51 protein-coding genes and 4 pseudogenes (1 of these 55 running past the window's edge) are annotated in these 56765 nt (G+C 59.2%); 13 read left to right on the top strand and 42 right to left on the bottom strand.

Features of this window, described 5'->3' with window-relative positions:
- The 14 genes and pseudogenes from JQF37_RS00005 to JQF37_RS00070 all read right to left on the bottom strand — a co-directional run.
- Positions 1 to 1211: NAD(P)(+) transhydrogenase (Re/Si-specific) subunit beta (locus JQF37_RS00005; RefSeq protein ID WP_130211645.1), on the bottom strand; the 1211-nt coding region annotated here is incomplete at its 3' end.
- Positions 1211 to 1534, bottom strand: a complete 324-nt coding sequence (locus JQF37_RS00010; RefSeq protein WP_003187010.1) for an NAD(P) transhydrogenase subunit alpha — start codon at positions 1532 to 1534, stop codon at positions 1211 to 1213. The genes JQF37_RS00010 and JQF37_RS00005, both read right to left, overlap by 1 nt.
- 15 nt (positions 1535 to 1549) lie before the next feature.
- Positions 1550 to 2410, bottom strand: a pseudogene (locus JQF37_RS00015) (NAD(P) transhydrogenase subunit alpha); the annotation flags it as partial.
- Between the two features lie 13 nt (positions 2411 to 2423).
- A pseudogene (locus JQF37_RS00020) lies at positions 2424 to 3059 on the bottom strand (NAD(P)(+) transhydrogenase (Re/Si-specific) subunit alpha); the annotation flags it as partial.
- A gap of 79 nt (positions 3060 to 3138) precedes the next feature.
- The gene (locus JQF37_RS00025; protein ID WP_130210937.1) at positions 3139 to 3990 is read right to left on the bottom strand and encodes a transporter; all 852 of its coding nucleotides are present in this window, start codon (positions 3988 to 3990) and stop codon (positions 3139 to 3141) included.
- A 205-nt stretch (positions 3991 to 4195) separates the two neighbouring features.
- On the bottom strand, positions 4196 to 5245 hold the full coding sequence (locus JQF37_RS00030) for an alpha/beta fold hydrolase (RefSeq protein WP_130210936.1): 1050 nt from the start codon (positions 5243 to 5245) through the stop codon (positions 4196 to 4198).
- A gap of 83 nt (positions 5246 to 5328) precedes the next feature.
- Positions 5329 to 6978 (bottom strand): NAD(P)/FAD-dependent oxidoreductase, encoded by a 1650-nt coding sequence (locus JQF37_RS00035; protein ID WP_130210935.1) that lies wholly within the window; start codon positions 6976 to 6978, stop codon positions 5329 to 5331.
- 375 nt (positions 6979 to 7353) lie between these two features.
- Positions 7354 to 8655 (bottom strand): MSMEG_0569 family flavin-dependent oxidoreductase, encoded by a 1302-nt coding sequence (locus JQF37_RS00040; protein ID WP_130210934.1) that lies wholly within the window; start codon positions 8653 to 8655, stop codon positions 7354 to 7356.
- 52 nt (positions 8656 to 8707) lie between these two features.
- Positions 8708 to 9043, bottom strand: coding sequence for an MSMEG_0570 family nitrogen starvation response protein (locus tag JQF37_RS00045; RefSeq protein WP_130210933.1), 336 nt, complete (start codon positions 9041 to 9043; stop codon positions 8708 to 8710).
- Position 9044: 1 nt separating this feature from the next.
- A complete protein-coding gene (locus JQF37_RS00050; RefSeq protein ID WP_130210932.1) occupies positions 9045 to 10073 on the bottom strand; it encodes a sll0787 family AIR synthase-like protein in 1029 nt (342 codons plus the stop codon).
- Positions 10066 to 10626, bottom strand: a complete 561-nt coding sequence (locus JQF37_RS00055) for an MSMEG_0567/Sll0786 family nitrogen starvation N-acetyltransferase (RefSeq protein WP_130210931.1) — start codon at positions 10624 to 10626, stop codon at positions 10066 to 10068. The genes JQF37_RS00050 and JQF37_RS00055 overlap by 8 nt, the downstream gene beginning before the upstream one ends.
- Before the next feature lie 14 nt (positions 10627 to 10640).
- A complete protein-coding gene (locus tag JQF37_RS00060; protein ID WP_130210930.1) occupies positions 10641 to 11723 on the bottom strand; it encodes an MSMEG_0568 family radical SAM protein in 1083 nt (360 codons plus the stop codon).
- Positions 11710 to 12687 (bottom strand): Nit6803 family nitrilase, encoded by a 978-nt coding sequence (locus JQF37_RS00065; protein ID WP_130210929.1) that lies wholly within the window; start codon positions 12685 to 12687, stop codon positions 11710 to 11712. The genes JQF37_RS00060 and JQF37_RS00065 overlap by 14 nt, the downstream gene beginning before the upstream one ends.
- An 86-nt stretch (positions 12688 to 12773) precedes the next feature.
- Complete coding sequence (locus tag JQF37_RS00070) at positions 12774 to 13256, bottom strand: MSMEG_0572/Sll0783 family nitrogen starvation response protein (protein WP_047529177.1); 483 nt, start codon at positions 13254 to 13256, stop codon at positions 12774 to 12776.
- 243 nt (positions 13257 to 13499) lie between these two features.
- Here JQF37_RS00070 and JQF37_RS00075 point away from each other — a divergent pair, with 243 nt between their 5' ends.
- Positions 13500 to 15407: a sigma 54-interacting transcriptional regulator gene (locus JQF37_RS00075; protein ID WP_130210928.1), complete on the top strand. Its 1908-nt coding sequence runs from the start codon at positions 13500 to 13502 to the stop codon at positions 15405 to 15407.
- Between the two features lie 99 nt (positions 15408 to 15506).
- Here the strand turns inward: JQF37_RS00075 and JQF37_RS00080 are convergent, their stop codons facing one another.
- The 5 genes from JQF37_RS00080 to JQF37_RS00100 all read right to left on the bottom strand — a co-directional run bounded on the left by JQF37_RS00080 (position 15507) and on the right by JQF37_RS00100 (position 19679).
- On the bottom strand, positions 15507 to 16406 hold the full coding sequence (locus JQF37_RS00080) for a LysR family transcriptional regulator (protein ID WP_130210927.1): 900 nt from the start codon (positions 16404 to 16406) through the stop codon (positions 15507 to 15509).
- A 114-nt stretch (positions 16407 to 16520) separates the two neighbouring features.
- Positions 16521 to 17663 (bottom strand): FAD binding domain-containing protein, encoded by a 1143-nt coding sequence (locus tag JQF37_RS00085; RefSeq protein WP_130210926.1) that lies wholly within the window; start codon positions 17661 to 17663, stop codon positions 16521 to 16523.
- 53 nt (positions 17664 to 17716) lie between these two features.
- The gene (locus JQF37_RS00090) at positions 17717 to 18829 is read right to left on the bottom strand and encodes an alkene reductase (protein ID WP_130210925.1); all 1113 of its coding nucleotides are present in this window, start codon (positions 18827 to 18829) and stop codon (positions 17717 to 17719) included.
- Between the two features lie 37 nt (positions 18830 to 18866).
- Positions 18867 to 19511 (bottom strand): DsbA family oxidoreductase, encoded by a 645-nt coding sequence (locus tag JQF37_RS00095; RefSeq protein ID WP_130210924.1) that lies wholly within the window; start codon positions 19509 to 19511, stop codon positions 18867 to 18869.
- Positions 19512 to 19535: 24 nt separating this feature from the next.
- The gene (locus JQF37_RS00100; protein WP_189340490.1) at positions 19536 to 19679 is read right to left on the bottom strand and encodes a hypothetical protein; all 144 of its coding nucleotides are present in this window, start codon (positions 19677 to 19679) and stop codon (positions 19536 to 19538) included.
- 118 nt (positions 19680 to 19797) lie between these two features.
- On the opposite strand from JQF37_RS00100, the gene JQF37_RS00105 reads away from it, so the two are divergent.
- Genes JQF37_RS00105 through JQF37_RS00115 form a run of 3 tightly spaced genes read left to right on the top strand, consistent with a single transcriptional unit; the run spans position 19798 to position 23785 of the window.
- Complete coding sequence (locus tag JQF37_RS00105; RefSeq protein WP_130210923.1) at positions 19798 to 21063, top strand: cytochrome c; 1266 nt, start codon at positions 19798 to 19800, stop codon at positions 21061 to 21063.
- 5 nt (positions 21064 to 21068) lie between these two features.
- On the top strand, positions 21069 to 21533 hold the full coding sequence (locus JQF37_RS00110) for a (2Fe-2S)-binding protein (RefSeq protein WP_130210922.1): 465 nt from the start codon (positions 21069 to 21071) through the stop codon (positions 21531 to 21533).
- Positions 21530 to 23785, top strand: coding sequence for a molybdopterin cofactor-binding domain-containing protein (locus JQF37_RS00115; RefSeq protein ID WP_130210921.1), 2256 nt, complete (start codon positions 21530 to 21532; stop codon positions 23783 to 23785). Before JQF37_RS00110 ends, JQF37_RS00115 begins: the two co-directional genes overlap by 4 nt.
- Before the next feature lie 226 nt (positions 23786 to 24011).
- Here JQF37_RS00115 and JQF37_RS00120 read toward each other — a convergent pair whose 3' ends face one another.
- The 7 genes from JQF37_RS00120 to JQF37_RS00150 form a co-directional block, all read right to left on the bottom strand.
- Positions 24012 to 25349: an OprD family porin gene (locus JQF37_RS00120; RefSeq protein ID WP_130210920.1), complete on the bottom strand. Its 1338-nt coding sequence runs from the start codon at positions 25347 to 25349 to the stop codon at positions 24012 to 24014.
- A 135-nt stretch (positions 25350 to 25484) separates the two neighbouring features.
- Complete coding sequence (locus JQF37_RS00125) at positions 25485 to 27140, bottom strand: cation acetate symporter (RefSeq protein WP_130210919.1); 1656 nt, start codon at positions 27138 to 27140, stop codon at positions 25485 to 25487.
- Positions 27137 to 27499: a DUF485 domain-containing protein gene (locus tag JQF37_RS00130; protein WP_130210918.1), complete on the bottom strand. Its 363-nt coding sequence runs from the start codon at positions 27497 to 27499 to the stop codon at positions 27137 to 27139. The genes JQF37_RS00125 and JQF37_RS00130 overlap by 4 nt, the downstream gene beginning before the upstream one ends.
- 31 nt (positions 27500 to 27530) lie before the next feature.
- Positions 27531 to 28751: an FAD binding domain-containing protein gene (locus JQF37_RS00135; protein ID WP_130210917.1), complete on the bottom strand. Its 1221-nt coding sequence runs from the start codon at positions 28749 to 28751 to the stop codon at positions 27531 to 27533.
- Positions 28748 to 29230 carry a VOC family protein gene (locus tag JQF37_RS00140; protein WP_130210916.1) on the bottom strand — a complete coding sequence of 161 codons (483 nt, stop codon included), beginning with the start codon at positions 29228 to 29230 and terminating at the stop codon, positions 28748 to 28750. The genes JQF37_RS00135 and JQF37_RS00140 overlap by 4 nt, the downstream gene beginning before the upstream one ends.
- Positions 29231 to 29517: 287 nt before the next feature.
- The gene (locus tag JQF37_RS00145) at positions 29518 to 30213 is read right to left on the bottom strand and encodes a TetR/AcrR family transcriptional regulator (protein WP_130210915.1); all 696 of its coding nucleotides are present in this window, start codon (positions 30211 to 30213) and stop codon (positions 29518 to 29520) included.
- A gap of 129 nt (positions 30214 to 30342) precedes the next feature.
- Entirely contained in the window at positions 30343 to 31554 is a 1212-nt protein-coding gene (locus tag JQF37_RS00150) for an MFS transporter (protein ID WP_130210939.1), read from the bottom strand.
- Between the two features lie 264 nt (positions 31555 to 31818).
- Here JQF37_RS00150 and JQF37_RS00155 point away from each other — a divergent pair, with 264 nt between their 5' ends.
- Positions 31819 to 32745 (top strand): transporter, encoded by a 927-nt coding sequence (locus JQF37_RS00155; RefSeq protein WP_223272724.1) that lies wholly within the window; start codon positions 31819 to 31821, stop codon positions 32743 to 32745.
- 90 nt (positions 32746 to 32835) lie between these two features.
- Here JQF37_RS00155 and JQF37_RS00160 read toward each other — a convergent pair whose 3' ends face one another.
- The 3 genes from JQF37_RS00160 to JQF37_RS00170 all read right to left on the bottom strand — a co-directional run bounded on the left by JQF37_RS00160 (position 32836) and on the right by JQF37_RS00170 (position 38079).
- The gene (locus JQF37_RS00160; protein ID WP_130210913.1) at positions 32836 to 33534 is read right to left on the bottom strand and encodes an ion channel; all 699 of its coding nucleotides are present in this window, start codon (positions 33532 to 33534) and stop codon (positions 32836 to 32838) included.
- Between the two features lie 157 nt (positions 33535 to 33691).
- A complete protein-coding gene (mgtA, locus tag JQF37_RS00165) occupies positions 33692 to 37249 on the bottom strand; it encodes a magnesium-translocating P-type ATPase (RefSeq protein WP_130210912.1) in 3558 nt (1185 codons plus the stop codon).
- A 158-nt stretch (positions 37250 to 37407) separates the two neighbouring features.
- On the bottom strand, positions 37408 to 38079 hold the full coding sequence (locus JQF37_RS00170; RefSeq protein WP_130210911.1) for a MarC family NAAT transporter: 672 nt from the start codon (positions 38077 to 38079) through the stop codon (positions 37408 to 37410).
- Between the two features lie 295 nt (positions 38080 to 38374).
- On the opposite strand from JQF37_RS00170, the gene JQF37_RS00175 reads away from it, so the two are divergent.
- Both JQF37_RS00175 and JQF37_RS00180 read left to right on the top strand, forming a co-directional pair.
- Positions 38375 to 39565: a cation:proton antiporter gene (locus tag JQF37_RS00175; RefSeq protein ID WP_130210910.1), complete on the top strand. Its 1191-nt coding sequence runs from the start codon at positions 38375 to 38377 to the stop codon at positions 39563 to 39565.
- A 171-nt stretch (positions 39566 to 39736) separates the two neighbouring features.
- Positions 39737 to 40228: a DUF2878 domain-containing protein gene (locus JQF37_RS00180; protein ID WP_130210909.1), complete on the top strand. Its 492-nt coding sequence runs from the start codon at positions 39737 to 39739 to the stop codon at positions 40226 to 40228.
- 17 nt (positions 40229 to 40245) lie between these two features.
- On the opposite strand, the gene JQF37_RS00185 is transcribed toward JQF37_RS00180, so the two are convergent.
- Genes JQF37_RS00185 through JQF37_RS00200 form a run of 4 tightly spaced genes read right to left on the bottom strand, consistent with a single transcriptional unit; the run spans position 40246 to position 42568 of the window.
- Positions 40246 to 40770: a DUF3833 domain-containing protein gene (locus JQF37_RS00185; RefSeq protein WP_130210908.1), complete on the bottom strand. Its 525-nt coding sequence runs from the start codon at positions 40768 to 40770 to the stop codon at positions 40246 to 40248.
- Between the two features lie 39 nt (positions 40771 to 40809).
- Positions 40810 to 41367, bottom strand: coding sequence for a chalcone isomerase family protein (locus JQF37_RS00190; protein WP_130210907.1), 558 nt, complete (start codon positions 41365 to 41367; stop codon positions 40810 to 40812).
- Positions 41354 to 41521, bottom strand: coding sequence for a hypothetical protein (locus JQF37_RS00195; RefSeq protein WP_189340486.1), 168 nt, complete (start codon positions 41519 to 41521; stop codon positions 41354 to 41356). Before JQF37_RS00195 ends, JQF37_RS00190 begins: the two co-directional genes overlap by 14 nt.
- 30 nt (positions 41522 to 41551) lie before the next feature.
- Complete coding sequence (locus JQF37_RS00200; protein WP_130210906.1) at positions 41552 to 42568, bottom strand: succinylglutamate desuccinylase/aspartoacylase family protein; 1017 nt, start codon at positions 42566 to 42568, stop codon at positions 41552 to 41554.
- A 228-nt stretch (positions 42569 to 42796) separates the two neighbouring features.
- Between JQF37_RS00200 and JQF37_RS00205 the strand changes: the two are divergent.
- A pseudogene (locus tag JQF37_RS00205) lies at positions 42797 to 43225 on the top strand (TetR family transcriptional regulator C-terminal domain-containing protein); the annotation flags it as partial.
- Here JQF37_RS00205 and JQF37_RS31225 read toward each other — a convergent pair.
- From JQF37_RS31225 to JQF37_RS31655, 5 genes are all read right to left on the bottom strand, one after another.
- Positions 43181 to 44185, bottom strand: coding sequence for a DMT family transporter (locus JQF37_RS31225; protein ID WP_130210904.1), 1005 nt, complete (start codon positions 44183 to 44185; stop codon positions 43181 to 43183). The pseudogene JQF37_RS00205 and the gene JQF37_RS31225 overlap by 45 nt on opposite strands.
- The gene (locus JQF37_RS00210; RefSeq protein ID WP_047538681.1) at positions 44185 to 44883 is read right to left on the bottom strand and encodes an ABC transporter permease subunit; all 699 of its coding nucleotides are present in this window, start codon (positions 44881 to 44883) and stop codon (positions 44185 to 44187) included. The genes JQF37_RS31225 and JQF37_RS00210 overlap by 1 nt, the downstream gene beginning before the upstream one ends.
- A 5-nt stretch (positions 44884 to 44888) precedes the next feature.
- Entirely contained in the window at positions 44889 to 45602 is a 714-nt protein-coding gene (locus JQF37_RS00215) for an ABC transporter permease subunit (RefSeq protein ID WP_047529225.1), read from the bottom strand.
- Between the two features lie 169 nt (positions 45603 to 45771).
- On the bottom strand, positions 45772 to 46554 hold the full coding sequence (locus JQF37_RS00220; RefSeq protein ID WP_130210903.1) for a transporter substrate-binding domain-containing protein: 783 nt from the start codon (positions 46552 to 46554) through the stop codon (positions 45772 to 45774).
- 24 nt (positions 46555 to 46578) lie between these two features.
- The gene (locus JQF37_RS31655) at positions 46579 to 48582 is read right to left on the bottom strand and encodes an aminotransferase class I/II-fold pyridoxal phosphate-dependent enzyme (RefSeq protein WP_130210902.1); all 2004 of its coding nucleotides are present in this window, start codon (positions 48580 to 48582) and stop codon (positions 46579 to 46581) included.
- A 238-nt stretch (positions 48583 to 48820) separates the two neighbouring features.
- Here JQF37_RS31655 and JQF37_RS00230 point away from each other — a divergent pair, with 238 nt between their 5' ends.
- Genes JQF37_RS00230 through JQF37_RS00240 form a run of 3 tightly spaced genes read left to right on the top strand, consistent with a single transcriptional unit; the run spans position 48821 to position 52513 of the window.
- Complete coding sequence (locus JQF37_RS00230; RefSeq protein WP_204149432.1) at positions 48821 to 50374, top strand: TolC family protein; 1554 nt, start codon at positions 48821 to 48823, stop codon at positions 50372 to 50374.
- A complete protein-coding gene (locus JQF37_RS00235; protein ID WP_130209797.1) occupies positions 50371 to 51492 on the top strand; it encodes an HlyD family secretion protein in 1122 nt (373 codons plus the stop codon). The genes JQF37_RS00230 and JQF37_RS00235 overlap by 4 nt, the downstream gene beginning before the upstream one ends.
- Positions 51482 to 52513, top strand: a complete 1032-nt coding sequence (locus JQF37_RS00240) for a DUF2955 domain-containing protein (protein ID WP_130209799.1) — start codon at positions 51482 to 51484, stop codon at positions 52511 to 52513. The genes JQF37_RS00235 and JQF37_RS00240 overlap by 11 nt, the downstream gene beginning before the upstream one ends.
- 84 nt (positions 52514 to 52597) lie before the next feature.
- On the opposite strand, the gene JQF37_RS00245 is transcribed toward JQF37_RS00240, so the two are convergent.
- The gene (locus JQF37_RS00245; RefSeq protein WP_130209801.1) at positions 52598 to 53050 is read right to left on the bottom strand and encodes a YMGG-like glycine zipper-containing protein; all 453 of its coding nucleotides are present in this window, start codon (positions 53048 to 53050) and stop codon (positions 52598 to 52600) included.
- A 283-nt stretch (positions 53051 to 53333) separates the two neighbouring features.
- Between JQF37_RS00245 and JQF37_RS00250 the strand changes: the two genes are divergently transcribed.
- Positions 53334 to 54290 (top strand): RHS repeat-associated core domain-containing protein, encoded by a 957-nt coding sequence (locus JQF37_RS00250; RefSeq protein ID WP_130209803.1) that lies wholly within the window; start codon positions 53334 to 53336, stop codon positions 54288 to 54290.
- Between the two features lie 86 nt (positions 54291 to 54376).
- On the opposite strand, the pseudogene JQF37_RS00255 reads toward JQF37_RS00250, so the two are convergent.
- A pseudogene (locus JQF37_RS00255) lies at positions 54377 to 54574 on the bottom strand (flavodoxin family protein); the annotation flags it as partial.
- Positions 54575 to 54836: 262 nt separating this feature from the next.
- Between JQF37_RS00255 and JQF37_RS00260 the strand changes: the two are divergent.
- Positions 54837 to 55949 (top strand): RHS repeat-associated core domain-containing protein, encoded by a 1113-nt coding sequence (locus JQF37_RS00260; protein ID WP_130209805.1) that lies wholly within the window; start codon positions 54837 to 54839, stop codon positions 55947 to 55949.
- Between the two features lie 73 nt (positions 55950 to 56022).
- On the opposite strand, the gene JQF37_RS00265 is transcribed toward JQF37_RS00260, so the two are convergent.
- Together JQF37_RS00265 and JQF37_RS00270 are read right to left on the bottom strand one after the other, a co-directional pair.
- A complete protein-coding gene (locus JQF37_RS00265) occupies positions 56023 to 56745 on the bottom strand; it encodes an NAD(P)H-dependent oxidoreductase (protein WP_130209807.1) in 723 nt (240 codons plus the stop codon).
- 9 nt (positions 56746 to 56754) lie between these two features.
- On the bottom strand, positions 56755 to 56765 hold the final stretch of the coding sequence (locus tag JQF37_RS00270) for an ABC transporter ATP-binding protein (protein WP_130209809.1). 1636 nt of this gene lie beyond the right edge of the window; only the last 11 of its 1647 coding nucleotides appear in the window; its start codon lies off the right edge, out of view; it ends in the stop codon at positions 56755 to 56757.

Below are 56765 nucleotides of genomic sequence, written 5' to 3' on the forward strand. Positions count from 1 at the left end.
ACCACGTCGGCCTGACCGAACTCGGAGTTGATGTCTTCCATCTCGAACACCTGGTCGTAAGGCACTTCGGCCTCGGCCAGCAATACGTTCATGTGGCCAGGCATGCGCCCTGCCACCGGGTGGATCGCGTATTTCACGGTCACGCCACGGTGGGTCAGCTTCTCGGTCAGCTCTTTCAGCGCATGCTGGGCCCGCGCTACTGCCAAGCCGTAACCCGGAACGATGATCACGGTGTCGGCGTTGGTCAGCAGGAAGGTCGCGTCGTCAGCCGAGCCGGATTTCACCGGACGGGCTTCCTTGGCGCCTGCCGGGCCGGCGTCGGCTGTGTTGCCGAAACCACCGAGCAACACATTAAAGAAGGAGCGGTTCATCGCCTTGCACATGATGTACGAGAGGATCGCACCGGACGAGCCCACCAGGGAGCCGGCAATGATCAGCATCGAGTTGTTCAGCGAGAAGCCGATACCCGCCGCCGCCCAGCCGGAGTAGCTGTTGAGCATCGACACCACCACCGGCATGTCGGCGCCACCGATCGGGATGATGATCAGCACGCCCATGACGAACGCCAGGGCCAGCATCAAGGCGAAGGCGCTGAGGTTGCCGGTCAGCATGAAGGTCACGCCCAGCGCCAGTGTGGCCAGGCCCAACAGCAGGTTCAGTTTGTGCTGGCCGGCGAACTGTACCGGTGCGCCCTGGAACAGGCGGAACTTGTACTTGCCGGACAGTTTGCCGAACGCGATCACCGAACCGGAGAACGTGATGGCACCGATGGCTGCGCCGAGGAACAGTTCCAGACGGTTACCCGCTGGAATCGAATCACCCAGGTGCTTGACGATGCCCAGGGACTGCGGCTCGACGACGGCGGCAATGGCGATGAACACCGCGGCCAGACCGATCATGCTGTGCATGAACGCGACCAGTTCCGGCATCTTGGTCATTTCAACGCGCTTGGCCATGATTGAACCGGCCGTGCCGCCGATCAGCAGGCCGACAATCACGTAACCAATGCCGGCTGTCGCCCCGCCTTGTCCAAAAGAGAGCGCGCCCAGCTTATAGATGAGGCCGACGGTGGTGAGGATCGCCAGCGCCATGCCGAGCATGCCGAACAGGTTGCCGCGACGCGACGTGGTGGGGTGCGACAGGCCTTTGAGGGCCTGGATGAAGCAGATCGACGCGATCAGGTAGAGCGTCGTTACGAGGTTCATGCTCATTACTTCGGCGCCTCTTCTTTTACGGCTTTCGGGGCTTTTTTCTTGAACATCTCAAGCATGCGGCGGGTGACCAGGAAGCCACCGAACACGTTGACCGCGGCCAGCGCGACCGCGAGGGTGCCCATGGTCTTGCCCAGTGGCGTCACGGTCAAAGCCGCCGCCAGCATGGCGCCGACGATCACGATCGCCGAAATGGCGTTGGTCACGGCCATCAAAGGCGTGTGCAGCGCAGGTGTAACGTTCCAGACCACGTGATAACCGACATAAATCGCCAGCACGAAGATGATCAGGTTGTAGATACCGGGGGAGATAAGCTCTTCCATCGTCTGAATCCCTGCTTAGGCGTTTTTGCGGATGACTTGGCCGTCGCGGCACATCAGGCACGCGGCGACGATGTCGTCTTCGAGGTTGATCTCGAACTGGCCTTCCTTGGTGAAGACCAGTTTCAGGAAGTCCAGCAAGTTGCGGGCATACAGCGCCGACGCATCTGCCGCGACCGCGCCGGCGAGGTTGGTCGGGCCGACAATGGTCACGCCATTTTCGACGACCACCTGATCGGCCACGGTCAGCGGGCAGTTGCCGCCCTGGGCGGCGGCAAGGTCGATGACCACCGAGCCCGGCTTCATCTGTGCCACGGTTTCCGCGCTCAACAGCGTCGGCGCCTTACGGCCCGGAATCAGTGCGGTGGTGATGACGATATCTGCCTGCTTGGCGCGTTCGTGCACGGCCACGGCCTGACGCTGCATCCAGCTGGCGGGCATGGGGCGCGCGTAACCGCCAACGCCGACGGCGCATTCACGCTCTTCATCGGTCTCGTAGGGCACGTCGACGAACTTGGCGCCGAGGGATTCGATCTGCTCTTTTACCGCAGGGCGCACGTCAGACGCTTCGATCACGGCACCCAGACGTTTCGCCGTGGCGATCGCCTGCAGCCCGGCCACGCCGGCGCCGAGAATCAGCACACGCGCCGCTTTCACGGTACCTGCAGCGGTCATCAGCATCGGCATGAAGCGCGGATAGTAATGAGCGGCCAGCAGCACGGCTTTATAGCCGGCGATGTTGGCTTGCGAGGACAGCACATCCAGGCTTTGGGCCCGGGAGGTGCGAGGCGCCGCTTCCAGGGCAAAGGCAGTCATGCCGCACTCGGCCATTTTGGCGATGGTTTCATTGCTGAACGGGTTGAGCATGCCCACCACAACGGTGCCGCGCTNCGTCGACGAACTTGGCGCCGAGGGATTCGATCTGCTCTTTTACCGCAGGGCGCACGTCAGACGCTTCGATCACGGCACCCAGACGTTTCGCCGTGGCGATCGCCTGCAACCCGGCCACGCCGGCGCCGAGAATCAGCACGCGCGCCGCTTTGACGGTACCTGCAGCGGTCATCAGCATCGGCATGAAGCGCGGATAGTAATGAGCGGCCAGCAGCACGGCTTTATAACCGGCAATGTTGGCTTGCGAGGACAGCACATCCAGGCTTTGGGCCCGGGAAGTGCGAGGCGCCGCTTCCAGGGCAAAGGCAGTCATGCCGCACTCGGCCATTTTGGCGATGGTTTCATTGCTGAACGGGTTGAGCATGCCCACCACAACGGTGCCGCGCTTGATCAGCGCCAGCTCGCTGTCGCTGGGTGCGACCACCTTGAGAATCAGCTCTGCACCAAACGCATCGTTGGCGCTGCCAATGATCGCGCCTGCCGCTTCATAAGCACTGTCGACAACACTGGCCTTTAGGCCGGCGCCGCTTTGTACAGTGACTCTATGGCCTTGGCCAATGAGTTTTTTCACCGTTTCCGGCGTAGCAGCCACACGGGGCTCTCCAGCGTGTGTTTCGCGAGTTATACCAATATGCACGGCGAATCTCTCTGGATAATAGCGTTAGAGCGGAGCGTATTGTGGAGTCCCTTCCAGACTTTCCCTGATCAAGAACGGCTTAAAATACGTAAAGCAATCGAAGATTAAGGCGAGACTCTTCCTTGAAGCCATTATCGACTGAAATATCACGCCCCAATGTTGCAAGTAACTGTGCTTTTGGAGTAACGAAATAAGACCCTCCCAGCATTAGTTTTTCTTGACCGCTTTCATCTTTCAAATCGGTTCCGTCAACTTCTCTCTCCCCTCCCCATAGTCGGGAATAACCGACATGAATAGTCGCGCGCTCATTGAGCTTATACCTGGCAAATCCTTGCATCTGGTACTGTGGGCGCTGCTTCATTGTCAGATCGTCGGGGGAGTAACTATCGTTGTCACCAAAAAAAGTAACGTCAGCGACGAAATCCAGAATGACGCTGCTACCGATGCCGTGCATGTACCCACCCTGCAACACATACTTCCACCTGTTTTCCCCAATATTCAGCTCTTTATTCTTGCTGTAGTCTCCCAAAGGCAAAAACAGATATTGAGTGATGCCCAATGCGCGGTTTACCGAAGGATCTTGGTGGATAAATATTGCATTGGCCAGAATGGGATCGCCCATTCCGGTTTCACTGCCCATGGCTTTTATATCGCCACCTGCCGACAGATGACCAAAAGGCAGTAGAAGTTGGATATTCGTCAGGAGGCCTGCAAACTCTTGATAGCTGACCCCCCTCAGAATGGCGACATCCGACCGAAGGTTATACTTGTCACTTAAGCGATTGCCACGCAGGTAATACTCGTCGCGCTCTGCATGCTGTAAATAGACAAGTCCAAGCTTTGTGCCGTCTGGCATTGGTGTATAGTCGCCAGGATCGACATCCAATGCGTGACACACAATAGAAAGTTGAAGGCAGAAAACTAAAATCATCAACCGAAACGCATGGCGAATTCGGACGTTTATGTTGTTTTTTCTGAAGCAATCAACGTTAGAGCCAGAACTCGGTTCGAACGTATTTGGCACGCGCAAAAAATGTGCTGTTGTTATTCTCATATTCAACCCTGATTATTATAAAATTGTTCTGGGCTTGGCACAGGAGTCCTGTGCCATTTTTTATTGTTCTTGCAGGCGTGTTTCAATGTGTTGGGGATGACAACAGCTCTGCCAGATGGGCGTCCAGTTGATTGAGCATTTCAGCATCGGTGCCAAACAGTCCGAGGTGACCATCAATTGAGCTCAAGGGTCTGAACTCGCTGTTCGGGATCATTTTTTGCTCCGACAAACAATCCTCCACGGTAAAGAACTGGTCATGCGAGATTGGCATTACATAGACTTTCGCTTTGATTCGGCCCAGGGCCGTCTCAAGATCACCGCCCGTGTTTCGACTGACATCTCCCCGCTGCCATTTCCAGGCCATGGTCAGGAGGTTGTTAGGGTCCATTGCCGCAAAGTAGCTCGCCATGAAACTGTCGACGAATATCTGCATCGACTCGAAACCCAGCGCCTTATGCCGCTCGGCGCGGAAGAATTCGGTACTCCAGCCCATCAACGTCCACAGTTTCGCATGCCGCTTGAGTCCGGCCTCCACTTCTGACGATAAGCTGTATAAGCCCGCCCGGAAGGCCGGATCGGTCGTTATCGCTTCAATGAGTATTTCGGTAAACAGGAAGTCATGCTCGATATTGCGCGCTGTACCCGCTACCGCTGCGGCGCGTTTGACAAAGTCTGGATAGCGCACGGCCCATTCGTAGGTTTGCTGCGCCCCCATCGACCCCCCCACCACGAGTGCCAGGCTCTCGATCCCAAAGTACTCGGTCAGCAATGTGTGCTGGGCACTGACGTCATCGCCAATCCTGACATTCGGGAATCCAGGACCTGCCAGCGATCCACCCGTGTTACTCGGAGAGCTGGAAAGGCCGTTACCGATCTGGTTGACAACAATGATGCAGTATTTCGAAGGGTCCAGCGCTCGCCCTTCGCCAATGTATATCTGTTCCATCGCCTTGCTCGTGCCGGAGTACCAGGTCGGAACAAGTATGGCGTTACTCTTGTCGGCGTTCAGGGTGCCATGTACTGCGACTGCCAGTCGGCAATCAGGAATACATGACCCTTCTTCAAGCTGGAGCGGCCCGATATTAATAAGTTCAAAAGGACCGTGATTTTCTTGGGAGTAATAGTTGTTCATTACAGGTTACCTCGTTTATCGAGCTGTCACGGCGAAATGGAGAGTCGTAGTGACAGCTGCAACTAGTGAGCAGTCATTCGACCTCAGGCCATTTCAAAGCCCGGGTAACCCTGTTCGGCGATTTCGTCGCAGCGGCGATGATAATTACCAACGCCGCCGATATAGGATACAAGTCGGCGCGGTTTTCCATCTACGTTGGAGCCCATGTACCAGGAGTCGGTTTTGACGACCAATGTCTTCGCCGCCGTCTCGTCGTGGTGCTGTACCCACTCGTCCTCGAACTCTTTGGAGGCTTCCACGACTTGTTTGCCGTGCCGGGCGGCAAACTCAATACATCCGGTGATCCAGTCCACCTGCTGCTGCAGGCAGGTGGTCATGTTGCAAAGTGCAGCCGACGGTGCCAACGGTGCACCTGTTGTGAACAGGTTGGGGTAGCCGTGGATCTGCAGTCCCATCGATGTGCGGATTTCTTGTTTCCACTGCTCCCTCAGTGACCGGCTGTCGCGACCTCGAATATCGATCCGGCTGAGTGCGCCGGAGCCGGCATCAAAGCCCACGGCCAGCACGATGATGTCTACCTCGTGAATCTTTCCATCGGCGGTCTGGATTCCCTCCGGCACGATGCGCTCGATCGGTGACTGCTTGCAGTCAACCGCCTCGACGTTGGGTTGCAGATAGACTTCAAGGTACTTGTTTTCGAGCGGCACGCGATGGGTGCCGAAGCCATAGTCGGTGGGGATCAGCAGGTTGCAAAGATCCGGCTTCGACTGGAGACGCTCACGCATCTTGATACGCACGAACTCCGACACGACTTCGTTGACCTGCTCGTCAAAGAACATCTCGGGAAAAGAAGCCAGCCACATGGCTAACGAGCCATCTTCCCAGAGTTGTTCAAGCACGGCTTGTCGCTCTTCGGGGGACTTCTCGGCCCAGGGGCCGGCGTCGAAGTCGTAGTCGAAACCTGCAAAAGTTTCTCGCACGCGTTTCTTGAGTTGATGGAATTGTGTGCCCCACTTTTCCCAGTCTTCTTTGCTGTATTTGGGGTTCCTCATCGGAATCACATACTGCGGGGTGCGCACGAAGACCTTCATTGATCCCACTGACGGGGCGATGGTCTGAATCACCTGAATACCCGTGGCGCCAGTGCCCACCACCGCCACACGCTTGCCCTTGAAGTCCACGGGGTCTTTTGGCCACAGGCCGGTGTGATAGATCTGGCCTTTGAAGTCGGTTTTGCCGGGGAAGCGGTCGGACAGTGGAGCGGACAGCATGCCGCAGCAGGAAATCAGGTATTGCGTATTGATCGTTTCACCCGCCTCGGTTGTCACAATCCAGCGACCGCTCTCCTCGCAGAAGTGAGCGGAAGCGATACGGGTGTTGAACTGGATATCTTTCTTGAGGTCCAGCCGATCGGCGACGAAGTTCAGCCACTCCTCTGTTTCGGGCTGCGCGGGGAATCGCTCGGTTGGCTGCCAGGATTTGTAGAGTTCTTCGGAGAACCAGTACTGATAAATTTCAGCCTGAGAGTCAAAGCGCGCACCGGGGTAACGATTCCAATACCATGTGCCGCCAACTCCGGAAGCCGTATCGTAGGAACGGACCGTCAAGCCCATCTCACGAAGTCGATACAACTGATAGAGGCCAGCAACCCCAGCACCAATCACCATTGCGTCCAGGTATGTGACTTTACCGTCGCCGGTAAACGCAGAGGTGAGTTTAGATTGAGCACTCATTTTGAAACCTCATATTGTTATGTTTATATTCGCCTTTACTGACTTGCTGCCAGGCAATGGTTAAGGCGCGGATAAACGTTAACAATGAAGGCGAGTGTCACTCTTGAAGGAAATGGTGAATAGCTTGAAGAATCCAGTGCAGTGACAGACGGTATTACCCACAGAATTGATGGGAGAACGCCGCGAACGATGAGCGGGTTCATCGTCGCTTTGCTCTTTTCCCAGGCGTGATCGGCCTCGTGATGCCCCCTCCCCCTGTATTTTTCGCTAGACAAGATAAGTGCGTTTGTATCTACGTCTGCACTATTTGAACGGACTTTTCCGATAGCAACGAAGTTCGCGCCTACACGATACCGTTCACCCCGCTTCTGACGATTATCTTGCGATAGCCCGTTTCGTCAGAATCGAGGGTTCTACGCGTGAAGCACTGATCCGTTCCACCAGGTATTGCGCATCTTTCGCCACGCCGGAAAAACGCCCCGACCCCCAGGTGTACAACCATGGCAATCCGAGGAAATACAGGCCAGGCTGCGCCGTGACCCCGCGTTGGTGTCCCGGGTGGCCACGGCCATTGAAGACGGGAGCCTCGACCCAGGTAAAGTCCGGACTGAAGCCGATGCACCAGATGATGCTGGTGATGCCTGCCTCCTCAAGGTCCAGTTCGCTGCGCTCTTGTTCGGGTGTCCAGCTCGGCTCGTAGCGTTCACCGGGCGGCGCGTCGATCGCGTGTTCCTCGATGTACTTGTCGATCGATCCATTGATGCGGTTGTACACCGCATCGGCGCTGTCCAGGCTCTCTTCCAGGTTAGGGGCGAATTGCATGCGCGTACCCTGCAACCCTTCAAGACGACCGAACAATTCCATGCCCTCCAGGGCGAATTTACGCAGGTCGATATCGCGCCCGCCGTCGCGTCCCGTGACGTAATGGTTGGTGTTGTCGCGCACGCCCTCACGCAGCGGATGGGTGTCGACGCCGATCTCGTAGTAGCCCATTTCCGCGAGCCAGTCGACCACGTCCTTGCCTCGATAGAAACGCGCGCAACGCGGTGCGTCACCGACCGCAAGAAAGACTTTGCGTCCTGCCAGATGCAGGTCCTCGGCAATCTGTGCCCCCGACTGCCCGGAGCCGACCACCAGTACGTTGCCGGCAGGCAATGCTCCGGGGTTACGGTATTGCTCCGAATGCAGTTGGTGAACACCGGCCGGCAAACGCTCGGCCAGGCGCGGAATGATCGGCGTGTGGTAACCGCCGGACGCGACAATCACCTGGTCCGCCGTGAACTCTCCGTTCGAGGTATGCACCTCGAAACCACCCAGTGTGCGCGGGATCACGCGCTGCACGGTAACGCCCTCCTGAACCGGCGCGTTCACTGATTTGACGAAGCCAGCCAGGTATTGGTTTATCTCGTCCTTTTTCATGAAACCGTGAGGGTCGGCGCCCTTGAAATCATCGACGTAGGTATAGCCCGGCAAGGCGCATTGCCAATTAGGCGTGACCAGACTGAAAGCGTCCCAACGCTGATTGCGCCAGGTATGGGTCACGCTGTGCTTTTCCAGCACCAGATGGTCGATCCCTTCCTGTTGCAGGTAATGGCTGGCGGACAACCCGGCCTGGCCGCCGCCAACGATGATCACACTGTAGTGTGGGGTTTTGATTGAAGTGAGATGGCTGGTCATAACGTTGCTCCTGTCATGGGTGACGATAAGCATCAAGGGGAAATTCAATGAATCAGAACGAGCTCCAGCCTGCGCCGATCACCTGACCGGCGCCTTCGGTCCGCATGCTGAGAATGTTCACCTGCCCTTCTGCGTGGGCAGGCGCTTGAAGATAACTGGCCTGTCCCTTCAATGAGCTCAAGGTGTCCATGGCCGAACTGCAATAGAACCCCTTGACCTCCTTCACCCGCTCCGACGCGTTGTTCAAGGCCTTTTCTATGCGCTGTAGAAATTCCGGCAACGGGTAGCTGGCGCCCTCTTCCAAGTATTGGAAAATCACGGTCGAGGGTGAATAGCCAGTGGTTTCGCGCCCATTGGGCCAGCGGATTCTGAAATTGACGGCGGGCATGTCAGTGCTCCTGTTTCAGGTTTAAAGGGGTGAGGTCGAGATGGGGGTAACGGAATCCGGTAAAGGCCTGCTTACGAAGATTCCAGAATTCACCACGCTGTTGTCCGTGCCGGACGGTCAATGCGCCGCTTGAGTTCACCTGACCGATACGCTCGCAGTGAATCCCTTCGAATGCGAAGGCTGTCTGGACTTGCGGCCAGTCACGCTCGTCGAGCGTCATCAGGAAGCCATAGCTGGGAAACACCTGGAGCCAGCGTGCGAGGTCGGCATCCGGCGGACACGGCAGTGCAGCCAGATCGATGGTCGCGCCGCAGCCGGTGGTTTCCAGCAGCATCAACAGGCTGCCGAGAATCCCGGCGTTGCTGATGTCTTTGGCGGCGAGCAACAGCCGGGCATCGGCAAGGCGCGGCAATACCTGGAGCTTGCTGCGCAGACGCTCGGCCGGTACGCCTTCGAAGGCTTTCCAATAGGTGCTGTCGGCGTGCCAGGCGCCTTCAAGGTCCACCGCCATGGCGATGACCTGGCCTGACGCGACATGCAGGGTCGACAACAGGTTTTTCGCAATGCCAGTGATCGCCACGGCCAGCGCAGTGGGATTGTTCGTGTCGAGGCTGGTGTGCCCACCGGCCAACAGCAAGCCGTAGGCTTCACAGGCTGCACGAATGCCCGCCAGAATCTGCTGCGCGGCGTCGTTGTCGTGATGCCAGTAGGCGTTAACCACCGCCGTGGCACGACCACCCATGGCAGTAATGTCACTGACGTTGGCCATGACCGCTGACCATCCTGCAAACCACGGCGTAGCCGCGACAAAGGCCGGCAACATGCCTTCGATGGCCAGTAGCTGAAAATGATCGCCACAGGCAATCGCCGCTGTGTCGTCGCCAGGCAAGGCGTAAAGCTGCTCGCGGGTCAGCGCTTGTGTTGCGCGACCCACCACGGCGGCAGGCTGCTGGATCGCCTGTTTGGAGCGCATGGCCGGGGTGGTCCGCAAGGTGTCGATCAGCGCGGCCAGATCAAGAGCGTCAGTCATGGCGAGCCACCTTCAGCGCACGCAATGAGACCTGGCGCGGCATCAGCGGGTAGCTCGGCAAATCCGCTTGCATCAAGCAATGGGGCTGGCCGAGCAGCTCCAGGTGTTCGAGGGTTTGCCAGCGCAGGCCATGGAAATAGACTTCGTTCTGCGCCTGCACCGTAGCGCGAAACACCTCGCAGCCCAGTTCCTTGGCTCGCGACACGGCTTCGTTGACCAACGCCTTGCCGATCATGCTGTGGCGCCGATACGCCGCCGCCACGCACAGACGCCCACCAAACCAAAGGCCCGGCTCCGGCTGGTAGATGCGCACCGCGCCCACCACCTGATCGGCGATCCCGCAATTGCCGGCCAGGGCGACAATGGCAATCGCCTGAAAATCATGGCTGTCCTTGTCCTGCACCAGCAGTTGTTGTTCATCGGAAAACACCGAGCGACGCAGGGCGAAATAGGCTTGCTTCTCCCAGTGTTCGCTGGCGGGCTTGACCCATAACTCGCCCGCGCGGAACGGCTCGAAGGTACTGTCGACCAGGGCAAAGGCGGCATTCGACATGGAGATTCTCCGGCTTATTCGTAGCTTTTCAGGGCCGAGCACGCGCCGCATTTGGCGCAACCGGCGTTGATCTGATCGGAGTGCAATCCGTGGCGGCGCAAGCTGGCGCCGATCTGTGGATAGAGCCGGGCCATCATCGCGCTCTCCGGTTTTGGGTGATGGGCCAATGGCGTGCCGTCGATGGGCACGAATGGCACCACGAACGGATACACACCCAACGCGCATAAACGTTCGCTCATCTCGCTGATGGCGGCTTCGCTGTCGCCCAGGCCGGCCAGGATGTAGGTGCTGACCTGGCCCCGGCCAAAGACTTCGACCGCTGCACTGAAGGCTTCGAAATAGCGGCTCAGAGGCACTTCGGCCTTGCCCGGCATGATCCGGTGGCGCACTTCATCGGTGACGGCTTCCAGATGCATACCCAGTGACACCACCCCGCTGTCGGCCAGCCGCTGGAACCAGCGATCATCGTCCGGCGGCTCGCATTGCGCCTGAATCGGCAGATCGACAGCGGCTGTAACGGCGGCGGCCGATTCACACAAAATCGCCGCGCCGCGGTCCGGCGTTTGTGGCGTACCGGTGGTCATCACCATGTGCTTGACGCCATCGAGTTCCACCGCGGCTTTGGCCACTTCCGCCAGTTGCTGCGGACGTTTGCGGGCAATGGTTTTGCCCGCCGCCAGCGACTGGCCGATGGCGCAGAACTGGCAGGAACTGCCGCGATCATTGAAGCGAATGCAATGCTGCAACACCGTGGTCGCGAGCACATCGCTGCTGTGCAGCGTGGCGATTTTCCAATAGGGAATGCCATCGGCGGTGCTCAAACCGTAGAACTTCGGCACGCCGGGCATTTGCACCTGCCCCACCGGCAAGCCTTCGCGGAAGATCAGCGCCTGACTGCCATCGGCGTTGGGCTGCGCCTGGTAGGGCGAATCCTGTGAAGCCTGGTTGAGGATCGGCACCATCATGGTCCGACTGCCAAAACTCAGCGCCTTGTGGTCCGACGGCCCTGCACCGCCTTGTCGGGACAAACCGTTTTGTGCCGCTGGCCAACGCACGCCATGGCATTGCAACTCGGCCAGCAATTCATTGGCTTGCATGATCGAACTCCTCGGTGGCCAGCGCCGCGAAGTGCGCACCGCGCTCATGGACATGGGCCGTCGGCGTGCGGTCGATCAACAGGCTGAGCAGTTCCGGACGGCTGTAATGCCCGACCGAATCCATCATGCGTTTGCGCTTGTCGATCAGGGCCAGATCCAGATCGGCAATGACCACGCCTTCGCCGCCACGCAGCGGCTCGCCGAGCAATTTGCCTTCGGGCGACACGATGGCCGTGAAGCAGCCACCGGAGATCGGGCCGAGCCCACAACCGGTGTCCTGCATGATCTGGCCCTGCTGATCGGCATCCAGCCACGCGGTGGCATTGACCACGAAGCACCCGGACTCCAGGGCGTGATGGCGAATGGTGACTTCGATCTGCTCGGCGAAAATGTCGCCCACCAGCGAGCCGGGAAACATCGCCGCGTGAATCTGCTCGCCGTCCGCCATCAAGGCGTATCGGGCCAGCGGGTTGTAATGCTCCCAGCATGCCAGCGAACCGATGCGCCCCACGGCACTGTCGATGGCACGCAGGCCGGAACCATCACCCTGCCCCCAGACCATGCGCTCGTGGTAGGTCGGGGTGATTTTGCGCCGATGCTGAATCAGGCTGCCGTCGGCATCGAAGAGTAACTGCGCGTTGTAGATCGTGCCGCCGTCGCGCTCATTGACGCCGATGGAAACCACCATCCCTGCTTGCTTGCAGGCCTCGCCAATGGCCAGGGTCGCGGCGGACGGCACCGTGACCGATTGATCGAGCAATTTGAGGTGTTGTGCGCCCATGGCGAACGCCGGCTGCACAAACGAAAAGTACGGGTAGTACGGCACCACCGTCTCCGGGAACACGGCGAACTGCACGCCTTGTCGACCGAGGGCGATGATCTGTTGGCAGACCTTGTCCACGGTGCCTTCGCGGCTGTAAAGCACTGGGCTGATCTGAACGGCGGCTGCGCGAATGATGGCCATGATGGGGTCCTGAAGTCAGTAGTGTTCGGAAGATCGACGCGGTGCTGCGGGATCGAGCAAGCTCGCTCCCGCAACTGTGTGCTCGGTCAGGCGGTCCAGGTATCGATGATCATCGCGCCTTCACGGCGCATCAGCAGGCGCAGGTCCATGACGTCCAGCGGGTTGATCGGGCGGATGCCTTCGATCAGGGCTTTTTCGGTCTGGCCGTACAGCGCTTGCAGGGCGAAGCGGCAGGCGTAAACCTCACCGCCCTCCTCCATGAACTGCATCAACTGCTTGTTCACGGCCAAGTGGCCGGGAAATGCTTCGGCGCCCAAGGTTGGGAAACCGCGTTGCACGCCCAACTGCACGCCGGGTCCATACAGCAGGATTTTGGTTTCGAAGCCTTTGCGCAGCAGGCGCTTGGCCTGAAGCATATTGACCAGGCCAATGGAGCCCTCGAAAGCGATGGTGTGAAAGGTGATCAGGACTTTCTCACCAGGCTCGGCTTTGATGTCCTCGAAGACTTTCTCTTCGTAATTGACCAGGAAGTCGCCGTCTTTGTAATGGGGGATGTCCACGCTTGGCATAGTGTCGCTCTCCAGTTTTCTTCGTGCTTTGACGTCAGCCTGTATTGGCTGCCGGGTTGCAGGAGATAGAGCGAACGCCGTGCCAGAAAAATAAAGTCTTTTTCGTGACGACTTAACCAATTGATTTTTATGCAAATACTGAACTGATCCGGTGTTTGATTTCGCATCTGATGCTTTCGCCGAACCACGCATTCCCGTAGAAATACGATTATTCGTAGTGGCAAAACACGAGATTTCGTAGTCATGACTGAAGCAGACTCTCTCAGCGGCTGGGCCGACCTGGCGTATTCGTCACGGCATATGGTGTTTGAACATTGCGCCGAAGCGATCGCGCTGCTCAATCCATTTTCCGACCGGTTGGGCGACCTGAACATCGCCGCCTGCAAGTTGCTCGGCTATCCCCGCCAGGAACTGTTGGAGCTACCGGTGAGCAAGCTGTTCGGGCATCAGCTGGCGGACCTGATCGTCTTTACCCAGGCAGTGATGGACAAAGGCCGCGCCTGGACCGATGAACTCAGTTGCAACTGCAAAAGCGGCGAACGCATCGAACTGGAAATCTGCGCCACCACCCTGCAAATCAAGGGCGTACAACACCTCATTTTGGTGCTGCGTGAACACAGTCAGGAAAAGTACCAGCGCGACCAGGCCCACACCGAACGCACCATGCGCGGCGGGCTGATCGAGTGGCGCAACATCCTTAACCTGTTCCAGGAAAACGAACGCGACAACCAGCTGCTGCTCAGTTCCGTGGGCGACGGCATCTACAGCATCAACAGCGAGGGACTGGCCACCTTCGTCAACCCGGCCTGTGCGCGGATGCTGGGTTGGGAAACCCAGGACATGATCGGCAAGAACATCCACCGCATTCACCACCACACCCATGCCGATGGCAGTCATTACCCGGTCGAACAGTGCCCGATTTATAAGGCGGTGCACGACGGTGTGATTCACGAGGGTCGCCAGGAAGTGTTCTGGCGCCGGGATGGCAGTTCGTTTCCGGTGGAATTCACCAGTACTCCGGTGATTTCCGAGGGCCGTATCGTCGGTGCGGTGGTGGTGTTCCGCGACATCACCGAGCGACGCACCACGGAAAACCAGCTGCAAAGTGCCCTGGATGAACTCAAGGTACTCAAGGAGCGTCTCGAAGAGCAGAACGCTTACTTGCAGGAAGAGATTCATATCGAGCACAACTTCCGCGAAATCGTCGGCCAGAGCGAGCCGATCAAGAAAATCATCCGGCAGATCGACGTGGTCGCCCCGACCGATGCCAGCGTGTTGATCAACGGTGAATCGGGAACGGGCAAGGAGCTGATTGCCCGCGCCATCCACCAGGCCAGTCGCCGCAATGCCCATCCGCTGATTCGGGTCAATTGCGCGGCGATCCCTGCGGAATTGTTCGAGAGCGAGTTTTTCGGGCACATCCGGGGCGCGTTTACCGGGGCGGTGCGTGATCGCGTCGGGCGTTTTGAGCTGGCTGACGGAGGCACGCTGTTCCTTGACGAAATCGGCGAAATTCCCCTGGAGCTGCAAAGCAAACTGCTGCGAGTGTTGCAGGAAGGTCAGTTCGAGCGCGTCGGCGAAGAACGCACGCGCAAGGTCGATGTCAGGATCATTGCCGCGACCAACCGCGACCTGCGCCAGGAAGTCGAGGCCAAGCACTTTCGCGAAGACCTGTACTTTCGCCTGAACGTATTCCCGATCAAGTCGCCACCCTTGCGCGATCGATCGATGGACATCGGCGCCCTGGCCGCACACTTCCTCAAGCAGACCGGCAAACGCCTGAACATGCCCGGCAGGCGATTGCGCAACAGCGACATCGAGCGCCTGCAACGCTACTCATGGCCAGGCAATATTCGCGAGTTGCAAAACGTCATCGAGCGCGCGTTGATCACCTCGATCGGCGCGGACCTGAACCTGGATTTGCCCGACGAACCTAAAGCCAGCCTCAACGTTCCCCCACAACCTTCCCCCTCGTCCGTGATCATGACTGACGCCCAGATTCGCGAGCTTGAACGCAACAACATGCAGGCAGCACTGAAGGCCGCCGATGGAAAGCTGTTCGGCAAGGGCGTTGCGGCTGAACGGCTGGGGCTCAAGCCCACGACACTGGCATCGAGGTTCAAGCGGCTGGAAATCAAAGTGGGCGATTGATCATCGCCGCCCTGCGGGGCGTCACGATGGAGATCTACCCTGCCTGAACCGTCTAGGGCAATGTCGCACAGGCCGGGTAGTCAAACGCACAGCTCATGCTCAGGGGGCGAGGATTTCCTGCAGAAATTCAATGAACACATTGATGCGACTGGAACCACGATGATTGGGCAGGTAAAGCGCATTGATGCTAGTGCTCGCACTGCCTGGGTTGACTTCGTACTGCTCCAGCACACGCGTCAGGCGACCTGCACTGACATCGTCACGCACCAGCCAGTCGGCCAGTAGCGTCACCCCGCCCCCGGCCAACGCCGCCTCGCGCAGAATGTCGGCGTTGTTGCTTTGCAGCCTTCCCTGCACATTCAAGCGAATGATTTCCTCATCACCCTGGAACGTCCAATTGTGGTGGCCGGTGCGGTAATCAAAACGCAGGCATTGGTGCTCCAGCAGGTCATGGGGGTGTCGGGGCAGTCCGGTACGCGTCAGGTAATCGGGGCTCGCCACTACCCAGCGCTGGAAATCGCCCAGGCGCTTGCTGACGATGTCTTCACTGACCACCGATGAACCCAGGCGCACGGACACATCTATTTGCTCGCTGAGCAGGTCACTGACCTCGTCGCTCAGCGCGAGGCTGATCTCCAGGCCAGGATGACGATCCAGCAGTCGCCCCAGATGCGGCGCGATGATGCGTCGGCCGAACTCCACCGGGACGCTGGCCCGTAAGCGTCCTTGCGCTTCGCTGCCACGGTCGGCCACGACGGCATCGGCCTCCTCGATGGCCTCCAGGATCGCCACGGCTTTATCGAAATAGTGCTGCCCCGCCACCGTGACGCTCGTGTTGCGCGTGGTGCGATTGAGCAAGCTGGCGCCCAGCTCACTCTCCAGCCCCGCGACCTGCCGGGTCACAGACGAAGTGGAGATGCCAAGCTTGCGCGCCGCTGACGAATACCCCCCACAGCGTACGGTTTCGACAAACATTTTGAGCGCCAGCAACTTATCCATAAGCGGAGTCCAGGATCGAGAAGGAAAGGTAACGACTGTGCATGACCAGGCGTTGTACGTCTTGCATGGCTGTGCTCAATCAGTGGTGGATTAAACCCGATACGAGCCGCTGAATCAGGATGGCGTGATGCCCATGATCCGGTTGCCCATGTTCACTCCCCAGTCCCTCATGCGCTTGCCTTCTGCAAGTTGCTGTCTTTGCCAGGTCTGCAGGGCTTTGTCGAGATCGCCACTGTCGTCGATGGCCTGTGCCAGGAACAGTGCATTGCGGGCCGCCTTGGCCGTGCTTCCGGCGGTATGGGGCCGCGGTACAAAAGCGGCATCGCCGGTCAACAGCACACGTCCGAACACCATTTGTGGAACGTCGAGATCAAGGATCGCCTGGACAAAAATGTCCTGGGTCTGGCGAATCAGTTCACGAAAAGCCGGGTTTGCATGCCGCTCGCCCATTTCCCGCAGGTAAGCCTCCTGCTCCGCAGCCAAAGCCCCCGGTGGAATGGAGTGGCTCCGCCGCTGGCCGTCGCGATCAGTGAGCACGGCGTCCAGTTCCGGCCCTTGCGCAGCTTTCAAATACCATAGCCAGTTGAACCGACGCTCGCCAGGCTCAACGGAGCCGTTCAAGCCTGGCACCATGTATTCGAGCATCAGCGATCCAGGGTCCTGTTGAAAGACAAAGTCCTCGTAAAGCTGCGTCTTGGCGAAGTCTGCAAGTCGGTCTTCATCCACAAGCCCACGCCAAACCACATAGCCCGAATAGCCAGGTTGCGCCCCGGGCAACACCCTGCTCCGCACGGATGAACCCGCCCCATCGGCCCCCACCAGCAGGTCTGCCTCGGCACGACAGCCATCGGCGAACATCGCCGTCACCCGGTGCTCGTCCTGAGCCAGATCCACCAGCGTCTTGCCACGGTGATAATGCTCGGCGGGAAAGGCGGAAAACAATGCGTTGTACACGGTGTTCCAGGACGTCTGTGTTTGCGGCATCGGCTCTTTATGCAAGACGCTACCGGCTCGATCCAGATACAGACGATCATGGGACCGGACACCCAGCGCATGGGTATGTTGGATGCCGGCATAGCGAAAATGCTGCAGGACGTCCGCTTGCAGAACGATGCCACCGCCACGGCTATCCATTGCCGCGGGGGAGCGCTCGAAAATATCGACGTGCCAGCCAATCGCCCGCAACGCCGTGGCGGCAAACAGACCGCCCAGTGAACCACCGATGACCAGGGCCTTCGGACTATCCGGACTCTTCATGACCTTTCTCCTTGCGAAGTGGTGATTGCCGAACCAACCGGTTTTGAGCTGCGTTATGCCAGCGCCGGATAGTCGATGTAGCCCTTGGCGTCGCCGCCAAAAAAGCTGTTGCCGTCCGCCGGGTTGAGTTCGGTCCTCCCGCGCAGGCGAGCCGGCAAGTCGGGGTTGGCAATGAACGGGCGACCGAAAGCGATGAGGTCGGCACGCCCCTGCGCGATGGCCTGTTCAGCGGTCTCTCCGGTGTAACCACCCGCCAGCATCAGAACGCCGTGGAAGTCAGCACGCAGCTGTTTGATGATGGCGTCCCAGCGTGGATCATTACTTTCATCGAGCACCGTGCCGACCATCATCGGTTCCACCAGGTGCAGGTAGGCGAGATTCCATTGATTGAGCCGGGAAGCAATGTAGCCGAAGGTCTGTTCCGGGGTGTCATCGCCCATTCCCATGAATCGCCCCATCGGTGTCAGGCGCACGGCAACGCGTTCGGCCCCGACTTCTTCGGTCACCGCTTGAACCACTTCGAGCAGCAGCCGTGCACGGTTTTCAATACTTCCACCGTAGCGATCGCTGCGCTGATTGCTGGCGCTGTTGATGAATTGGTCCAGCAGGTAGCCATTGCCCGCGTGGATTTCCACGCCGTCCATACCGGCCAGAAGCGCATTGCGCGCGGCCTTGCGGAAATCGGAAACGATCGCTTCGATCCCCGGGATGTCCAGTTCCTGAGGGACAGGTACATCACCCCACACCCCCTCGCCCTGCTCATTGAGGATGAAGGTCTTGCCGGGGACCGGCTGCGCGGTCGGCGCGACCGGCAAGCCGCCGTTCGGTTGAAATACGGGGTGTGACACCCTCCCCACATGCCAGAGCTGCAGGAAAATGCGCCCGCCTTCCGCATGCACGGCGTCGCTGACCGCTTTCCAGCCGTGAATCTGCGCGTCGCTATGGATGCCCGGCGTCCAGGCGTAACCCTGACCCTGCTGCGAAATCTGAGTGGCCTCGGTGATGATCAACGCGGCACTGGCGCGCTGGCGGTAGTACTCGACGTTCATCGATGTCGGCACGTTGCCGGGCTGCCCCGCCCGCGAGCGAGTCAGAGGGGCCATGGCGACACGGTGATCGAGGTTGAGTTGACCGAGTTTGATTGGGCTGAACAAGTGATGGGACATGATGATTTCCTGTAGGGATCGGGGTTGGACAAGCGGCTCAAGCGGCCTGGTTTCGTTTCAGTATCTGGATCATGATTTCGCTGGGTTGCGCGCCACTGATCACGTCATCCGCGATCTCGATGGTCGGTACCGAACGCACTCCGGACGCCTTGCTTTGCGCTTCGAGCTTCAAGACTTCAGCCGTGCCTTCATCGGTGTTGAGAAAGTCGACAATGGCCTTGCGGTCCAGTCCTGTTTCGCCAGCGATATCGGCCAACACATTGAGGTCGCCGATATCTCGCCCCTCGCCGAAGTACGCCTTGAAAATGGCCTTGACCAGGCATGAAGCGTCTTTACCCGCCTGTTGCTCGCGCCATACCAAGCGATGCGCGGCCAGGGTGTTGGGGGTTGTTTCGACGCGCTCATAATGGAACCCGAGGCCGACGGCCTTGCCGGCGTGGGTGACCTGCGCATCCATGGCCTGGCTGCGCGCCCAACTGCCGAATTTGCCAGAGCGATAGGCCTTGCGATCCATGCCTCGAACAGGCATGTCCGGGTTCAATTGGTAAGGCAGGAAACTGATTTGACGGTCAGTTGTAAAACCCGACGCGGCCAGTGCGCGTTCAAGATTCACCTCACCGATCCAGCACCATGGGCAGATGAAGTCGTAAGTCACTTGAATGGTGGTTGAGTGCAAACTCATGACGGCCTCCGTGGTTGAATGTTTTCACACCACCAAGGTAAGCGTCCGGCGCCCGCCGGAGTATCCACCTGCCGCGCAACGTTGCTTTTCGCAAAACGCAACGCTGAGCTGATCGGCGCGTCGGCTCATGGCCGCCGTTGCGCCCGGCGCAATGTAGCGTTGCGCCATGATGGACTACTCGATCCCAAGCGCCCTGTCTAAGCTCACCGAGCTGAAAGTCGCCGTACGCCAATCGCACGCGGCGGATTGAAAGATCTGTCGTTTACTCAGTTCGAGAGGTAAGGCGATGAAGCGCAAGACGATCATCGGTGCCGTTGTGGCGCTCGGCGTGGTGGGAATAGGGTTCGCCTTCTGGATGATGTGGAGGCCGGAAATCGCTGCTGTCAGCCCGCCGCAGAGTGCCGGAAGGGAAACCCTGGACAGAGGCCGGCGCATCGTCGAAGCGGGCGACTGCGCGGTCTGCCACACGCGGCCCGGGGGCGACTACATGGCGGGCGGCTTGCCATTGATCACGCCCTTCGGAACACTCTTCACCACCAACATCACCCCGGACCCGGAAACCGGTATCGGCAAGTGGTCGCTGCCGGCCTTTGAACGAGCCATGCGTGAAGGCATCGCCCGCGACGGTCACTTCCTCTACCCGGCCTTCCCCTACGTGCATTACCGAAAGTTGAGTGATGCCGATATCGCGGATGCCTACGCCTTCCTGATGAGCGTGGACCCGGTCAAATACACCGCACCTGAAAACCATATGGTTTTCCCCATGAACTTCCGTGCGCTGGTGTCGTTCTGGAACTTGCTGTTCCTGCATGGCGACCCGCTGGAACCGCTTCCCGACCGGTCTGCGCAATGGAACCGCGGACGCTATCTGGTCGAAGGCGCGGGACACTGTTCGTCCTGTCATTCGCCGCTGAATCTGATTGGCGGCGAAAAGAGCAGCGAGCTGTTCAACGGCGGTATCGTCGACGGCTGGACCGCTCCCTCGCTGCGCGGGATGGCCGACGCGCAACACCCCTGGAATGAAGCCCAGTTGGTCGCCTATCTGACGGGCAAGGTCGCCGAAGATCACGGCGCGGCGGCGGGCCCCATGTTGCCGGTCAGCCTGAGCATCGGGCAATTGCCGGTGGAAGATGCCCAGGCCATCGCCCGCTATATCCTTGACCTTAAAAAAACCTCGTCGGACGCCACGTCACCGCCCTGCCCGCCAGCGGCCAATACCACTGCCAGGACGCTGCCCGGTGCGGCGCTGTTCGAGGGTGCCTGCGCAAGTTGCCACAGCTCCGCCGCCCCCATGCGCACCCTGGATTCGAGGCCCGCGCTGGTACACACCAGCGCCGTCAGGGCCGACTCGCCACGTAATCTGATCCAGACCATTTTGCAGGGCATCCCGATGTCCACTGCCGACTCCAGCCACTACATGCCTGGCTTCGCAGACAGTCTGGATGATACCCACCTCGCCGCCATCGCCGAGTATTTGCGCAACGAGAGCTGCCCGACCAGGCCCTGGACGGATCTCGACAAGACAATCAAGAGCATTCGGACTCAGGAGTAGCCACCGTGATCACACTCGACATCAACGGCAAGACGCATGAACTGGACATCCCGCAAGACATGCCGCTGCTGTATGCCCTGCGCAACCAGGCTGGGCTCAATGGCGCGAAATACGGCTGCGGTCTGGGTCAGTGCGGCGCTTGCACGGTTTTAGTGAACGACAAGCCGGTGTTTTCATGCCTGACGCCCTGCGGCGCGCTGGCGGGCAAGTCCGTGCGCACCGTGGAGAGCCTGGGCAGCGCCGACAAACCGGGGCCGTTGCAGAAAGCCTTTATCGACGAGCAGGCAGCCCAGTGTGGTTATTGCATCGCGGGGATGATCGTACGGGCGCAGGCTCTGTTGGAGACAAACCCTCATCCGGACGATGACACGATTCGTCGCCACATGGCGCCCAACCTGTGCCGCTGCGGCACCCATGTGCGGATCCTCGCCGCCATCAAATCGGTCATCGCGCAGGGAGCCAAGGTATGAAGTCCTCAACGCAAAACGTCGATCTGAGCCGCCGCGCCTTCGTGATAAACGGCGCGTTGGTGATGGGGTTCGCCATGCTCCCCGGTATCCCGCGTGCCTTCGCCGACACCGAAGTGGACACCCTGGGTACGGCAATCCTGGCGCCTGATTTGCCCGGCAGCCTGCGGGCCACGCCCTATCTGGACGCCTGGATCCGCATTGACGCCAAAGACGGCATTACCGTCTACACCGGCAAGGTGGAACTGGGCACTGGGGTCAAGACCGCGCTCCTGCAGATCGCCGCTGAACGCCTGGAAGTGTCACCCGGTCTGATCCGCTTTCTCACGGCCGACACTGCGCTGACACCCAATGAGGGTTACACCGCCGGCAGCCATACGATCGTCGACAGCGGCACTGCACTGTTCAACGCGGCGGCCCAGGTGCGTCAGTTGTTACTCGAATCCGCGGCTCGCCAATGGCAATGCAACACCGACAGCCTGAGCACGCGGGACGCGGTGATCCACGATGGGCAAGGTCGCAGCATGACCTACACACAAGCGGTCAACGGGGTTCAATTGCATCGCTACGCATCGGCGAGTTCCCCCTTCAAGCCAGCCAGCAGCTTCACCCTGATCGGCACATCATTGCCCAGGCTGGACATCCCGGCCAAGGTCAGCGGCGGTGCGGCCTATGTGCAGGACATGCGCCTGCCGGACATGCTGCATGCCCGCGTGATACGTCCACCCCGGCGCGGCAGTCAGCTACTGGACATTGACGAAGCCGCCCTCAATAAACTCCCCGGCGTGGTGAAACTGGTCCGCAACGGCAGCTACCTCGCGGTGGTCGCCACCGATGAATGGCTGGCGGTCAAGGCAATGCGCGAGGGCTACGCCACTGCCCGCTGGACCGAAGGGAATCCGCTACCTGACTCGACCCATATCCATCAGCTGCTTACCGAGCTGCCGGCGCGGCGCTACCCGGTGAGCGCCAAGGGTCACCTCACGCAACCCGAGTCCCGTGGGTACAAGGCACGGGTGACCAAGCAATACCTGATGCACGGTTCCATCGGACCGTCTTGCGCGGTGGCCTGGTTCAAGGATGGGACGCTGACCGTCTGGACCCACACTCAGGGTGTTTATCCTCTGCGCATGGGCATCGCCGAGATGCTGGGTCTGCCCGTGCAGCAGGTGCGCTGCATCCATGCTGAAGGCTCCGGCTGCTATGGCCACAACGGCGCCGATGATGCCGCCGCCGATGCCGCGTTGATCGCCATGGCCCTGCCTGGCAAACCCATACGGGTGCAATGGATGCGCGAACAGGAGAATCTCTGGGAGCCCTACAGCTCGGCAATGCTGGCCGAAGTGGAAGCGGGACTGGACGACAGCGGGCGTCTGCGTGACTGGAAATACGAACTCTGGAGTACGCCGCACAACGAACGCATCGTCAATGCCGGGCGCCTGCTGCCGGCGTGGCTATTGGCCAAACCCTTCACCCCTGCGCCTTCGGTCCCGATCGCCCAACCCGAGGGCGACGGCGACCGTAACGCGGTTCCGTTGTATGAGATACCCAACCAGCAGATTGACCTGAATTTTGTGCTGACCATGCCCTTCAGGACCTCGGCCATGCGTTCGCTGGGTGCCCATATCAATGTGTTCGCCATCGAAAGCACGGTGGATGAACTGGCGGCGCGGGCTGCGGTGGATCCGGTGCAATTTCGCCTGAATCACTTGAGCGATCCGCGAGCACGGGCGGTGGTGGATCGTGTGGCCAGTGCGTTCCGCTGGCCGCAAAAAGCCACAGGCCCCGGCAGTGGAATCGGCTTCGCCTTCGCACGCTATAAAAACATCATGGGTTACTGCGCCATCGCCGTGCAGTTGCATGTGCAGCGCCAGACCGGACAAGTGACGATTGATCGGGTGGTGGCCGCCGTCGATGTGGGGCAAATTGTCAGCCCCGATGGGCTGCTCAATCAGGTTCAGGGTGGCATCGTGCAGTCCGCCAGCTGGACGCTCTATGAACGAATCCTCTATGACGCCAATGGCATGCACAGCTTCGATTGGAGCGGCTATCCGATCATGCGTTTTTCCGAGGTGCCGAAACAGGTCGAGGTCCACATGATCGATCAGCCGGACCAGCCATTTCTCGGTGCTGCGGAAATCGTCCAGGGCCCCATGGCCGCAGCGCTGGGTAACGCCATTCGGGATGCCACCGGCAAGCGTTTGCTCGATCTGCCACTGGCTCGACGTGGCTGGCAGGAAGCGTTGGGATCATGAGCAATCCTGACCTGTGTATCGGTCGCCCATCGCACACTCGAAAAAAAGGCGGTGGAGGATCACTCGCACCGCCCTACCCCATTCAAGGGAAATGTTTCTCTTCTATAAAACATGCCGTTGGAAGAGAACGGCATGTACACGCAACACGCCTTTAAGCGCTGCCTGTCAGTCAAGCGGGCAGCCAGCCCGCTGAATAGGGTTTCACCCGCGCTCTACCGGATAACGCCTAAAACAATGCCAGTTGGTAATTAATGATGATCCGGTTTTCGTCCTGTTGGCGGGTGTTCGGGATGTTGTTTCGTACCATCGCGTTTTTCCACATGAGGCTAACGCCTTTCAACGGTCCCGATTGCACGACATAGGCCAGCGTTATATCGCGCTCCCACTCACTTGAATCGCTGGAAGCGATGGTGTTGATGTCATCGCCTTTAACGTAGACAACCCCCGCTGTCGCACCGGGCAAGCCCAGTTTTGCAAAGTCAAAGGCGTAGCGTGCCTGCCAGGACTTCTCGCCGGCGTGCACGAATTTCTGAACCTGCATTTCCGTGATGGTGTAAGTGGTCGGACCGTCACCCTGGTTTAAATAAGGGAAATCGCTTTTCCCGTTGCTAACCTCATAGCCGGCTCCGAAGGTGTGACCGGCAACGGCGTAGGTCAATAATCCACTGAACAGGTTATTGTCGACTTTGCCTTTGATCGTATTACCGCCGTAGTAGCCTGTCGTAAAGTAAGCAGGATCATGACCGTTCGCACCAGCGTCCTGGCTATTGAAATATCGAAGATCACTGGTTAGCACGCCTGAACCGATTGCCCAGTTATGAATCAACCCCAGAAAGTGCTGCTTATAAAAATCCTCAAGGTTGCCGTAATAATATTGCAAGGTCAGGTCTTTGCTCAGTTTGTAATCGCCGCCCGCAAAAAGGAACTTATTGCTGAAGCGACCGGTGACAGGATTGTTGGCACCCGCAATGGACATGTTTTCGATATTGCTGGAGTTGCGGCCCTTGACCCCGTCAATTTGCCCTCCGGTCAGGATCAGATCCTTGATGTCCGCAGAGGTCACCTGGGCTCCTTGCCAGGTTTGCGGCAGCAATCGTCCGTCATTGCTATAGATAACCGGGAGTTTCGGCACCAGAGTGCCAAGCTTCAACTCGGTCTTGGAAATCTTCACTTTCCCGGTCAGTCCCAGGCTGGAAAAATCGTCAACCGCATGGTCGCCGTCGCTTGGAAACACCACGCCGCCGAAGTTGTTGCCCGTTGGATTGCCATGTTTGCCGGCGCTTGAATCGAGCTTTACACCCAACATGCCCAAAGCATCGACTCCCAATCCGACAGGGCCCTCAGTATATCCGGAGATGTATTCCAGCTGGAAAGCCTGTCCCCATTCCGCTTGATAACTTTGATTGGCGGCTTTCTGTGCGGATGTTGCAGAGTCGCGATAATCGCTGTTGATGTAGTAATTACGCAATTTAAGCGCTGCCTTACTATCTTCAATGAAACCAGCCGCATGGGTTTGCTGCGCCAAGACACACAGGGCGGCCGCAAGGGTAAAAGTACATTTCATTTCTCTGCACTCACGTTGAGATTATTATTTTTGTATTAACTTTTAAGCGTTTTTCAGGCGCAAATGTCCCGGCAGCACATGGAACATAAGCGCCGTTATTCAGAAATTATTTAATGCAGGGAACCACTACATGGATTAATCGGCTTTGAGCTGAGCCTTCCATGTTGCCGGCGTACCCAGTTCAGAATCGACCAACTGGTTTTCGAATTGATTGCGTTCTCTGATGGCACTGGCGGAGCGATCGGTCATGGAAAACCAGAAAATACCGATAAATGCGACGGCCATTGAAAACAGGGCCGGATATTCATAAGGGAACCAGGCTTGCTGATGATGAAGGATCTTGACCCAAACGGTTGGGCTGAGAATGCACAGGGTAATGGCCGATACCAGCCCCAGCGATCCACCCATCACGGCCCCACGGGTTGTCAGGCCTTTCCAGTAGATCGATAACAGCAGGACCGGAAAGTTGGAACTGGCGGCGATGGAGAACGTCAAGCTCACAATGAAGGCGATGTTCTGCTTTTCAAACGCAATCGCCAGGAGGATCGACAGCACACCCAGTACGATGGTCGTCACGCGGGAGACGCGCATTTCGTCACGGTCGCTGGCGGTGCCACGGCGCAACGCATGGGCATAGAGGTCATGAGAAACCGCTGACGAGCCAGCGAGGGTCAACCCTGCCACGACCGCCAATATCGTCGAGAACGACACCGCGCACATGAATCCGAGGAAGACATTGCCCCCAACGTTATGGGCAAGGTGAATGGCAACCATGTTAACGCCACCCAATATTCCACCGGATGCATCGTGATAGGCCGGATTGCTCGCCACCAGGGCGATGGTGCCAAAGCCAATGATGACAATCAGTGCATACCCGATGCCGACGAGACCGGAGGCATAGAGAATGCTCTGGCGCGCGGCTTTAACGTCACCGACGGTGAAAAACCGCATGAGAATGTGTGGAAGGCCGGCCGTACCGAAGACCAGTGCCAACCCCAGGGAAATGGCGGAGACCGGATCGGAAATCAAACCGCCGGGGCTCATGATTGCCCCATGGGACGGATGAACCTGAATGGCTTGAGTGAACAGTTGGTTCAGGCTGAATCCGAACTCGGACAACACCATGAACGCCATGAAAACGCAGCCGGTCAGCAGTAAGACTGCCTTGATAATCTGAATCCAGGTGGTGGCCAGCATCCCGCCAAAGAACACATAGATGACCATCAGCGTACCCACCAGCAGTACAGCCGCGGTGTAATCGAAGCCGAACAGCAATTCCACCAGTTTCCCGGCGCCCACCAGTTGAGACACCAGGTAAAGCAGCACGATCACGATGGAACTGGACGCCGCAAAAGCCCGTATGGGTCTTTGCTTCAGCCTGTAGGACAGGACGTCCGCCAGGGTGTAGCGCCCAAGGTTGCGCAGAGGCTCCGCGATCAGGAACAGAATGATCGGCCAACTGGCGAGAAAGCCGATCGAGTAGATCAGTCCATCGAAGCCACTGGTAAACACCAACGCGGAGATGCCCAGTAAGGACGCTGCGGACATGTAGTCTCCGGCAATGGCCCAACCATTCTGGAAACCGGTGATTTTCCCGCCTGCGGCATAGTGATCGGCCACGCTATTGTTCTTGCGCGCCGCCCATCGTGTGACAAATAGAGTGAACACGACGAACGCCAGGAACATGCCGATGGCAATGGGGTTGTGTTTGGGCACTGCGGCAGGGACATCGCTCGCGTAGACAGTTGCCGAAGCAAGGATGGCCGAGAAGGTAACAAGAAGACGCTTCATTTTTTGAAGCTCCCGATGATTGTTTTTATTTTGGGGTCGTAGCAGGTGTTGGTGCGCCAGACGTAGACGGCAACGAGAAGAATCGTGAAGGCGAGCATCCCGAAGCCAATCGGCACGCCCCACGTCATGGGATGACCTTCGGTGATGGGGGTACCCAGGCGGGCAGGAATAAAGGCCAGCGAAAGAATAAAGCCGAAATAGACCGCCAGCATGAGAGCCGTCATGCTCCACGAAAATATTCGTCGCTGTTTGACCAATGCACGAAACTGCGGGTTTTCCAGAATCGGATTTTGAAGGGTGTCTTCAAGCTGTCCAGCGGACACGGCCGGGCCACCGTCTTGCGGATAGGCATGTTCCATGGTTCTCTCCTGCGAAGGGCGTGTGACTGAATTAAAACTTCACCGGCACTGCCGTTTCGCGCATCACGGCTTCCGGAGTCCGGTACAACTCAGCCATTTCGCGCTCTTCCTCGCTTTTCAATTGCGCCTGCATGTAGGCGCCAAGATGCCGGGCGTGCTGAACGATCGAGGCACCGAAACGGCAACGTTGCTCGCTGTAGGCCGCCAAGGCTTCTTCAACGGATGCCTCTCGCTCGAGCGCTTCGACGATGGCCAAGGCATCACCGGCCGCCTTGGTGACCCCCATCCCGCAGTGGGGACGGACCACGAATGCAGCGTCGCCGAGCAAGGCGATGCGTCCGAAATTCATCTTCGGTACTTCAAGGTCGTAAATCGGCTGGAACAGCGGCTGGGCAGCTTTCTTCACGACTTCGGCAAACTGCGGGGCGAGCAGCGTATCGGCGGACTCATACATATCGGCGAGCACGTCACGACGTATCAGCGTCGGAGGAATTCCACCTTCAAACTGTTTACCGCTCTCATCCCGGAGCAGGTCCTTCAACTCATCGTCGCCGCTGGTGCGGTACCACACGAAGTTGTACCGACGCTCGCCGGCCAGGGTGCTGTTCGACTGACCGGCAACCGGATACCCCAAAATCTGTTCGCGCGGGGGTAAACAGAACGCAAATTTATCGAAGAGCGCGGCGTGGGCGGAGTCGGAAAGAACACCTTCATCGACCAACCCGCGCCAGGCGATATAGCCGGCGTATTGCAGATGCAAGTCAGGCAAAAGCTGCTGGCGAATCGTCGAGCGAAATCCATCGGCGGCAATGATGATGTCTGCTTGATGGGTGGTGCCATCGGCCAGTGTGACGCTGGCATGGGACTCCGTGCTTTGGACCGAGACGACGTTGCCGCCGCAACGATAGAGCGAGTCTGGAAAAGCGGCGCGAAGCACCTGGTACATCTTTCCCCACGCGGTCAGCGTTTGCGGGAGCGCGTTCTCCAGTACGACATCGCCGTCCTGGTCCAACGTGACGCGCGACAGCACGTCGATACCAACCGACGCATCGAGTGGGATGCCCGCTGCGGCCATCGCTTCGAACAACTCAGGGTGTGTAACGATCCCTGCGCCTCGTCCAGCGAGTTCATCCGGTACCCGTTCGAAGACTTCGACATCCCAGCCCTTGCGAAGCAACATGTTCGCTGCAAACAGGCCACCCAGCGAGCCACCCACGACAATGGCGCGGCGTTTGTTCGGCCTATTCATCATGGTTGCACCTCCACCGTCGCAGCGGCATGGGCAGCGTAGGAACCGACGGCTTCAATCTCGGAGGCCGGGAAATTGAGTTCGATGGTGACGCCGGAAGGGTCTTCGATGAAAACCTGATGCAGGCCCAGGCTCGGAACGGTGCGATCACGCCAGGCAATGCCTTCGGCTTTCAGGACACCCCAGAACTCAACCAGGCCGGTTACCAGAAACGCAATGTGATCAACGGTCCCAGTGCCCTTCAGCGGGATGTCCTTGTCGCCGAGATACTGCTGCAGACCCTCGGGGTTGGAGGGATCGATCCCGATAATGTGGACCGTACCAAAATCCTGCTCGTCCCCTCCCATGTACAACCACACGCCGGGAAAGTCGAACGGCGGCCGGTAGCCAGGGGTGAAACCGAGCACCCTTTCATAAAATTGACTGGATTTTTCCAGGTCGAACGACCGGATCGAGTAATGAGCGAGCTTTCGGACTTGCATGACGCCTCCAACAGTTTTTGTTGTTATTTATCGATTGATAAACAGTAAGGCCTGACGAATTTGATGTAAATAGCCGATGGACCCGATTTTTTCAGGACTGCCCCTGAGCCACGTCGCGATGGCGTCCTGGCAGAATGCGTTTCAGGCGTTTGGAACGGGCTTTTCAGAGCGAAACAGCGAGGTGCTCGCCCTCCCGCCACCTATCCAGCCAAAGGCTGAAACAGGTGATGAGTGGTCGAAAAAAGAAGGGTGAAAGCAGGATGTCAGGGGGGTGGCCAGACGGGAAATCAACTCAAGCGAGGCGTTCCGACGATGTCGTTGTCGACCTGAGCCAATACATGGGGACCGCCATTGAGGAACGCATCGACCATCTGCTCTATCAGCGCGTCAATGTCTTCGGTCACCGGCAGATCGTAGATCCATTTGCGCACGCCGATATAGAAAATGCTGGCATGCAAACTCCAGATCAGTTCGAGCTCTTTTTCATTGATCGTTTCACCGCAGGAAGGCGCCAGGCCATGGGCATGGCGTATTTCAGCAATAACGGGAATGAAGACGCGCTCACGTAATTTGGCCAGATACCGATCGTTGATGCCTTCACGGGTCAACCCGGCGAACACGAAGATGCGAATCCATTCTCGTCGCAAAATCACATGGGCGTATGAGGTATAGAAACGCACCAGGCGTGCCTGAAGGGGTTGCGAACGATCCTTGATCACCGTCTCCCACGAAGCATCCCACTGATAGACCTCGTCGTAAACGCGGTCGATCAGTGCCTCCTTGCTGGGGAAATAGCGATAGAGCAAAGGCTGGGTAACGTCCAGTTGCCGGGCCAGCTCACGGGTGCTTCCCGAGAATCCGCAGGTCGCAAAGTGCTCGATGGCTTTCTGCACGATCTGCTTTTCCCGGACTTCCGGGGAAAGGCGCCGGGTTGCCGCCTTGACGGTACCCTGTGAGTCCGCTGATTTTTTTGAGTCTTGCATAACGCCTCGCTCGAGCTTCATCGAGGCATCATACAAAACAAAAGAATGCGCTGGCTATGAACCCCCGACCCGGCGCCCGAGGACGTGAGCCGTTCCGTTACCGGGCAGGCGTTCAGGCAGCGCAATGACTCAGTGGCTCTGCGCGTCTCTACGGGACACCACCAGGAAGACGATCAAGGTCACCAGTGACAGTGCGCTTCCGACGGCCGCAATCGCCAACCAGCTGAAGTGTTCATAAAGCGAGCTGGCCACGGAGGAGCCGAACGCCCCGCCAATGAAGATGCTGATCATGTACAACGCATTCAGACGGCCTCGGTTGGCAGTGCCCAAGGCGTAGACGGCGCGTTGCCCAAGCACCATGTTCATCTGTACCGCAAAGTCCAGCGCGATACCGGTAACCGCCAAGCCGATCACACCGTAAAAAGGATTGATGAAGGCCGGGAGGAAACTCACTGCGGCCAATATCATGGCCAACTGTGAGGCGCGTCGAGTGTGCCCGGCATCCGCGAGTCGACCACTGATAGGTGCGGCAACTGCACCGATGGCACCGACCAGAGAGAAAATCGCGATCTGACTTTGCGAGAGGCCGAACTCACGGCTCAATACCATCGGGACAGCGGTCCAGAACAGACTGAACGCAGCAAACATCACCCCTTGATAGAGCGCTCGCTGACGCAATACGGGTTCGCGGTAAAACAGTTGGCCAAGGGACTTCAGCAACTGGCCATACGACGCGCGATGGGCGGGTTGCCATTTGGGCATGGTCATGCCGATCACCACGGAAATGATGAGCATCAACGCAGCCGCGCTGATAAACACGGCCCGCCAGCCAAAATGATCGGCAACCAGGCTCGACAACGGCCGCGCCAGCAAGATCCCCAACAGCAAGCCGCCCATGATCCCGCCCACCACTCGGCCGCGAGATTCTTCCGGCGCCAGATGCGCGGCCAATGGAATCAGCATTTGCACGGAGACCGAACTGAAACCGATGAGTGCCGAGACGACAAGGAACACACTCGGCTGCCTGGCCAGACCCGCGGCGATCAGGCTGAAGATCGTAACCACGATCGTCGCGATCATCAGCCGGCGATTTTCCATGAGGTCCGCGAGGGGAACCAGGAAGAACAACCCGAGTGCGTAGCCGATTTGAGTCAGCGATACGATAAAACTGGCGCTGCCATTCGACATGCCGATATCCGGGGCGATCAGGCTGATAATCGGCTGTGCGTAATAGATGTTGGCCACGATGGCGCCACAACAAAACGCAAAGAGAAGCACCATCCCTCGCGTCATTGAGACTTTTGCCATCGTCGTTGCCGTACCGCTTGTTGAAACACTCATGCTGTGACCTCCTGAAATTCGACAGCGGTGACGTTCCAATGAAGGTCACCCGCTGGATGTTTGTCAGGCCACAAAATAGGCGGCACGCCCCATCGGGAGAATATGGACATGGCGCAACGTCCTGTTGCGTCGTGCGCAAAAGATGCCTGGCCAGTCGGCTGGAACCGCAGTCGGTACGTGGGCGCGATGAATGCCAGACGAATACGGATGCGCTACTACAATGAGTAGAACTTCCGGGGCCTGACAGACAGCGAGCGAATGTGGATGAAACACCAACTCTGCGTCGTTAGGCCGATTCGTTTCGCAACCGCCTCGCTCATCCTCGTCACCTCCATTGCCGGCGCAGAGGATCTCGAGCCCAGGTCCTACGCCAATACGCCGGTCGGTATCAACTTCCTGCTCATGGGCTATAGCGATCTCCATGGCAACGTGACGGCCAACCCCTCGGTCCCGCTCCAGGATGCCAAGCTCGATATCAAGACTGTCGTGTTTGCCTTTGCACGATCCCTGGATGTCTGGGGCCGCTCCGGGAAGTTCGATATCGTCGTGCCTGAGGCAAAATTGACGGGTTCTGCCCTGTTTGACGGTGAACCCAAGGAACGAAATGTGACGGGCTTGATCGATCCAAGATTTCGCTTCTCGGTCAACTTGTATGGCGCCCCGGCGATGTCCCTGGCTGAATTCCCCAGCTATAAACAGGATGTGATTATCGGCACCAGCCTGGCGATCACGGCACCACTGGGCCAGTACGACGCGAACAAACTGGTGAATCTCGGCAACAACCGCTGGTCGTTCAAGCCCGAGCTCGGGATCTCCAAGCGTCTGGGGCCCGTGACCCTGGAATTGTCCGGCGCGGCAACTTATTACACCGACAACAACGAGTACCTGGGCAACCGCACATTCTCCCAAAACCCGATTTACCAGGTGCAGGCGCATCTTATCTATGCCTTTGAGAACGGTGTCTGGGTCTCGCTGGATTCGACCTACTTTGAGGGGGGGAGTACCTCAATCGATGGCGTCGGCAACCATGACTTCCAGGAAAATACGCGCTACGGATGCACCCTCACGCTACCGTTGAACCGCAACCACTCGGTGAAGCTCAATGCGAGCAATGGCGGACATACTCGTACGGGCAGCGAATACGATGCCATTGGCATCGTCTGGCAGTATCGCTTCGGCGGAGGGATTTGAAACCGGGGCTTGCGCTGTATTCCATTCAGGCATCGGCGGGATATTCGACTGAGGCTGAAATACCCGGAAGTGGTTCAGGAAAATCGAGCGTCACTTAATCTGATTCGATGGATAAAGACCGGCAAGCCGCGCAATCACCACACCCACGTAAAAGACCCCTGAAAACTCTTCGACCATCACAAGTGAACGAGCGTGATTGGTTAACGGGATAAAATCACCGTAACCGGTAGTTGTGAGGGTCGTGAGACTAAAATAGATCAGCTTGAAGAAGTTTCCGGGCTGGACGAAGTCAAGGTGGCCAGGGCCGAATGAGCCGGCGCTGGACATCTCGACCAAGGCATATACGAATGACCAGACGAACGCCAGCAGGATGTAACCTGCAAGCGCGCCATGCAGTTTGTCCGCCGTAATGGGCCCGCGCTTGAGAACATAGCGAAGCACTCCGCTGAACGAGATGGCAAGAGACGCTGTATAGGTCATCCCGGCAAGTTTAAGAACGGCGACACTCCCAGCCCACAATGCCCCCCATAGAAGGCCTACCCCCAGTAACGCCAGACACAGTTTGAGAATGACGCCCTGTCGACTCTGCCTGGTGGCGAAAGCGCCCACGAGCAGCACGGTTGAAAACAGAATGCCGAGCAAGATGCGGTCAACCATGCCCTCTTCAAGAAAGGGAAACAGGAGGATCAATCCCAGCAAGAGCAGCAACAGATAGGTGCAAGGCCCCAGCCCTATGACAATCTGACCTAAATCCCCATCGGATTCGGTTTTATCTTGTGGATTGGTCATATCGCCTCCCTGAGGCCGAATAGATGCTTTAAATAGCGTCTATGTTCGAATTACATTCTGAACCCCTTCCCTGTCTGTGCCCGTTTTTTTCAAGGGGGGGCCGAGACGCCCGCCCCCATTAACGCGCTGCAAGTTACTCAAGTGCCTGATGAAACCACTAGTGTTGACGCCGATAAAAAGCCCGCTTCACAAACTCGGCCGACACCATGTACACCAGACTGATCGCCAGCATCAGCAACAGAATATGGAATGGCAAAGGCACCAGGCCGAACCAGGGGGCTACCGGGCTGTACGGCAGACCTATGGCCAGCAGGCCGATGCCCAGTGCACTGACGATCAGCAGTTTAGCCGGGCGGCTTTGGTAAAACGGTTTGTAGGTGCGCACGATGAAGATCGTCAGCAGTTGAGTCAGCAGCGACTCAACGAACCAGCCGCTGCGGAATACTGCAGGAACCCTCTCCGCCAGCAGGTACAAGGCCACGAACGTCAGGATGTCGAACAGCGAGCTCACCAGCCCGAACACCACCATGAAATTACGTATCTGCTTGATGTTCCATCGGTGAGGCGTGCTTTCCCATTCCCGGTCAACGTTGTCGCTGGCAATCCCCATCGAAGGGATGTCGGCCAGGAAGTTATTGAGCAATATCTGCTTGGCCAGCAGCGGCAGGAAGGGGAGCACCAGGGAAGCCAGGGCCATGCTGATCATGTTGCCGAAGTTGGCACTGGAGACGATCGATATGTATTTGAGGGTATTGGCAAAGGTATGCCGCCCCTCTTCGATGCCTTCGCGCAGGACATTCAGGTCGTGCTCCAGCAGCACGAAGTCGGCGGCCTGTTTGGCCACGTCGGCAGCGTTGTCCACGGAAATCCCGATGTCGGCGACTTGCAGCGCCGGGGCATCATTGATGCCATCACCCATGTACCCGACCACATGCCCGGTCTTTTGCAGGGCCCGGATGATGCGCTCCTTCTGATTGGGATCGACCTCGGCGAACAGGGTTGTCCGGGGGGCCAAGTGCATCAAGGCTTCATCTTTCATCGCCGAGAGTTCACCGCCGGTGATGATTCGCTCCACCGGCAGGCCCACCGCCTGGCCGACATGGCGGACGACCAGATGGTTGTCGCCGCTGATGATCTTCACTTTCACACCCAGCCCGTCCAGGGTGGCGAGCGTGTCCTTGACCCCGGGTTCCGGAGGGTCAAAGAACAACAGAAACCCGCGAAAGGTCATGTCCTTTTCTTCGTCACGACCGTAGTGCGGCTGATCGGGTAATGCGCGAGTGGCAATGCCCAGGACGCGAAAGCCCTGCTCGCTCCAGTCCGCGAAACGTTGTGCGATCGCCGCCCGTTCCGCGTCGTTCAGCGTGACAACCTGTTCACCACGGCGCAGGTGCGTGCAAACCTCAAGCACATTGTCCAGGGCGCCCTTGGTCACCATCAGCCTGCTGGCCTCAGGGGCATTGGCCACCACCACGCTGAGGCGCTTACGGACAAAGTCATAGGGCACTTCATCGAATTTGACGACGTCGGCGCTCGGGGCCAGGCCTTTGCCGGCCAGGCTGATGGCATCGTCCATGGCGTTGCGCATCCCGGTCTGCAAACTCGAATTGAACACCGCCAGCTGCAGGACATCAGTGGCGGCGACGCCCTCCACATCCATCGCAGCGTCCAGCACCACGACACCCCGGGTCAGCGTCCCGGTCTTGTCGGTACACAGGATGTCCATGGCCCCCAGGTTTTCGATGGCGTTGAGGTGACGCACGATCACCCCTTTCGCCGCCATGCGCTGCGCGCCTTTGGCCAGCGTAATGCTGAGAATCGCCGGCAACAGTTCCGGCGACAGACCAATGGACAAGGCGATGGCGAATAGCAGCGTGTCGAGGGTCGGCCGATGCAGCAAAATGTTGATGCCGAACACGACGATCGTGATCACCAGCATCACCCGCAGCAACAAGGCGCCGAAACGACGCAAGCCACGCTCGAATTCCGTTTCGGGAGGCCGTAGCGCCAGGGTCTTGGCAATGTGGCCGATCTCGCTGTCCTGGGCATAGCGCGTCACGAGCACCTCGGCGGTACCGCTACGTACCGAGGTGCCCATGTACACACAATTGTGGCGCTGCCCCACGGTGGCCTCAGGGGCGCAATCACCTGGCAGCTTTTCGACCGGAAAGGTTTCGCCGGTCAGCAGGCTCTCGGCGATGAAGCAATCGAGGGCCTGCAGGATGCGGCCGTCGGCGGCGATCAGGCTGCCGGCGCTGAGTAACAGGACGTCACCTGGCACCACGTCACTGGCGGCCACCTCCAGGGTCTTGCCCTCCCGACGGACCGTTGCGCGCAAGGCGATCTTGTTGCGTAGCTGCTCCACCGCGTGGCTGGCTCGATTTTCATACCAGGCGCTGAGGACGGCGCTGATCAGCACAATGCACCCGACAATCGCCGCGTCGAGCCAGTCGCCCACCACCACGGCCACCAGCGCGCCGGCGATCAGGATAAGCACCAACGGCGTGCGCATTTGTTCCAGCACCAGCCTGGCCAATCCCTGTGGCCGGTCCTTGGCCTGGGGTGGCGCGCTGCGCAGTCGAGCCTTGGCCTGGGCGTGGCTCAACCCCGTCGGATTGCTGTGCAAGGTGCTGAACAACTGGCTGAGCGAAGGGCTCCAGTAATCGGCGCAGACATCATGCGTCGGCTTTGTGGTGGTGGAATGCCATTCGCGATGCGCCAGCCAGAGACCCGGCAACATCGGTAACCAGAACGTCAGGCCGCGAAACAGCAGCGTGGCAGACAACGCCACGGCAACGTTCACCCCGACCCAATGCAACGTCACCACGGCCGCGGCTTCGAAGGCCCCAAGCCCCCCCGGCACAATGCCGATACTGCGCAGAACGCTGGCCAGCATGAAGCCGGCAAACAACCCCAGGGGCGGTGCCGAGACGCCCATCGCTCGCACCAGGACCCACAGCGTTGCACTGTCCAGCATGATGATCGCCAGTTCCAGCAGCGTAATGCGCCAGAGCAAGGCGTGGCTGCGTACCAGCTGTCGATCCGCTCCGGTGAGCAGCGCAAGGCCTTTGGCGATGATCGAAAAACGCTGCCCCGGCACATGGGTCGCCAGGCGTGTGTTGCCGGCCAGCCTTGGCGTGGCAACCGCCAGCATCAGGCTGACCGCCACGAACACCACACAGGTCACCAATAAAGCCGCCGTTGCATGCCCCTGGAAAATCACCACCGGCAGTGCCACGCCAACGGACAGCACATAGGCCAGGAAGTACCCGGACAGATCCAGGACAAGGCACGCCAGCACGACGGGTCTGGCGAACCCCAGGCGCACGAACGAGGCGACCACCGCAAAGGCCCCGCTGATGCCCGAAGAAGGCAAGGCTTGATCGACAAACAGCTTCATCAAGCTGAGCTTGCCCGCCTCCCAGAGTGAAAGATGCTGAGCCCCGGCCTTGAGCACCACACGAAAAACCTGCCCCTGCGCCATATAGGTCAGGGCTTGCAAGCCAAGGGCCGCGATGAGCCACAGTGGCTCTGCCTCCGTCAGCAGGCGTGTGAAGGATTCGACGTCCGTGAATTGCAGTGCGACGCCCACCACCGTCGCAAACATGGCGGCCCCCAGCAGCCATGTCAGCCAGAGTGCGGGACGACTGAAATGCTGGCTGTCTTCCAGCGCAGTCGAAGGGGGAAAGTCTGGAATGGGTGATTTGACAGACATGCCAGGTCCCTGAGCAATTTGGCAGATCGCTAGATTCTGGGCCCGTGTGGGCGGACGGGATTGATTAATGTCAATCCCGCTTGCTCGAGCGGGTTCAGTCCGGTGGGACACTGCTGCCGGTCTCCGGGTACCGGCAGCGCTGAGCAAACCAACCGGGCCTAGGGGGAACGTATTATTTGCGCGTTATTGTTGATGAGGGTTTGTATGATCTCGACCGATCCGTTGATGGCAAATTGAACGCCCATGCACACCAATATAAAACCCATCAAACGGGAAATGGCATCGATACCCGACTCCCCCGTGACCTTCATGATCAAGTCCGACGCGCGCAAGCAACCCCAAAGTGTCAGCGCGGTGACAAGGAAAATTAAAGGTGGAGCCGTCAGCAGCACCCATTGCGGAAAGGTGGTGTTGTTTTTAATGGTGGCAGAGGCACTGATGATCATTGCGATAGTGCCTGGGCCGGCTGTGCTGGGCATGGCCAGGGGGATGAAGGCGAAGCTGGTTTTTTTCGCTGCGCTATCGCCGGAAGCGGTTTCGCGAGGCTTGGGAAACAACATGCTCGAGCCGATCACGACAAGTATCCCACCACCGGCAATCCGCAAGCCCGGAATGGAAATACTGAATACACCCATCACGAACTCACCGATGTAATAGGTCACCAGCATAATGACGAAAACGTAAAATGCCGTCAGGAACGCCTGCTGGTTTTTTTCTTCACGACTGAACCCTTGGGATAACGCCAGAAATAGCGCCACGGTGGTGGGTGGATTGATCAATGGCAACAATGCCAACAACCCGAGCGTGACGGCGTCGAATAAATGGTTCATCCCTATCCACCCTGCCAGTAACTGAAAACACTTCGTGGTGCGTCATTACGGAATCGACTGGGTGTCGACACTTTCTATACAACTTCCATTTCGGGGCTGGATTCGAACGCCAGGCAAGTAACGCCAGACAAGTCTAGGTGCGCTGTGGGTTTTCACCACTGACGGCGAGAATCTGGCCATCCATTGACTTAAATCAGATGACCCGACTACGTGCGAATCCAACGTAGATCATACTCACCGAACAAGTTAAGCACCGCTTACATCCGAAACCGGTCCCCGCACAGGCATGCCGTCGATGTATCAGAACCTCGCCCTCTTCGCCGCCTTCCTCCTGCTCTACAGCATCTTTGCCGGGGGTATCGAGACGCGCCTGCTCAATGGTCCCCTGATGTTCATGCTCGTCGGCCTGATTCTCGGCCCGGCGTTCCTGGACGTTTTGGCGCCCCGGATCGACAAGGACGGCCTGAAGGTCCTCGCAGAGCTGACATTGGCGATCGTTTTGTTCAGCGATGCGGCCAATGCCGACCTGAAGATTCTCAAGGCCCACGAAGGATTGCCCATGCGCTTGCTGATGATCGGGCTGCCCCTGACGATCCTCAGTGGTTGGCTGGTCGGTCGCTGGCTGTTTCCGCAGATACCGTCGGTGGAACTGGCAATCATGGCGACCCTGTTGGCCCCCACCGACGCGGCGCTGGGCAAGGCCGTGGTGAGCAATCCCAAGGTTCCCGGCGCCGTGCGTGAAGGGTTGAACGTCGAGAGCGGGCTGAATGACGGTATCTGCGTGCCGGTACTGTTGATGTTCCTGGCGTTGCTGGTTGAGGAGCAGACCCGGTCGCCCCTGTCACTGGCCGCGGAACTGTTCGTCGAGGAACTGGGGATCGGTGCCGCCGTCGGGCTAGCCCTGACTTTTATTGCCTGGCTGATGTTTCGCTACGCCTCAAAACAGGATTGGCAATCCCCCATATGGTCACAATTGACGCTGCCCGGACTCGCCCTCCTGTGCTTTGCCACAGCGCAAGCACTGGGTGGCAGCGGGTTTATCGCCGCGTTCGTCGGCGGGTTACTGGCGAGCAGTCTGTTTTCCGAGCAAAAGCATCGCCTGCTCGAGTCCAGCGAAGAATTCGCCACACCGCTATCGGTCATTACCTGGATCGTGTTCGGCGCGCTGGTCATCCCTCGAGTCTGGGGCAATCTCACCCCGGCCATCTGGCTCTATGCGGTGCTGAGCCTGACGGTGATTCGCATGCTGCCGGTACTGATCAGCCTGGCAGGCACGGCCTTCGATTACGAAACGCGATTGTTCATCGGTTGGTTCGGCCCACGCGGACTGGCCACCATCGTCTTCGCCATCATGATCCTGGATTACCCGCTGGAGGCCGGTCGCATGGTAGGGGGCATCGCGGTCTGCACGGTGCTACTCAGCGTGGTCCTGCATGGCTTGAGTGCCAATCCATGGGTGTCGCGGCTGGCCCGTCGCGAGCATTGATTGACTTGTACAACTTTGCCCCTAGGCTTCAGGCTTATCTGTACAGAATTTCCGATTTGTACAACGTTGCCTGGAACCTGCCATGTCCGCCCGCCCGCCCTCTTTCGCCAAGACGTTCGCAACGCTTAACCCAGTCTCGACGATGCGCCGCATGTCGCAGCCGAGCGCCTGATGTCGAGCCGGGCTTGGCTGATCGCCAACGCATTATGGATGCAGGCCGGCTGGTGGGGCTGCGTGCTGGGCGCCAGACACCCCTGGCTGCTGATGCTGGTAGCGGTCGGCCTGGTGATCCATGTCGCGATCTGTCCACGGCCCGGCAAGGAAGCCACTGCGCTCTTGCGTGTGGGCGTGGCCGGTTGGCTGATGGATGCCGTGCTGGGCGCGCTGGGGGTTTTCGAATTTGACCAACCGCCCCTGCCCCTGTGGCTGGCACTGCTCTGGCTGGTGCTGGCGAGCGGGCTTCGCCACAGCCTGGCCTGGGCCCGGCAGCCGATGTGGTACGGCGTGCTGCTCGGCCTGATCGGTGGACCGCTGGCCTACATCGCCGGGGCGCCACTGGCCGGGGTCGGTTTGCCCTGGGGCACCCTTGGCACCGCCCTGCTGCTCGCGCCGCTGTGGGCGGCAGCGTTGCCCATCGCCCTGCGACTGGCCGCGCCGCGCTGACACACTCATGGCAGCCGCTACGGCTGGCGGCGGAAGAACAGACTCACCTGCCCCAATTCGACGCCCAACTTGCTCATGCTCGAACGATTGATCAGGGTGTCGTCGTCCATCAGGTACATCCAGTCGTCGAAATCCACCTCCCAATGCTTGCCATCCACCGGCAGGTCAAGGCGATAGCGCCAGCGCAGCGCGTTGCCGGCGACCTCGCCCAGGGCTTCGCCAATCACATCGCTCGCCCGGCCACGCCAGCGCTTGGGGCCATCCGGTTCCAGGGTCCAGACCCGCTGCTGGCGCGTGCCGTCGCTGTAGACAAAACGCTCGTCGAGGATCAGGCGCTGCCCCTCTCTGCGGCTTTCGATCTGGACGTGGAAGCGCTTGAGCACTTCGCCCGAGCGATTCTGGTACAGGCCCCAGGCTTGCACCGGCCGGGAAAAGAACGCCGCCAGATCCAGAGTCGGGCGTTCCTGGGCGTAGTGTTCCACGCCGACATTGCCGCAGCTGGCCAGCAACAGGCTGCCCATCAGTAACAGTATTCGCCGCATGTCTATCTCCTGTTCAGCAGGCTGCTATTCAGAACGCGCCTATTCAGCAGGACCGCCCAGCCCCAGCAGGCGTTGGCGCAATTGTGGATCTCGCGCCCGCGGGTCGAGCCAGATGTCGAAAAACGCACGGGCGAATCGGGCATCAGGCACTCGCCGGTGAAGCTGGTCGTCGACGTAGAAGGTGCAGCCTTTGCCGGGCAGGTAGACCCCGGTAATGCGCATGCCCGGCTGAACATCAACGAAGGCTTCACGCATTTCAGCGGACCACCGTTGCAGGGTGGCATCGTCCAGACTTACCCCGCCCAGGCGACGCATTTCATCCAGGCTGGCCTCAACCAGCGTGTCCCTTGACAGTGCACGGCGATACGTCAGTTCGAGCGCGAAGGGCTGGCCCCACGCCGGCGGCGCCTCGGAGCTCCACAAGCGCGCGGTGTACAGGCTCATGCCGAACCAGGTGAAATCGCCCCGGCCGACCAGGCGCGCCTCGGGGACGGATGGGCGCCAGTCCGCCGAGGCCGGTACCGAGAGAATCAGCAACAGCAGACAAGCCTTCGACAGGCGATGTTTGAAAATGCGTCTTGCGTCAGCCACGTTCATCAGCGCCTCCTGCTTGCAGCTCAATATTGTACAAGAATAGCTGTTTGTATAGCTTTATGCCGAGCAGCGGCAAAACTTGTACAACGTTTGCGGTGAACGCCTCTCCAATGCAGGTGAGTTTTGACTTTCCGCGATAGACCTGGAGGTTTTCCATGGCGACGCGCGCCAGGCAGTTTCGTCTGGCTCAGTTCGGGTCCAGCAAGCCGCCATTCCAGTTGCGCGACACCCGGCTCCCGGTAAATTTGGCCACGCCCATGCCCTGGGCAATCAAACGATCGCGAAAGCGGGTGACCAGCCGCCCCGTTTGCTCGGCATACAGCACCACTTCCGATGACGGATCACCCGGCCGGCGCAGAATCCGTGCAAAGCGCTGTCCCTCTTCGACGATATCGCCCAGCTCCTTTTCAAAGATCAACACCCCCGGCTGCGGTGCAATGATGGTTTCCATGTGGCCCATTTCCACCGCTTCGACAGGCCAGTCAGGGGGTGTTCGTGCCTCATCGATCACCCCATAACCGCACAGCCACGTGTACAGGCCCTCGGCATCCTGCTCGGCGAATCGATCGTTGACGTCGCCCTGCCCTCGCAACTCCAGGGTCGCGGCCATGCGCTGGTCGGTCCTGCCTTCGCTCAGCCACGGGGCAATGATGGTTTCTTCGAACGAACCGCCGCCGCCCTCATCCCAGATGATCGCGACGTCCATTTTCATCGCCGCCGCCAACGCGCGACCACGGGGCCAGAAACTGCGATGAACGTAGACGTAGGGCAACGCTTCGTCGTCGGTGTGCAGGTCGAGCATCACGTCGGCGGGAGCCGCCAGCTGCACCAGTTTTTTCTGCCATTGCTGGACATTGGTCATCGAGCGCTCCATCGCCGCCGACTGGTCGAACCCCCGGTTGAAGTTATGCTCGGTGGCGTCGTGGTAACGCCCCAGAATCCGCCCCTGGCGAAACTGCCCGATGCCCAGCGGATTGGCCTGCGGCACCACGGTCACGCTGCCCTTCAGCCGACCTTCGGCCTCGGCGAGCCGCAGGCGCTGCATCAACAGATGCAGGACCAGCATCCCGGCGATTTCGTCGGCATGCACACCGGCCTGCAAATGCACCTTCGGCCCGCGACCATCGGCCTCGAAACGCCAGGCACCGACCTGCACCGGTTCGCCGTTGTTATTGCGAACGTTGAACGAAACATCCTGCACCATGCGCTTGCCCTCCCCTGATGAGCGTTAACAATCGAGGTATTGCCGCTGTCGAAGCTGGAGATTGAACACACGTTCAACTAAGCTCGCCAACGTGGAACCACTGCCAAGGAATCTTCTGTGACCACCACCGTCCCGAAAAACCGCCGCGCCGAGCCTGACGAGCGCCGCGAACTGTTGGTTGCCGCTACCCTGCGTTGCCTGGGCCGCGACGGTCATGCCGGGATTTCGGTGAGGCGCATCGCCACCGAGGCCGGGGTGTCCGTCGGTTTGCTCAATCATCATTTCGGCAGCATCGATGCGCTGATTGCCGACACCTATCAGAAACTGGCGAGCGAACTCACCACGGCACTGCTCCAGGAAATCGAGCAGGCCGGCACACCCGCGCAAAAGATGGATGCGTTTCTCGTCGGCTCGTTTTCACCCAGGGTCATGGACCCGAAACTGTTGGGCGTCTGGGTGGTGTTCTGGAGCCTGATCCGCCACTCCGAACACGTCAGCCAGTCCCACGCCAAAACCTACGGCGCCTACCTTGATCTGCTTTGCCAATTGCTCGACGGCATGGCCGACAGCGAAGGCTTCAGGATTCACGACACGCGCCTGGCCGCCATCGGCCTATCGGCGATGCTCGACGGACTCTGGCTCGAGTGGTGCCTCAACCCCGAGACCTTCAGCGCCGCCAACGGCCTCCATATCTGTCGTTGCTGGATAAAGGGGCTGCGTCACGGAGCATTCAGCACCGACGACGTCCTGTGACGGATGCCGGCCGAAGATCATCGCCAGGGTACCGCTGACGGCGATCAACCCGGCACCGATCATCAACGACACATCCATCAGCGTGCCCCAGATCAGGCTCGACAGGGCAAACGCCCAGATCAGCCCGGTGTACTCGAACGGCGCCAGCAAGGTCGCCGTGGCGCGGCGAAAACTGGCGAACAGCAGGAACTGACCGATACCACCCACCAGCCCTGCCCCGACCATCCCCAGCCAGGCCGGTGTCGGCGCGGGGGTATAGGTCCACGGCAGCGCCACAACCATGCACAGTACAAACACCACGTTGGTGATCAGCATTTGTTCCAGCACCGAGGTCTGGCCGTCCACCTGGCGCAACTGGATATAGGTGAAGGCCCAGCACATCGCTGCCAGCAGCGTCAGCACAACCGGCACCGGTTCGCTCATGTTGTCCGGGCGGCAAGCAATGATCACGCCGGCAAAGCCGATGATCAGGCTGAACCACTGCCAGGCACTGGCGCGCTCCTTGAGAATCACCGTTGCCAGCACCGTGACCATGATCGGCGCGGAAAAATACAGGGTGGTCATTTCCGCCAGGGTCAGGTCCCTGGCCGCCGTGTAGTACAGCAGCCAGGCCACGATCGACAACAGGCCGCGCACCACCAGCAAGCGTCGGCTCGGTGAGTGCCAGGCCCGCAGGACCAGACGCATGCGTCCCGCGGCCAACACCACGGCGACCACCACCAGGGCGCGCCAGAACAGAATGGTCACCACCGAATAGTCAGCCACCAGCCACTTGATGGCCGCGTCCTGCAACGTCAGGAACGCGTAGCCCAAGGTGCACAGACCAATGCCCTGCAGCGAACGGTCAACCCGTGGCGAACTCATCAGGCTGACCTGCGCACGGGCGTGCCGCGCCGCTCGGCAAAGGCAAACAGCGCCTCGATCAGGAACGTCAGGCAGACATACACGCCGGCCACCAGCAACAGCGGCTCATAGACTTGCAGGGTCTGCGCCCGAACCACGTTGGCCGCGCCCAGCAAGTCGATCACCGCAATGGTCGAGGCCAGCGCCGTGGACTTGAGCAGCATCACGGTTTCCCCGGCCAGCGTCGGCAACAGCAGGCGCAACGCCCGTGGCAAGCGCACCCGCAACAAGGACTGACGCGGGGTCATGCCAAACGCCGAAGCCGCTTCCATCTCCCCCTTGGGCACCGCCAGCAGGCCACCACGAATGACTTCACCCACGTAAGCGCCCACCGACACCACCAGGGCGAACACGATGTACCAGTAACCATCGCGCAGGTAGGGCCAGAGAAAACTGCCACGGATCAGCGGGAACTGCGCAAACAGACTGCCGAGGCCGTAATAGAAGATGTAGATCTGGATCAACAGCGGCGTGCCGCGCGTGACGCTGGTATAGAACAGGCTGACCTTGGCGATCACCCTGTTTTTCGAGATCCGGGCCAGCGCCACCAACACGGCCAGCGCGTAACCGAACACGCTGGAAACCAGCAGGATGGTGATGGTCGTTTGCAGCCCCCGGCCCAACAGCGCCGCGTATTCAACTGTCCACGCTGGAATCATGTCATTCACTCAGCCAATGGCATCCAGCGACGAATGCGTCGCTCGAGCCGTCCCGACAGGTAGTTGGACACCAGCGTCACCGCGTAATACAACGCGGCGGCCGTGAGGTAGAACAACAGATAGTGACGCGTCGAACCCGCGCCTTGTTTGGCGGTGTAGAGCAACTCGTTGGTGCCGACCACGCTGATCAGCGCACTGTCCTTGATCAGGTTGATCCACAGGTTGGCCATCCCCGCCATCGCATACGGCGCCATGATCGGCAGCGTGACGCGACGAAACAGTCCGAAGCCGTGCAGGCCGAAAGCCTTCGCCGATTCGATCTGACCGTAGGGGATCGCCTGGATCGCCGCCCGGAAAATCTCCGAGGCGTAAGCCCCCTGCACGAGCCCCAGCACCAGGATCGCCGCCAGTGGACCGCTCAGGTTCACCGCGTCGTAACCGAGCCGGGCCATCAGCGAATTGAGCAACATGGACCCGACGTAGTACAGGAGCAGAATCAGCAACAACTCCGGCACCGCCCGGAACAGCGTGGTATAGACCCGCGCCACGGCGGCAATCGGCTTGGGCGCGCCCAGCTTGAGGCAGGCCACGACCAGGCCGATCGCCAGTCCGACCACAAAAGCCCCCGCCGAAATCTGCAGGGTCATCCAGAGTCCCTTGAGCAGCGCCCCGCCCCACCCTTGTTCGGTGAAATTGATCAAATCGAACATTGCTGGCATTTCACTCTCCAGTCATGGCCGCGACAGCACCGCCGGCCCCTGTGGGAGCGAGCTTGCTCGCGATGAGGGCATAACAGTCAACATCATGGGTGACTGAACCACCGCTATCGCGAGCAAGCTCGCTCCCACAGGGATTCCATTTGCCACAGGTTCTGCGTTTGGCTTTGCGTCAGAACGTCGGTTTCACGCTGGTACCGAAGTAGCTTTGGGAGAGGTCGTCGTAGTCCTTGCTCGCCAGCAGGGTCTTGATCGCCGTGTCGAGTTTGGCCTTCAGTTCGGTGTCGTCCTTGCGCAGCCCGGCGCCTACACCCTTGCCGAAGATCGGGTCGTAAGGCACCGCGCCGAGGTAGGCCAGGTTGCTGGCGTCCGGGGTCTTGACGAAGGACGCCATTGCCGTGCCGTCGGCCATCATCAGGTCGATACGCCCGGCGATCAGGTCGGCGTTGGCCGAGTCCTGGGTGTCGTAATACTTCACATCGGCGATTTTTTCGTAGTAGGTCTTCAGGTAGCTGGCGCTGACGGTCGAGTTCTGTACGCCGATGGTCTTGCCCTTGAGGTCATCCGGGTATTTGGTCACGGAAGTGCCCTTCGGCCCGACCAGCGCGACAACCGAGTCGTAATAGGCCTTGCTGAAGGCGATCTGTTTTTCCCGCTCCTCGGTCACCGACATCGAAGAGAAAATCACGTCGATCTTCTTCGCCAGCAGCGACGGAATGATCCCGTCCCACGCCACTTCCTTGATCTCGCATTGCGCTTTCATTTCGCTGCACAGCTTGTGGATCAGATCGACCTCAAAGCCCTTCCACTCACCGTTGGCCTGTTTCTCGGTGTACGGCGGATAGGGTTCGGCGGCGACCGCGAACCTGATGGGCTGCGCTTGTGCCGCGCTCATGCCCGCCAGCAATACGCAGGCCGCGCCGGTCAACCAGTGTGCAAAACGTCGATTTCCCATGATGTATTCCCGTCTTTTTATGTGTTAGCGAGTTTGATGAGCGTTGACGAATTGTCGGCAGCGCTCGCTGCGTGGGTGTACGAACACTTCGTCCGGCGAACCGGTTTCCTCGATCAGTCCTTGATGCAGAAAGGCGACTTTGGAAGAGACATCGCGTGCAAAGGCCATTTCATGAGTCACCAGGATCATGGTCCGGCCTTCTTCGGCGAGAGAGCGGATCACCCGCAGCACTTCCCCGACCAGTTCCGGGTCGAGTGCCGAGGTGGGTTCATCGAACAGCATGACCTTGGGCCGCATGGCCAGGGCCCGGGCGATGGCCACCCGTTGTTGCTGTCCCCCGGAGAGAAACGCCGGGTACTCGTTGCGCTTGGCCGCCAGCCCTACGCGTTCGAGCAAGGCTTCGGCCCGTTCAGTGGCCTCGGCCCGGCTTTCACGCAGGACCTGGGTCGGCGCTTCGATCAGGTTTTCCAGCACCGTGCGATGGGGCCAGAGATTGAAGTTCTGGAACACCATGCCCAGGCTGGACCTGATGCGCACAAGCTGCCTGGCATCGGACACCAGGGGCGTGCCGGGCCGCGTGTGGTTCAGGTGGATGCTTTCGCCATCCACCAGAATCCGCCCCTGATCCGGCACTTCGAGCATGTTGATGCAGCGCAGCAAGGTACTTTTGCCCGAGCCGCTGGCCCCGATCAGGGAGATCACCTCGCCCTCGCGGGCCGTCAGGGATACGCCCTTGAGCACCTCGATGTTGCCGAAGCGTTTGTGCAGTTGTTCGACCTGGATCATGGTGCGGCCCGCGACCGGTTCGACCACCGCCGAAGGGGTCTCGCGGCTGATGATCGGCCGGGGCGCCTCACCCTTGAGCACCAGGACAAAATCGCGAATCCGCTGGCAGGCCTCCGCCAGGCGGTCTTCACCGAGGGTGAACGACAGCCGCACAAAACCTTGTGCCGGTTCGCCAAAGGCCGCGGCATCCAGTACCGATACCCGCGCCTCGCGCAACAGGCGCCAGGCGAACTCCAGCGACGTCAGGCCGGTGGCGCGTACATCCAGCAACACGAACATGCCGGCGTCGGGTTTGAGTACTTCGATCCCCGGGCAATCCGATAACCCCGCCACCACCAGATCACGACGACGGAGATAAATGTCGCGCATGCCGTGGGTCACTTCGTCGTGGGCCTGCACGGCCTTGAGCGCGGCTTCCATGACAAACCCCGGCAAGCCGTAGTTCATGCTCAGCACCAGGGTTTCGGCATGCGCCACCAGCGCGGGATCGGCAACGATCCAGCCGATGCGCCAGCCGGTCATGGCATGGGACTTCGACAGGCTGCCGATCACCACGCACCGCTCGGCCATGCCCGGCAACGCGGCCAGGCTCAGGTGCTCGCGCTCGAATGTCAGGCTCTCATAGACCTCATCCACCACGACCCACAGGTCATGGGCGATGGCCAGGTCGGCGATCGCTTGCAACTCTTCGCGGTTGAGCACTACGCCAGTGGGGTTGTTGGGGTTGGAAAAGAAAATCGCCTTGGTGCGCGGGGTAATGGCCTTGGCCAGCACCGCCGCGTCAAGGCGGAAATCGTCGCCCGCCGAACAGGGCGCCCGCACCAGCGTGGCGCCGGAGGCCTTGAGGGTGGCTTCGTAGGTCACGTACATCGGATCGAGGGCGATCACCTCGTCGCCGGCACTGAGCAGGCACATCGAGGCAACGAACAGAGCATTTTGCGCACCGGCCACGGTAATCACGTTTGACGCTTGCAGCTCACGGTCGAACAGCTTGCCATAGCGTGCGGCGATGGCTTCGCGCAACGCCTGGCGACCGGCAATTTCGGTGTAGTGGGTATCACCTTCGCGCAGCGCCTGGATGGCGGCGTCAGTGATGAAATCAGGGGTGGGGAAATCCGGGTCGCCGACACTGAGGATGATCACATCCTCGCCGCAACGCCGTGCTTCAAACGCCGCATTGTGAATATCCCAGGCAGCAACACCTTGACCTGAGATCCGCTCAACAAAGGGTGAAAACCGCATGCCAGTGCCTCGTTCGAAATGAAGAAACGCAAGCCCGCAACCAGCCGGGAGAGAAGGTCGAACGAACATAGCCCAAGCTGAACACTCGTTCAACAGAATACTGATCAAGGTTCGCGTTCAGCGTAAACAGGTCGTTTTTGCGACAGTCGCGGCGTTTTTGCGTATAGGCCTAACCGGGCATGCAGAAGGCAGCCGGGCGACTATGCTCCTGTGAAGTTCCCCGGTCGGAAAACAACCAATGCAATCAGGTGCTTCCCTGCTGACGCGACCCGCCCGGCTATTGCTCTGCGGCGTGCTCGCTCTCGGCGGTTGCGTACGGCTGGGACCGGACTTTCAACCGCCGGGCGAGGCCTGGGTCGATCACTGGAACACGCCGGCGATCGAACACGCCAGCCAGCGCACCCTGCAACCGGACATCCGCCAGTGGTGGCAAGTCTTCGCCGACCCGGTGCTCGACCAGTTGATCGCCGCAGCGGATGCGCACAATTCCAGCCTGAAGATCGCCGGCCTGCGGGTGATGGAAGCTCGCGCGCAGTTAGGCATCGCCCAGAGCGGACGCTACCCGCAACTGCAACAGGTCGCCGCCGACAGCGTGTACGTCGACCGCCATCAATCCGGGGGCAACAACCCGGTCGACAGCCAGTTCTGGCAGCACAGCGCCGGCTTCGACATCGGTTGGGAACTGGATTTCTGGGGCCGTTTCAGCCGGGCCATCGAGTCTTCCGATGCCAGCTACTTCGCCGCCGAGGCCAACTATGAAGACGGCCTGGTGCTGCTGCGCGCACAAGTGGCGGACACCTACTTCGTCCTGCGCACCACCGAAGCGCGCTTGCGCGTGGCCAGGGAAAACGCGAAACAGCAACTACGCAACTACGAGATCACCGAAAGACTGTTCAAAAGCGGCCAGACTGCCGAACTCGACCTGCAGGGGGCCAAGACCCAATACCTCGCCACCTTGAGCACCATCCCCGGCCTGGAAGACCAGTTATCGCGCACCCGCAATGCCTTGACCGTGTTGATCGGGCAACCACCCGGTGCACTGCCACTGGTCGTCCAGAGCACCGGGTTGATTCCGTTGGTGGACCGTGCCGTGTTGCAGGACGTGCCGGCCAATCTGCTGTTGCGCCGCCCGGACGTGCGTGCCGCCGAACTGAATGTTGCCGCGCAGTCCGCATTGATTGGCGTGGCCGAAAGCGATTTCTACCCGTCCCTGTCGTTGCTGGGCAGCATCGTCTGGTCGACCGATACCTTGAGCGGTACGTCGCGCAGTTTTGATCTGATCGGCGGGCCCAGCCTGCGCTGGAACGTGTTCGACCATGGCCGTATCAGCAACAACGTGCGGGTCCAGGATGCGCGCTTGCAGCAATTGATCGAGGCCTACCGCGACAAAGTTCGCCAGGCGGCTCGCGAAGCGGATGATGCCGCCAACGGCTTGACCTACGCGTTGCAGCGCGAACGCATCCTGCGCGAGGCCGAAGGCGCGGCCAAACGCTCGCTGGACCTGGCCGTCATCCTGTACCGCGAAGGTTATTCGGATTTCCAGCGCGTGCTCGATGCCCAGCGTGCGCTGCTCGAACTGCAGGACAGCTACCTGCTCAGTCGAGGCGACGCGGTGAGTAATGTGATTGCCCTGTACAAGGCCATGGGCGGCGGCTGGTACAGCGCCCAGCCCAGGGTCGACGCAGCCACGCGCCAACAGATGGAACAACGCACCGACTGGGGCGACCTGCTGAACGAGCCCCCGGCCGCGCAGCCCGCCTCCCCCCTTGCCCAACCAGGTAAACAGCCATGAGTGAAGCCGCCTCCACCCCGCCGCCAGCGGAACCCGCCGCCGACCCGACGAAAAAAGGCGTGAAATGGGTGTTACTGCTGATTGTCGTGAGCCTGGCCTGGTACCTGCTGGCTGACCGATTCACGCCCTATACGCAGCAGGCACGGGTGGGCGCTTTTGTCATTCCGGTGGCGGCGGAAGTTTCCGGCCGGGTGATCCGCGTCAACGTGCGCAACAACCAGGACGTCAAGGCCGGCGACGTGATTTTCGAGATCGACCCGCAGCCCTATCAGATCGCAGTCGATCGGGCCCGGGCGGACCTTGAATCCACCCGTCGTCAGGTCGGCGCCAGCACCGCCGGAATAGCCTCGGCACAAGCCAACTTGCGCGCGGCGCAGGCCAACGAACTCAAGGCCACGCAGGACAACCAACGGCTGGAAGGCTTGTATCGCCAGGACCCCGGAACCATTTCCGTGCGCCTGCTGGAAGTGTCCCGCGCCAACCGCGAACAGGCCGTCAGCCAGGTCGCCGCCGCCCGCGCCGAAGTGCAGCGCGCCCGCGAGCAGGAAGGCGGCAACGAGGAGTCCAACGCCCTGCTGCGCAGCGCCGCCACTGCCCTGTCGAAGGCCGAACTGGATCTGTCCAACACCCGGGTCCATGCACGCTCGGCCGGTTTGATCACCGACCTGCGCACCGACGTCGGCCAGTTCGCCGCGGCCGGGAACCCGGTGATGACCCTGATCGCGATCCACGATGTCTGGATCAGCGCCGACATGACCGAGAACAACCTCGGCCTGGTCCGCCCCGACAGCCCGGTACTGATCGCACTGGATGCGCTGCCCGGCGAAGTGTTTGCCGGGCGCGTGCGCAGTGTCGGTTATGGGGTCAGCGTCGGTCAGCCAACCGCACCCGGCAGCCTGCCCACGGTGCAGAACAGCCGTGACTGGCTGCGTCCGGCGCAGCGCTTTCCGGTGATCATCGAGTTCTCGCCGGACGCCTTGGCCATGCTCAAGGACAACCGCGCCATTCGCGCCGGCGGCCAGGCCGAGGTCATGGCCTTCCCGTCCGAGGGCAACGTCCTCAATCCCCTGGGCCGGATGTTTCTGTGGCTGATGAGCTGGCTGTCTTATGCCTACTAAGCGCTCGCCAAGGGCTCAGCGCGCGTTGCGCCTGGCCAGCGGCACCGCGCTGTGCCTGGCCGCGAGTTTCGGCCTGGCGTTGCCGATCCCGTTCCTGGCGCCGGTGCTGGGTGCCTTGCTGCTGGTCAGCCTCAATCGTCCGTTGCCGTTCAAGGCCGCCCTGGTATTGGCGGTGACCGCGATGCTGACCACCGGCATCGGCCTGCTGTTGATCCCGGTGCTGCGCTATTACGCCTTCAGCGGTGTGCTGTTGATCGGCATCGGCCTGCTCATGGTCTTTCGTTTCGGCCAACGGGGCGGCAACAACCTGGTGGTGACCTTTCTGGTGATCGGCCTGACCATGATCCCCTCGGCCGGGGTCGCCGACTTTGGCCTGGCAGCGATGGTCATCAAGGCGCTGATCTGTGGCTTGCTGCTGGCGGTGATGATCGGCGCATTCAGCCACTGGCTGTTCCCCGAACCGGAGAATGCCCCAGCGCCGCCGCCCGCCGCCGCACTGCCGGAGGCCGAGGTTGACCGGGTGGCGCTACGAGCCACCCTGATTGTGATGCCGACCTTTCTGCTGGCGCTGATCGATCCCGCCAGCTACCTGCCCATCGTCCTCAAAGCCGTCAGCCTCGGCCAGCAGAGTTCCAGCACCAACACACGCGACGCCGCGCGCGAGCTGATCGGCTCGACCTTGCTTGGCGGTCTGCTGGCGATCCTGTTCTGGAGCGCACTGAGCGTTTTCGTGCACCTGTGGATGTTCTTTCTGTGGATGCTGCTGTTCGCCCTGATCCTGGCGCGCAAGCTCTATGGCCTGAACCCGGGCCGGCTAAGCCCGGGCTTCTGGCTCAATACCCTGATCACGCTGATTATCCTGCTGGGGCAGTCGGTTCAGGACAGCCAGTTGGGCAAGGACGTGTACACCGCGTTCGCGATTCGCATGGGGCTGTTTATCGCGGTGACGCTGTATGCGTGTTTGATGGTGCATTGGCTCGATCAGCGACCGGCCACAAAAATCAGTGCGAGCCTGCACTGATCTTGTGGCCTGTACTGATCTTGAGACTCCCGGCAAGGCGGTGGTCCGACAAGCGCCCTTGCCAAAAGGTCGGTCTACACCTGCTCAGGGATTAACCTGATACCCCTTCCCCTGCAGGCAGCTGGTATAAGCGGTGGAAGTGGTCGAGGCGTTGGTTTTCTCCTGGGCTCGCCGTTCCTGGCGCTGGCGCGAACCACCGACCACGGCACCTGCGGCGGCGGTCTGTTTGGCGCGGTCCTGGCGGTAGTCCTGTTTGGTGTCCTCATCGACGCGATCATAGAACTCGTCATGCTGACGTCCACGCACCTGCGCCGCCGTGGCACCGGCGGCCGCCCCCGCCGCCGCGCCCTTGACCCGTCCACCGGAAGGCGTCGAGGTCGTCGATGTACTGCTGGCGGCAATGCTGTTGCATTCATTGATGTCGAGTTGGGTCTGTTGCGAACTCTGGCCCTTCATCGGTACTACCGTTTGTGCCCAACCCTGGGCACTGAAAACCGACAATACGACGCACAGGCCGATGGGCGACAATCTGTTCATGATGTCCTCCGGATGGGCGCGACTGGCCCTCAGAGAGTGTAGATCAGCGCTCCTCGCCCAACTGTTCCAACCCGACAGTTGAATCAAGCAAGGACCCTGCAGGAATCATCTCGCTCGACAAATGGAATGAAAAGACAGGAATAGTTCGGCTTTCGAGCAAGCTCGCTCTTACAGGTTTTGTTGTGCGGTCTGAGTCGGCCTCCTATCAGTTCTGCTAGTACCCGAATCTTTCCAAGCGCTTGATACTCAGACCCTCCCAGTCCTTGAAAGCCCGGAGCGCCAAATGTCCCATTCAAAACAGCCCTGGCTTATCCGCTATCACTATGATCCGCTGGATCAAATCACCAGCCATACCCTGTCAAGTACCCTCACTCGTCATCGCTTTTATTGCAAAAACCGACTGGCAACCGAAATACAGGGGGCAGTCGGGTACTCCATCGTGCAGCACGGCAACTTGCTGCTCGCTCAGCAACAGCACCAACACGATGTGCACGACGCCGCATTATTGGCCACTGACCTGCAACGATCTCCGTTGCATGCCCTCAAGAAAAACGCCCAACCGCAGCCTATCGCCTACTCCCCTTACGGACATCGTTCCGCTGTCAGTGAGTTGCTCGGTTTGCTGGGCTTCAATGGCGAACGTCAGGACCCTGTGACCAGGCACTATTTATTGGGCAATTACCGGGCGTTTAATCCGGTTCTGATGCGATTTAATAGCCCGGACGGTTTGAGTCCGTTCGGGAAAGGTGGGTTGAATGCGTATGCGTACTGCAAGGGAGATCCGATTAATTTCGGAGATCGTAGTGGTCGGACACCTAGTGCTTTCCTGGGGCTATTTAAAAAAATATCCCAAATGCCCGATATATTGGAGAATATAATCCAGCAACTTCCCGGAAGAGACTTGGTTAGCCTAGCTCAAACATCCAGCAAAATGAGGAACATTGTTTATAGTTCAGTAAAACAACTACCAGAAGAATTAACCGGTGTAAAATTCGTCGCGATCAAGCCTAATTCCGTTACGATCATTGGCTTCAGAAAAGGTCCATTTTTTGCCAGTGACGGTACTATTGAGAAAATAGGCAGTGGAATGACCACCGGAATATTGCCTGTTCAACTACCAATGGCCGGAATAAAAACACAAGTCTCAAGCAAAAAAATAATCATGAACGTTCCAGAGCTGGCAAACGACATTCGCTTCACTGAACCTGACAAAGTCTGGACACTCACCTCCAACCGTTGAACACACTTCTAATATCCCACTGCAACAGCAGTGGGATATTCATATAAGTGGTAACGCCTTTCGACCAACCCCGGTGCTTGTGCAGTTCAGGCATCCACGACCGTGGACTTTGCCATTGGATACAACTGCTCATCAAATTGCGAAAGCTTTGGATACACCAACGGCTGATCATCACTCAGATGTTGCAGCCGCTGCCCATAATCAACCAGAAACTGCTGACGTGCTTCATCGCTGATGTACGGCACATGCCAGGCCACGAACGGTTAAAGCACGTTAAACCCAACCTGACCTTGTGACCTGTACTGACTTTGTGGGGAGGGAGCTTGCTCCCGCTGGATTGCGCAGCAAGCCCTTCTTTTCATTCATCGTAGCGCCACTTCGCGTGCCGGCAAGGCGGTGGTACAGCAATAGTCCGGCTTTCGAGCACGCTCTTACAGGTTTTGTTGTGCGGTCTGAGTCGGCCTGACTATCAGTTCTGCTAGTACCCACCCCTTCCTCAATCCTTGATACTCAGACCCTCCAGCCCTTGAAAGCCCGGAGCGCCAAATGTCCCAATCAAAACAGCCCTGGCTTATCCGCTATCACTACGATGCGCTGGATCAAATGACCAGCCACACGGTGTCAGATACGCCGGCACGTCTGCGCTTTTATCGCAAAAACCGGCTAACCACCGAAATACAGGGGGCAGTCGGGTACTCCATCGTGCAGCACGACGACCTGTTGCTGGCGCAGCAACAGCATCAACAAAATGCGCACGACACCACCTTGCTGGCCACTGACCTGCAACGCTCGCCGCTGCATACCCTCAAGAAAAACGCCCAACCACAGCCCATCGCCTACTCCCCTTACGGACATCGCTCCATTGTGAGTGCTTTGCTCAGTTTGTCGGGTTTCAATGGCGAACGTCAGGATCCTGTGACCGGACACTATATATTGGGCAATTACCGGGCGTTTAATCCCGCGTTGATGCGGTTTAATAGTCCGGACAGTTTAAGTCCGTTTGGGAAAGGTGGGCTGAATGCGTATACGTACTGCAAGGGCGATCCGATTAACTACACAGACCCTACAGGTCACTTTACTTTTGGTCGACTCCTAAAAAATCTAGGTTTAAAGTCAACTACTTATAGCAGCACCCACACATCCAAATGGGGCGTAACCAAATACAGAAGTGGCAAAGCGTACGAAAAAATAAAAAACCTCGAACAAGAAATAATAGATACCGTAGCCAAAGCACAAATCGAAACATTTAATCAGGACAAAATAGAGGCATTGTCGCTAGATAGTCTCACCAACGGAGCGACGATAAAACTCCAGAATATTGCTTATAAAAAACTTCATTCTGGCAGCGATGCATTTCAGAACAGCAGTGATATAGCGCGCACATACAAAAGACCTCATCTTCCAGTAATGCAAAAACTAGCCGAAGCAGAACGAAGAGAGCATATCTCAATATTCAAAAAACTTGGCACTTTCAGGGGCGAATCAGAAAACTTTGAAAATACCGTAAGCTGGTTGAAGTTTCATGGGAAATATCACTTCCCAGACGACGCCCAATTTGAAAATTACGTACAGCGAATAAAATCAGTCAACCCGGACAAAGTTGTAGAAATAAGAACAGAAATAGACAGATTATCCAGCAAGTACTTCAAGCGCCGATAATTCGCGAGACTGCAAGATCAACGTACACTTAATTATCTCCCCACGCATAAAGCGTGGGGAGATAATTAAAAACTTAATCGCGTACTGCAACGTTATCGGCAAGCGGATAGAGTTTGTCATCAAACTGCGAGAGCTTTGGAAACACGAGTGGCAGGTCATCACTCAGATGCTGCAGCCGCTGGCTGTAATCCACCAGAAACTGCTGACGCGCTTCATCGCTGATGTACGGCACATGCCACGCCACAAACGGTTCCAGCACATCAAAACCAACGTAAGCCAGGGTCCCGCGCAGGATCGGCCGCAGCATGTCCTGCAACGGACCATGAATCGCGTCCTCGCCGAACATGTGTTCGCGACCACCCAAAGTCACGGTGACCAATGCCTTTTTACCGGCCAGGCCACCTTGGTCATAAAAGCGTTTGCCGCCATAACAGATGCCGGACACCAGCACCCGGTCGATCCAGCCCTTGAGGATGGCCGGGGTGGAGAACCAGAAGATCGGGAAGTTGAGGATCAGCAGGTCGGCCCACAGCAGTTTGTCCAGCTCGGCCTGGATGTCCGCCGCCAGCGACTGGCTTTTCACCCCCAGGCGTTGTTCCAGGGCATACACCAGGTATTCGGGGTTTTCCCGCGAGGAGAAGTCATCGGCGCTGGCCACCGGGTTCCAGTTCATTTTGTACAGGTCGCTGACCTGCACTTCATGGCCCTGCGCTTCAAGGGTCGCGACCGCTTGATCGCGCAAGGCCGCGGTGAAGGATTGTGGCTCTGGATGAGCGTGGACGATCAGTACTTTCATGGTGATTCCTTAGACTTTTT

Origin of the sequence: Pseudomonas sp. MIL9 (genome assembly GCF_016887925.1) — a bacterium.
GTDB lineage: Bacteria > Pseudomonadota > Gammaproteobacteria > Pseudomonadales > Pseudomonadaceae > Aquipseudomonas > Aquipseudomonas mohnii.

Excerpts from the sequence above, each read along its gene's own strand:
- JQF37_RS00130 (WP_130210918.1), bottom strand. The coding sequence starts at position 27,499 with ATGGAACATGCCTATCCGCAAGACGGTGGCCCGGCCGTGTCCGCTGGA.
- JQF37_RS00115 (WP_130210921.1), top strand. The coding sequence starts at position 21,530 with ATGAAGTCCTCAACGCAAAACGTCGATCTGAGCCGCCGCGCCTTCGTG.
- JQF37_RS00025 (WP_130210937.1), bottom strand. The coding sequence starts at position 3,990 with ATGATTTTAGTTTTCTGCCTTCAACTTTCTATTGTGTGTCACGCATTG.
- JQF37_RS00195 (WP_189340486.1), bottom strand. The coding sequence starts at position 41,521 with ATGGAAAACCTCCAGGTCTATCGCGGAAAGTCAAAACTCACCTGCATT.
- JQF37_RS00200 (WP_130210906.1), bottom strand. The coding sequence starts at position 42,568 with ATGGTGCAGGATGTTTCGTTCAACGTTCGCAATAACAACGGCGAACCG.
- JQF37_RS00075 (WP_130210928.1), top strand. The coding sequence starts at position 13,500 with ATGACTGAAGCAGACTCTCTCAGCGGCTGGGCCGACCTGGCGTATTCG.
- JQF37_RS00250 (WP_130209803.1), top strand. The coding sequence starts at position 53,334 with ATGTCCCATTCAAAACAGCCCTGGCTTATCCGCTATCACTATGATCCG.
- JQF37_RS00125 (WP_130210919.1), bottom strand. The coding sequence starts at position 27,140 with ATGAAGCGTCTTCTTGTTACCTTCTCGGCCATCCTTGCTTCGGCAACT.
- JQF37_RS00080 (WP_130210927.1), bottom strand. The coding sequence starts at position 16,406 with ATGGATAAGTTGCTGGCGCTCAAAATGTTTGTCGAAACCGTACGCTGT.
- JQF37_RS00085 (WP_130210926.1), bottom strand. The coding sequence starts at position 17,663 with ATGAAGAGTCCGGATAGTCCGAAGGCCCTGGTCATCGGTGGTTCACTG.
- JQF37_RS00210 (WP_047538681.1), bottom strand. The coding sequence starts at position 44,883 with ATGATTCCAGCGTGGACAGTTGAATACGCGGCGCTGTTGGGCCGGGGG.
- JQF37_RS00140 (WP_130210916.1), bottom strand. The coding sequence starts at position 29,230 with ATGCAAGTCCGAAAGCTCGCTCATTACTCGATCCGGTCGTTCGACCTG.
- JQF37_RS00185 (WP_130210908.1), bottom strand. The coding sequence starts at position 40,770 with ATGCGGCGAATACTGTTACTGATGGGCAGCCTGTTGCTGGCCAGCTGC.
- JQF37_RS00120 (WP_130210920.1), bottom strand. The coding sequence starts at position 25,349 with ATGAAATGTACTTTTACCCTTGCGGCCGCCCTGTGTGTCTTGGCGCAG.
- JQF37_RS00070 (WP_047529177.1), bottom strand. The coding sequence starts at position 13,256 with ATGCCAAGCGTGGACATCCCCCATTACAAAGACGGCGACTTCCTGGTC.
- mgtA (WP_130210912.1), bottom strand. The coding sequence starts at position 37,249 with ATGTCTGTCAAATCACCCATTCCAGACTTTCCCCCTTCGACTGCGCTG.
- JQF37_RS00235 (WP_130209797.1), top strand. The coding sequence starts at position 50,371 with ATGAGTGAAGCCGCCTCCACCCCGCCGCCAGCGGAACCCGCCGCCGAC.
- JQF37_RS00040 (WP_130210934.1), bottom strand. The coding sequence starts at position 8,655 with ATGACCAGCCATCTCACTTCAATCAAAACCCCACACTACAGTGTGATC.
- JQF37_RS00065 (WP_130210929.1), bottom strand. The coding sequence starts at position 12,687 with ATGGCCATCATTCGCGCAGCCGCCGTTCAGATCAGCCCAGTGCTTTAC.
- JQF37_RS00105 (WP_130210923.1), top strand. The coding sequence starts at position 19,798 with ATGAAGCGCAAGACGATCATCGGTGCCGTTGTGGCGCTCGGCGTGGTG.
- JQF37_RS00260 (WP_130209805.1), top strand. The coding sequence starts at position 54,837 with ATGTCCCAATCAAAACAGCCCTGGCTTATCCGCTATCACTACGATGCG.
- JQF37_RS00035 (WP_130210935.1), bottom strand. The coding sequence starts at position 6,978 with ATGAGTGCTCAATCTAAACTCACCTCTGCGTTTACCGGCGACGGTAAA.
- JQF37_RS00230 (WP_204149432.1), top strand. The coding sequence starts at position 48,821 with ATGCAATCAGGTGCTTCCCTGCTGACGCGACCCGCCCGGCTATTGCTC.
- JQF37_RS00030 (WP_130210936.1), bottom strand. The coding sequence starts at position 5,245 with ATGAACAACTATTACTCCCAAGAAAATCACGGTCCTTTTGAACTTATT.
- JQF37_RS00150 (WP_130210939.1), bottom strand. The coding sequence starts at position 31,554 with ATGAGTGTTTCAACAAGCGGTACGGCAACGACGATGGCAAAAGTCTCA.
- JQF37_RS00050 (WP_130210932.1), bottom strand. The coding sequence starts at position 10,073 with ATGACTGACGCTCTTGATCTGGCCGCGCTGATCGACACCTTGCGGACC.
- JQF37_RS00240 (WP_130209799.1), top strand. The coding sequence starts at position 51,482 with ATGCCTACTAAGCGCTCGCCAAGGGCTCAGCGCGCGTTGCGCCTGGCC.
- JQF37_RS00100 (WP_189340490.1), bottom strand. The coding sequence starts at position 19,679 with ATGGCGCAACGCTACATTGCGCCGGGCGCAACGGCGGCCATGAGCCGA.
- JQF37_RS00245 (WP_130209801.1), bottom strand. The coding sequence starts at position 53,050 with ATGAACAGATTGTCGCCCATCGGCCTGTGCGTCGTATTGTCGGTTTTC.
- JQF37_RS00055 (WP_130210931.1), bottom strand. The coding sequence starts at position 10,626 with ATGTCGAATGCCGCCTTTGCCCTGGTCGACAGTACCTTCGAGCCGTTC.
- JQF37_RS00265 (WP_130209807.1), bottom strand. The coding sequence starts at position 56,745 with ATGAAAGTACTGATCGTCCACGCTCATCCAGAGCCACAATCCTTCACC.
- JQF37_RS00175 (WP_130210910.1), top strand. The coding sequence starts at position 38,375 with ATGTATCAGAACCTCGCCCTCTTCGCCGCCTTCCTCCTGCTCTACAGC.
- JQF37_RS00190 (WP_130210907.1), bottom strand. The coding sequence starts at position 41,367 with ATGAACGTGGCTGACGCAAGACGCATTTTCAAACATCGCCTGTCGAAG.
- JQF37_RS00220 (WP_130210903.1), bottom strand. The coding sequence starts at position 46,554 with ATGGGAAATCGACGTTTTGCACACTGGTTGACCGGCGCGGCCTGCGTA.
- JQF37_RS00095 (WP_130210924.1), bottom strand. The coding sequence starts at position 19,511 with ATGAGTTTGCACTCAACCACCATTCAAGTGACTTACGACTTCATCTGC.
- JQF37_RS00170 (WP_130210911.1), bottom strand. The coding sequence starts at position 38,079 with ATGAACCATTTATTCGACGCCGTCACGCTCGGGTTGTTGGCATTGTTG.
- JQF37_RS00215 (WP_047529225.1), bottom strand. The coding sequence starts at position 45,602 with ATGCCAGCAATGTTCGATTTGATCAATTTCACCGAACAAGGGTGGGGC.
- JQF37_RS31225 (WP_130210904.1), bottom strand. The coding sequence starts at position 44,185 with ATGAGTTCGCCACGGGTTGACCGTTCGCTGCAGGGCATTGGTCTGTGC.
- JQF37_RS00010 (WP_003187010.1), bottom strand. The coding sequence starts at position 1,534 with ATGGAAGAGCTTATCTCCCCCGGTATCTACAACCTGATCATCTTCGTG.
- JQF37_RS00160 (WP_130210913.1), bottom strand. The coding sequence starts at position 33,534 with ATGACCAATCCACAAGATAAAACCGAATCCGATGGGGATTTAGGTCAG.
- JQF37_RS00180 (WP_130210909.1), top strand. The coding sequence starts at position 39,737 with ATGTCGAGCCGGGCTTGGCTGATCGCCAACGCATTATGGATGCAGGCC.
- JQF37_RS00045 (WP_130210933.1), bottom strand. The coding sequence starts at position 9,043 with ATGCCCGCCGTCAATTTCAGAATCCGCTGGCCCAATGGGCGCGAAACC.
- JQF37_RS00060 (WP_130210930.1), bottom strand. The coding sequence starts at position 11,723 with ATGCAAGCCAATGAATTGCTGGCCGAGTTGCAATGCCATGGCGTGCGT.
- JQF37_RS31655 (WP_130210902.1), bottom strand. The coding sequence starts at position 48,582 with ATGCGGTTTTCACCCTTTGTTGAGCGGATCTCAGGTCAAGGTGTTGCT.
- JQF37_RS00090 (WP_130210925.1), bottom strand. The coding sequence starts at position 18,829 with ATGTCCCATCACTTGTTCAGCCCAATCAAACTCGGTCAACTCAACCTC.
- JQF37_RS00155 (WP_223272724.1), top strand. The coding sequence starts at position 31,819 with ATGAAACACCAACTCTGCGTCGTTAGGCCGATTCGTTTCGCAACCGCC.
- JQF37_RS00145 (WP_130210915.1), bottom strand. The coding sequence starts at position 30,213 with ATGCAAGACTCAAAAAAATCAGCGGACTCACAGGGTACCGTCAAGGCG.
- JQF37_RS00135 (WP_130210917.1), bottom strand. The coding sequence starts at position 28,751 with ATGATGAATAGGCCGAACAAACGCCGCGCCATTGTCGTGGGTGGCTCG.